General features: G+C 67.1%; 57 protein-coding genes, 1 tRNA gene and 1 pseudogene. 32 read left to right on the plus strand and 27 right to left on the minus strand.

Translation table 11 applies throughout. The annotated features are described in order from the left end of the window. The 5 genes from DI624_RS09955 to DI624_RS09975 all read left to right on the plus strand — a co-directional run. On the plus strand, positions 1–1,391 hold a 1,391-nt coding region (locus DI624_RS09955; protein ID WP_291537833.1), incomplete at its 5' end, for a hypothetical protein. Positions 1,392–1,409: 18 nt separating this feature from the next. Next, on the plus strand, positions 1,410–1,853 hold the full coding sequence (locus tag DI624_RS09960; RefSeq protein ID WP_291537834.1) for a hypothetical protein: 444 nt from the start codon (positions 1,410–1,412) through the stop codon (positions 1,851–1,853). Between the two features lie 2 nt (positions 1,854–1,855). Then, entirely contained in the window at positions 1,856–2,176 is a 321-nt protein-coding gene (locus tag DI624_RS09965; protein WP_291537835.1) for a hypothetical protein, read from the plus strand. A 67-nt stretch (positions 2,177–2,243) separates the two neighbouring features. Then, positions 2,244–2,732: a hypothetical protein gene (locus DI624_RS09970; RefSeq protein WP_291537837.1), complete on the plus strand. Its 489-nt coding sequence runs from the start codon at positions 2,244–2,246 to the stop codon at positions 2,730–2,732. Continuing rightward, a complete protein-coding gene (locus DI624_RS09975) occupies positions 2,729–3,178 on the plus strand; it encodes a hypothetical protein (protein WP_291537840.1) in 450 nt (149 codons plus the stop codon). Before DI624_RS09970 ends, DI624_RS09975 begins: the two co-directional genes overlap by 4 nt. A 128-nt stretch (positions 3,179–3,306) precedes the next feature. Here DI624_RS09975 and DI624_RS09980 read toward each other — a convergent pair whose 3' ends face one another. Next, entirely contained in the window at positions 3,307–3,831 is a 525-nt protein-coding gene (locus DI624_RS09980) for an ATP-dependent Clp protease proteolytic subunit (protein ID WP_291537843.1), read from the minus strand. Between the two features lie 55 nt (positions 3,832–3,886). Then, a complete protein-coding gene (locus tag DI624_RS09985; RefSeq protein ID WP_291537844.1) occupies positions 3,887–4,045 on the minus strand; it encodes a hypothetical protein in 159 nt (52 codons plus the stop codon). Between the two features lie 81 nt (positions 4,046–4,126). Here DI624_RS09985 and DI624_RS09990 point away from each other — a divergent pair, with 81 nt between their 5' ends. Continuing rightward, positions 4,127–4,711: a glycoside hydrolase family 19 protein gene (locus tag DI624_RS09990; protein WP_291537846.1), complete on the plus strand. Its 585-nt coding sequence runs from the start codon at positions 4,127–4,129 to the stop codon at positions 4,709–4,711. A 237-nt stretch (positions 4,712–4,948) separates the two neighbouring features. Then, entirely contained in the window at positions 4,949–5,251 is a 303-nt protein-coding gene (locus tag DI624_RS09995; protein ID WP_291537849.1) for a hypothetical protein, read from the plus strand. A gap of 508 nt (positions 5,252–5,759) precedes the next feature. Here DI624_RS09995 and DI624_RS10000 read toward each other — a convergent pair. Next, positions 5,760–5,978 carry a hypothetical protein gene (locus DI624_RS10000; protein ID WP_291537851.1) on the minus strand — a complete coding sequence of 73 codons (219 nt, stop codon included), beginning with the start codon at positions 5,976–5,978 and terminating at the stop codon, positions 5,760–5,762. Positions 5,979–6,225: 247 nt separating this feature from the next. Continuing rightward, entirely contained in the window at positions 6,226–7,038 is an 813-nt protein-coding gene (locus DI624_RS10005; protein ID WP_291537998.1) for an RNA methyltransferase, read from the minus strand. Positions 7,039–7,102: 64 nt separating this feature from the next. On the opposite strand from DI624_RS10005, the gene DI624_RS10010 reads away from it, so the two are divergent. Beyond that, positions 7,103–7,177, plus strand: a tRNA-Asn gene (locus tag DI624_RS10010). 317 nt (positions 7,178–7,494) lie between these two features. On the opposite strand, the gene dksA is transcribed toward DI624_RS10010, so the two are convergent. After that, the gene (dksA, locus tag DI624_RS10015; protein ID WP_291537854.1) at positions 7,495–7,929 is read right to left on the minus strand and encodes an RNA polymerase-binding protein DksA; all 435 of its coding nucleotides are present in this window, start codon (positions 7,927–7,929) and stop codon (positions 7,495–7,497) included. A 172-nt stretch (positions 7,930–8,101) separates the two neighbouring features. After that, a complete protein-coding gene (locus tag DI624_RS10020; protein ID WP_291537857.1) occupies positions 8,102–8,533 on the minus strand; it encodes a flagellar assembly protein FliX in 432 nt (143 codons plus the stop codon). A 181-nt stretch (positions 8,534–8,714) separates the two neighbouring features. Here DI624_RS10020 and DI624_RS10025 point away from each other — a divergent pair, with 181 nt between their 5' ends. Genes DI624_RS10025 through DI624_RS10040 form a run of 4 tightly spaced genes read left to right on the plus strand, consistent with a single transcriptional unit; the run spans position 8,715 to position 12,209 of the window. Continuing rightward, positions 8,715–9,836: a flagellar basal body P-ring protein FlgI gene (locus tag DI624_RS10025; RefSeq protein ID WP_291537859.1), complete on the plus strand. Its 1,122-nt coding sequence runs from the start codon at positions 8,715–8,717 to the stop codon at positions 9,834–9,836. A gap of 2 nt (positions 9,837–9,838) precedes the next feature. Then, complete coding sequence (locus DI624_RS10030; RefSeq protein ID WP_291537861.1) at positions 9,839–10,141, plus strand: rod-binding protein; 303 nt, start codon at positions 9,839–9,841, stop codon at positions 10,139–10,141. Next, positions 10,138–10,575: a flagellar basal-body protein FlbY gene (locus DI624_RS10035; RefSeq protein WP_291537862.1), complete on the plus strand. Its 438-nt coding sequence runs from the start codon at positions 10,138–10,140 to the stop codon at positions 10,573–10,575. Before DI624_RS10030 ends, DI624_RS10035 begins: the two co-directional genes overlap by 4 nt. A 56-nt stretch (positions 10,576–10,631) precedes the next feature. Then, the gene (locus DI624_RS10040; protein ID WP_291537864.1) at positions 10,632–12,209 is read left to right on the plus strand and encodes an EAL domain-containing protein; all 1,578 of its coding nucleotides are present in this window, start codon (positions 10,632–10,634) and stop codon (positions 12,207–12,209) included. A gap of 9 nt (positions 12,210–12,218) precedes the next feature. Here DI624_RS10040 and DI624_RS10045 read toward each other — a convergent pair whose 3' ends face one another. After that, on the minus strand, positions 12,219–13,829 hold the full coding sequence (locus tag DI624_RS10045; RefSeq protein ID WP_291537865.1) for an ABC-F family ATP-binding cassette domain-containing protein: 1,611 nt from the start codon (positions 13,827–13,829) through the stop codon (positions 12,219–12,221). A gap of 169 nt (positions 13,830–13,998) precedes the next feature. On the opposite strand from DI624_RS10045, the gene DI624_RS10050 reads away from it, so the two are divergent. Next, the gene (locus tag DI624_RS10050; protein ID WP_291537867.1) at positions 13,999–14,529 is read left to right on the plus strand and encodes a group III truncated hemoglobin; all 531 of its coding nucleotides are present in this window, start codon (positions 13,999–14,001) and stop codon (positions 14,527–14,529) included. Positions 14,530–14,813: 284 nt separating this feature from the next. On the opposite strand, the gene DI624_RS10055 is transcribed toward DI624_RS10050, so the two are convergent. Continuing rightward, the gene (locus DI624_RS10055) at positions 14,814–15,098 is read right to left on the minus strand and encodes a hypothetical protein (protein ID WP_291537870.1); all 285 of its coding nucleotides are present in this window, start codon (positions 15,096–15,098) and stop codon (positions 14,814–14,816) included. Between the two features lie 129 nt (positions 15,099–15,227). Here DI624_RS10055 and uvrA point away from each other — a divergent pair. Beyond that, a pseudogene (gene uvrA, locus DI624_RS10060) lies at positions 15,228–18,141 on the plus strand (excinuclease ABC subunit UvrA). Between the two features lie 15 nt (positions 18,142–18,156). On the opposite strand, the gene DI624_RS10065 reads toward uvrA, so the two are convergent. From DI624_RS10065 to flgK, 9 genes are all read right to left on the minus strand, one after another. Beyond that, a complete protein-coding gene (locus tag DI624_RS10065) occupies positions 18,157–19,047 on the minus strand; it encodes a hypothetical protein (protein WP_291537873.1) in 891 nt (296 codons plus the stop codon). Between the two features lie 59 nt (positions 19,048–19,106). Then, positions 19,107–19,769, minus strand: a complete 663-nt coding sequence (locus DI624_RS10070; RefSeq protein WP_291537876.1) for an ABC-type transport auxiliary lipoprotein family protein — start codon at positions 19,767–19,769, stop codon at positions 19,107–19,109. Then, on the minus strand, positions 19,766–20,704 hold the full coding sequence (locus tag DI624_RS10075) for an MlaD family protein (protein ID WP_291537878.1): 939 nt from the start codon (positions 20,702–20,704) through the stop codon (positions 19,766–19,768). The genes DI624_RS10070 and DI624_RS10075 overlap by 4 nt, the downstream gene beginning before the upstream one ends. 12 nt (positions 20,705–20,716) lie before the next feature. Further along, the gene (locus DI624_RS10080; protein WP_291537880.1) at positions 20,717–21,532 is read right to left on the minus strand and encodes an ABC transporter ATP-binding protein; all 816 of its coding nucleotides are present in this window, start codon (positions 21,530–21,532) and stop codon (positions 20,717–20,719) included. Next, positions 21,529–22,644: an ABC transporter permease gene (locus DI624_RS10085; protein ID WP_291537884.1), complete on the minus strand. Its 1,116-nt coding sequence runs from the start codon at positions 22,642–22,644 to the stop codon at positions 21,529–21,531. Before DI624_RS10085 ends, DI624_RS10080 begins: the two co-directional genes overlap by 4 nt. Before the next feature lie 245 nt (positions 22,645–22,889). Beyond that, positions 22,890–24,356, minus strand: coding sequence for a UdgX family uracil-DNA binding protein (locus DI624_RS10090; RefSeq protein ID WP_291537886.1), 1,467 nt, complete (start codon positions 24,354–24,356; stop codon positions 22,890–22,892). Beyond that, a complete protein-coding gene (locus tag DI624_RS10095; RefSeq protein WP_291537888.1) occupies positions 24,356–25,594 on the minus strand; it encodes a putative DNA modification/repair radical SAM protein in 1,239 nt (412 codons plus the stop codon). The genes DI624_RS10090 and DI624_RS10095 overlap by 1 nt, the downstream gene beginning before the upstream one ends. Before the next feature lie 66 nt (positions 25,595–25,660). After that, positions 25,661–26,626: a flagellin gene (locus DI624_RS10100; RefSeq protein ID WP_291537890.1), complete on the minus strand. Its 966-nt coding sequence runs from the start codon at positions 26,624–26,626 to the stop codon at positions 25,661–25,663. Further along, positions 26,623–28,740, minus strand: coding sequence for a flagellar hook-associated protein FlgK (flgK, locus tag DI624_RS10105; RefSeq protein WP_291537892.1), 2,118 nt, complete (start codon positions 28,738–28,740; stop codon positions 26,623–26,625). Before flgK ends, DI624_RS10100 begins: the two co-directional genes overlap by 4 nt. Positions 28,741–29,134: 394 nt before the next feature. Between flgK and DI624_RS10110 the strand changes: the two genes are divergently transcribed. From DI624_RS10110 to DI624_RS10140, 7 genes are all read left to right on the plus strand, one after another. Beyond that, a complete protein-coding gene (locus DI624_RS10110; protein ID WP_291537895.1) occupies positions 29,135–30,979 on the plus strand; it encodes a flagellar hook-length control protein FliK in 1,845 nt (614 codons plus the stop codon). Positions 30,980–30,982: 3 nt separating this feature from the next. Continuing rightward, complete coding sequence (locus DI624_RS10115; RefSeq protein WP_291537897.1) at positions 30,983–31,705, plus strand: flagellar hook capping FlgD N-terminal domain-containing protein; 723 nt, start codon at positions 30,983–30,985, stop codon at positions 31,703–31,705. A 48-nt stretch (positions 31,706–31,753) separates the two neighbouring features. Next, the gene (gene flgE, locus DI624_RS10120; protein ID WP_291537899.1) at positions 31,754–33,535 is read left to right on the plus strand and encodes a flagellar hook protein FlgE; all 1,782 of its coding nucleotides are present in this window, start codon (positions 31,754–31,756) and stop codon (positions 33,533–33,535) included. A 172-nt stretch (positions 33,536–33,707) separates the two neighbouring features. After that, the gene (locus tag DI624_RS10125) at positions 33,708–33,992 is read left to right on the plus strand and encodes a DUF1153 domain-containing protein (RefSeq protein ID WP_026108337.1); all 285 of its coding nucleotides are present in this window, start codon (positions 33,708–33,710) and stop codon (positions 33,990–33,992) included. Positions 33,993–34,084: 92 nt separating this feature from the next. After that, a complete protein-coding gene (gene mnmA, locus DI624_RS10130) occupies positions 34,085–35,293 on the plus strand; it encodes a tRNA 2-thiouridine(34) synthase MnmA (RefSeq protein WP_291537911.1) in 1,209 nt (402 codons plus the stop codon). A 197-nt stretch (positions 35,294–35,490) separates the two neighbouring features. Further along, complete coding sequence (locus tag DI624_RS10135; protein WP_291537913.1) at positions 35,491–37,851, plus strand: TonB-dependent receptor; 2,361 nt, start codon at positions 35,491–35,493, stop codon at positions 37,849–37,851. Positions 37,852–38,011: 160 nt separating this feature from the next. Continuing rightward, complete coding sequence (locus DI624_RS10140; RefSeq protein WP_291537915.1) at positions 38,012–38,701, plus strand: response regulator; 690 nt, start codon at positions 38,012–38,014, stop codon at positions 38,699–38,701. 4 nt (positions 38,702–38,705) lie between these two features. Here the strand turns inward: DI624_RS10140 and DI624_RS10145 are convergent, their stop codons facing one another. Beyond that, complete coding sequence (locus DI624_RS10145; protein WP_291537917.1) at positions 38,706–39,194, minus strand: helix-turn-helix domain-containing protein; 489 nt, start codon at positions 39,192–39,194, stop codon at positions 38,706–38,708. A 207-nt stretch (positions 39,195–39,401) separates the two neighbouring features. On the opposite strand from DI624_RS10145, the gene DI624_RS10150 reads away from it, so the two are divergent. Genes DI624_RS10150 through DI624_RS10160 form a run of 3 tightly spaced genes read left to right on the plus strand, consistent with a single transcriptional unit; the run spans position 39,402 to position 41,295 of the window. Then, positions 39,402–40,262, plus strand: a complete 861-nt coding sequence (locus DI624_RS10150) for a thioesterase family protein (RefSeq protein WP_291537919.1) — start codon at positions 39,402–39,404, stop codon at positions 40,260–40,262. Between the two features lie 57 nt (positions 40,263–40,319). Then, positions 40,320–40,598, plus strand: coding sequence for a hypothetical protein (locus tag DI624_RS10155; protein WP_291537944.1), 279 nt, complete (start codon positions 40,320–40,322; stop codon positions 40,596–40,598). Positions 40,599–40,602: 4 nt separating this feature from the next. After that, positions 40,603–41,295 carry an alpha/beta fold hydrolase gene (locus DI624_RS10160; RefSeq protein ID WP_291537946.1) on the plus strand — a complete coding sequence of 231 codons (693 nt, stop codon included), beginning with the start codon at positions 40,603–40,605 and terminating at the stop codon, positions 41,293–41,295. Here the strand turns inward: DI624_RS10160 and DI624_RS10165 are convergent. Genes DI624_RS10165 through queC form a run of 3 tightly spaced genes read right to left on the minus strand, consistent with a single transcriptional unit; the run spans position 41,292 to position 43,035 of the window. Continuing rightward, positions 41,292–41,660, minus strand: a complete 369-nt coding sequence (locus tag DI624_RS10165; protein WP_291537948.1) for a 6-carboxytetrahydropterin synthase — start codon at positions 41,658–41,660, stop codon at positions 41,292–41,294. The genes DI624_RS10160 and DI624_RS10165 overlap by 4 nt on opposite strands. After that, the gene (queE, locus tag DI624_RS10170; RefSeq protein WP_291538002.1) at positions 41,660–42,295 is read right to left on the minus strand and encodes a 7-carboxy-7-deazaguanine synthase; all 636 of its coding nucleotides are present in this window, start codon (positions 42,293–42,295) and stop codon (positions 41,660–41,662) included. The genes DI624_RS10165 and queE overlap by 1 nt, the downstream gene beginning before the upstream one ends. Continuing rightward, positions 42,292–43,035 (minus strand): 7-cyano-7-deazaguanine synthase QueC, encoded by a 744-nt coding sequence (gene queC, locus DI624_RS10175; protein ID WP_291537949.1) that lies wholly within the window; start codon positions 43,033–43,035, stop codon positions 42,292–42,294. The genes queE and queC overlap by 4 nt, the downstream gene beginning before the upstream one ends. Positions 43,036–43,228: 193 nt before the next feature. Here queC and DI624_RS10180 point away from each other — a divergent pair, with 193 nt between their 5' ends. Beyond that, on the plus strand, positions 43,229–44,848 hold the full coding sequence (locus DI624_RS10180) for a response regulator (RefSeq protein WP_291537951.1): 1,620 nt from the start codon (positions 43,229–43,231) through the stop codon (positions 44,846–44,848). 14 nt (positions 44,849–44,862) lie between these two features. Here DI624_RS10180 and DI624_RS10185 read toward each other — a convergent pair whose 3' ends face one another. After that, a complete protein-coding gene (locus tag DI624_RS10185; RefSeq protein ID WP_291537953.1) occupies positions 44,863–45,894 on the minus strand; it encodes a ligase-associated DNA damage response exonuclease in 1,032 nt (343 codons plus the stop codon). Positions 45,895–45,975: 81 nt separating this feature from the next. Here DI624_RS10185 and DI624_RS10190 point away from each other — a divergent pair, with 81 nt between their 5' ends. The 5 genes from DI624_RS10190 to DI624_RS10210 all read left to right on the plus strand — a co-directional run bounded on the left by DI624_RS10190 (position 45,976) and on the right by DI624_RS10210 (position 48,554). Further along, complete coding sequence (locus DI624_RS10190) at positions 45,976–46,428, plus strand: PaaI family thioesterase (protein ID WP_291537955.1); 453 nt, start codon at positions 45,976–45,978, stop codon at positions 46,426–46,428. Beyond that, complete coding sequence (locus tag DI624_RS10195) at positions 46,425–46,820, plus strand: PaaI family thioesterase (RefSeq protein ID WP_291537957.1); 396 nt, start codon at positions 46,425–46,427, stop codon at positions 46,818–46,820. Before DI624_RS10190 ends, DI624_RS10195 begins: the two co-directional genes overlap by 4 nt. 173 nt (positions 46,821–46,993) lie before the next feature. Then, entirely contained in the window at positions 46,994–47,344 is a 351-nt protein-coding gene (locus tag DI624_RS10200) for a hypothetical protein (protein ID WP_291537959.1), read from the plus strand. Between the two features lie 91 nt (positions 47,345–47,435). After that, positions 47,436–47,867: a hypothetical protein gene (locus DI624_RS10205; RefSeq protein WP_291537961.1), complete on the plus strand. Its 432-nt coding sequence runs from the start codon at positions 47,436–47,438 to the stop codon at positions 47,865–47,867. Positions 47,868–47,918: 51 nt separating this feature from the next. Next, positions 47,919–48,554, plus strand: a complete 636-nt coding sequence (locus DI624_RS10210; protein WP_291537964.1) for a helix-turn-helix transcriptional regulator — start codon at positions 47,919–47,921, stop codon at positions 48,552–48,554. 55 nt (positions 48,555–48,609) lie between these two features. Here DI624_RS10210 and DI624_RS10215 read toward each other — a convergent pair whose 3' ends face one another. From DI624_RS10215 to DI624_RS10235, 5 genes are all read right to left on the minus strand, one after another. Further along, complete coding sequence (locus DI624_RS10215; protein ID WP_291537966.1) at positions 48,610–49,083, minus strand: SH3 domain-containing protein; 474 nt, start codon at positions 49,081–49,083, stop codon at positions 48,610–48,612. A gap of 123 nt (positions 49,084–49,206) precedes the next feature. Further along, positions 49,207–50,886 carry a lysine--tRNA ligase gene (locus tag DI624_RS10220; protein ID WP_291537968.1) on the minus strand — a complete coding sequence of 560 codons (1,680 nt, stop codon included), beginning with the start codon at positions 50,884–50,886 and terminating at the stop codon, positions 49,207–49,209. A gap of 39 nt (positions 50,887–50,925) precedes the next feature. Beyond that, the gene (locus DI624_RS10225; protein WP_291537970.1) at positions 50,926–51,282 is read right to left on the minus strand and encodes a RidA family protein; all 357 of its coding nucleotides are present in this window, start codon (positions 51,280–51,282) and stop codon (positions 50,926–50,928) included. Between the two features lie 58 nt (positions 51,283–51,340). Next, positions 51,341–51,817, minus strand: a complete 477-nt coding sequence (locus tag DI624_RS10230; protein ID WP_291537972.1) for a hypothetical protein — start codon at positions 51,815–51,817, stop codon at positions 51,341–51,343. 30 nt (positions 51,818–51,847) lie between these two features. After that, entirely contained in the window at positions 51,848–52,297 is a 450-nt protein-coding gene (locus DI624_RS10235) for an Lrp/AsnC family transcriptional regulator (RefSeq protein WP_291537974.1), read from the minus strand. A gap of 132 nt (positions 52,298–52,429) precedes the next feature. On the opposite strand from DI624_RS10235, the gene DI624_RS10240 reads away from it, so the two are divergent. Further along, positions 52,430–53,716: a D-amino acid dehydrogenase gene (locus tag DI624_RS10240; RefSeq protein WP_291537976.1), complete on the plus strand. Its 1,287-nt coding sequence runs from the start codon at positions 52,430–52,432 to the stop codon at positions 53,714–53,716. A 360-nt stretch (positions 53,717–54,076) separates the two neighbouring features. Further along, positions 54,077–55,162: a tRNA preQ1(34) S-adenosylmethionine ribosyltransferase-isomerase QueA gene (gene queA / locus DI624_RS10245; RefSeq protein WP_291537978.1), complete on the plus strand. Its 1,086-nt coding sequence runs from the start codon at positions 54,077–54,079 to the stop codon at positions 55,160–55,162. Positions 55,163–55,189: the final 27 nt, after the last annotated feature.

The raw sequence follows: 55,189 nt of genomic DNA on the forward strand, positions 1-55,189 counted from the left end.
CCAATCTGGCGGCGTCGGTCAGCGCGTCCCGTAACCAGCTTCTCTACAACTCGACCGGCGCTCGCGGCATGGATGGATGGGTGGGCGGCCCCAACTGGTCTACGCAAGACTTCGGCTATGGGTTCGGGCGGGGTTTCAGTTGCGCGGTTTCAGGGTCGTATCTCTATAACGACAACGCTCACTTCGCAGAGATCGCCCCTGAGTCTTGGGTCACTTGGTCCGCTGATCCGAAGATCTTCGGCGGGACGTGCGATATCTGGCTTGAATTCTATGACAGCAGCTTCAATCGGGTCGGTGGAAACTATGCCGGTCGCCAGGTCGCCAATCGGGATTTTGGCGATACTGTTTCCGGCGAGGCGCTTGCCCCGGCCAATGCTTTCAATGCGCGTCTAGTCACATGGCCTAACTTCTCGGCCGGCGGCTCGGCCGGGGTTCGCCGGATGAAGGTCGAGCGCGGTCGTCTTCCTGCGACGGCTTGGTCTGACGAGGGGACGACAGAGGCCCTGGCGGCTTCGCTTTCAGTCACCGCCGCTGTCGCGGCCGATGCACAGACCCGCCTCGCCAACGTCATCTTCGAGGTCATCGGCGCGTCGGGCGGCGACCCGTTCCAACTGCTGTTCAGAACCCAGGGCACCAACTCCTATGGCCGTCTGGTCGCCTCGGCGCTGGAGTTTTGCAGCGTTATCGGCGGCGAAGTCATCACGGCGATGAAGCTGATCGGCGGCGATGTTTTCATTACCGGCAAGCTATTCATGGGGCTGGCTAAACAGATCACGCTGGACCCGACCATTCCGGCGCTGATCTTCACGCCCACGTCCGGCACGGCGAAGATGATCTACGGCGCCGGGTTCGGGGCCGGGTCCGACTGCATCATGTGGCTGGGGCCGAAGGCGACGGCGGTCGCCGACATCACGCGCACCAATGGTTCGTGGGCGTTCGGTACCGACAGCAAGGTCTATTACGGCACGGCTGAACTGGGCTCCGGTGGCGGCACCGCCGGGGCCGGGCAGAACCGGATCGCCGTGGTCGGCAGCTTGTCATCGAGCACCTTCTCGACCCTGGGCTCCATGACGCTGAACAACCGCCCCGGATCGGGTTTGTGGGGTCTGACGTCCGTTTCCCTGGGCGGTCAATCGACCGGCACGGGGGCGACGGTCGAACTGCAGCTGATCGAGGCCGGCGCTTCGACACCTTTGGCGACTGCGACCGTCTTCGTGCCTGCCGGCGACGCAGCCTCGGCGCTGGACTTCAGCTTCAGCCCGACCGGGCCGTGGGCGCAGACGCGGCCTGCCGGAAACCTGACCCTCAATGTGCGCGGTCGCCGGTCGGCCGGCAGTGGCACGGCCTCGATCTCCGGCGACATCGTCGCGACCTACAACCCTTCTGTTTAACCCATCCAAGGACATCCCATGCCCAACGCCATTCTGACCAAACATGACGGCACGATCACCAGCATCCCGGCCGACAGCGTCGTCGCCATCCTGTCGACCTCCCTGGACGCGCTGGACGAGAACCGTCCTCAGTTGAGGTCCATCGTGATCTCGACCTTCCGAGGCCAGGCGTCCGACTATCTCGCCCACACCGCCGTCGACGCGGCCGGCGAGATCGAGAAGGCCCGTTCGACCAAGCGCGGCGCCCTGCTGCGCTCGGCCAAGCCCCGCGCCTGGCTGGAACTGGCCGTGGGCGAGGACGTGACCCGCCTGCTGCCGGGTTCGGTCCCCGGATACGAGACCCTGAACGACGAACGCCTGCGCCTGTATTGGCAGCCGCCCAAGGGCGATCCGATCCCGCTAGACGTCAACAACACCCCCGAAAACCAAGCGCGTCTCGACGCCGATATCGAAGGAGCCTGACCATGACCAAGACCTACACCGCTGAAGAGATCGAGCAGCAGCGCGCCAATGTCGCCGCCGCCGACGCCGCAGCAGCCGCAGAACGAAAGGCGGCCGCCATGGCGGTCCTTCAGCCATTCCTCGAAGCCGGCTGGGGTTCGTCGTCCGACACTTCTCCGATCAAAACCGCGATCAAGGTCATGCAGGACGCGGCGCACACCCTGCAGGCCATAGACCCGACCGCGGCCAATCTGATGTTTTCAATGGCGATGCCGATGGCGACGGCCGACGATAAAATCCGCACCCTCGCGGCGATGAACGCCCCGGCGCCCGCCGAAACCTGACCTCGACCCAAGCCGCCCGCACGGCGGTTTGTCTACCTGCCGAAGCCCCCCCGGCGAGGAGTCCGCCATGCACCGCCCTTCCCCGGCCCGCGCGTTGCGCTGGGTCGAACCCTTGACCGCGCTCGGCGTCGGCTTCCTGCTGAACCTGACGGTCAGCATGGCGGCCTATGCCGGCGTGATCAGCGCGAACCCGCTCGACCCCGAATGGGTGGCGGTCGCGGGCGCGGCTGGCGGGCTGGTGTCCGCCCTGGTCCATATCGGCGTCGTGTCGCTGGGCCCCGAGCCGGCGTCCCCGCGTGAAATCCTGCGCGCCACGGTCGAGGGCGGGTTCGCGATCCTCGTCGGGGCCTTGGTCGCAGGCTATGTCGCGCCGCAGTCGGAACGGTTCTGGCCCGGCATGACCCCCGCCGATCTCCGCGCCATCGGCTTCGGCATCGGCATGGGGGCCTGGCGCTTCGCCCCCGGCGTGTTCGGCGCCGTCAAGATGCTCTCCAACCCCGCCACGCTGCGCGACCTGGCGCTGCGCTGGCTGACCAGCATGAAGCCAACGCCATGACCCCGATCCAGATGATCGTCATCGCGGCGGCCGGGATCACCGGCCTGACCGTCTTCGCCCGCGCCGAGTTGCTGAGGCCCCGTGTCCGCAGCGCCTATCTGACCAATGCGGCGGTGCGCCTGTTGATGGACGCCACGGCTCTGGCCTGCGTGTTCGTCATCGCCGAGGTGCTGGGCGGCGCGACCCTGGACGCCGGGTTCATCGGCTTCATCGTCCTGTGCGCCGTCACCTCCTCGGCGGTGCTGATCAGCATGTGGGTCCACAACACCCGAGCGACCGTGGATCGCCGGGCAGAAGAGGCGACCTTGGAGACGCGACGGGCCGATGTCTCGGACGTGCGGACGGTTCTGGTCGAAGACCTGCCGCCCGCGCTGGAGGCGGCCATGCCCAAGGTGATCAAGGATTTGGCGGCGCAGCCCGACCCCTATCAGCCGAAGACGGACTGACGAACCGGGTTCGCGAACGGCGTTCGCATCAGGCTTTAAAGGAAAGATGTGTATGAGCTACGTCGCGCAAACGGCCTCTGCCTGCGGCTGCGTCTCCGAGGATTGCCGGGTCAACGGCTGCGCCTCTCTCAGGCGGGCATCGCAACATGGACAATCGCATTGGCATCCATGGGCAGCGCAAACTGCTGCACAGACGTCACAATACCAAGCGTCAGGGCCTCCCTCGGAAGAAGCCGCCGATCTTCCGTTCCGAAATAGTGATCAATCTGCGGATCGCTCCACCCGAGAATTTCCCTGAATGGCGCTCCGATGAGGTCCGTATTAGGCGCGCGCTGCCCAACTTTGGGGCCGTCCGAGTAGGTGGCTCCATGCAGCACAAAGGCGCTGATCGGCAGGCAGGTGCGTGCGGCGCCAGCCATAAACACCGTGGCTGCTATTGAATCGCACGGCCCGAAAGCGTGCGTATCGACACGCCAAGGCAGGCTGCGAATGAAGTTATAAAGGCCGACGCCGGCGACGACATCACCGCCTCCGCTGCAAATATGGAGCACAACGCGGGTCGCCCCCTCACGAAAGGCTCCCACCATCAAGATTTGCGTGTTCCGGGCGGCGATGGGCGTCAACGCTCCGTGGAAAATCAGGTGGCGATCCATTTCAGCAATCCATCTTTAACATCGTCGCTTGGCGCGCCTGGCGCTCCGCCCGCTGTTAGCCCGCCAGCAGCCGCGTCAGCAGATAGACCCCGCCCGCGATGGCGGCCCATAGGGCGAGGCTGACCGCGACCAGAACGACGATCCGCACCTTGCGCGGCCATTTCGGCTCGGGCGCGCCCCATAGCGGGCTTCCGTTGTCGTGCTGCATCGGCATGGCGACGACCTAAGCACAAGCGAACGCCGTTCGCATCCCCTTCGACAATCTGGAGACCGACCAATGCTCGACGCACGTCGAATGCAACAGCGCCTCGGCGTGTCCGTTGACGGCGTGATCGGCGCCGGAACGTTGACGGCCCTGTTCGCCAGGATGGGCGCGGCGCCCGACATCGCCGCCGAACTCGGCCTAGCCGCCAATGTCCATTTCCGAACCTACGCCATCCTCGAAACCGGACTGCGCCTAGCCCACTTCATGGGGCAGTGCGCCCACGAGAGTCTAGGCTTCAAGGCGATGGAGGAGATCGCCAGCGGCGCGGACTATGAGGGCCGGGCCGATCTCGGCAACACCCAGCCCGGAGACGGCAAACGCTACAAGGGTCGGGGGCCGATCCAGACCACGGGGCGGGCCAACTACAGGCGCGACGGCCGCGCGCTCGGGATCGACCTCGAGCGCCATCCGCAACTGCTGTCGACGCCATCGCTCGGGCTGCTGGCCAGCACCCTGTTCTGGTCCCGCATGGGACTGAACGCGTGGGCCGATCAGGACAACGGGGCGGCCTGCTCGCGCGGCGTGAACCGGGGCAATCCGCGATCCGACAAACCGGCGAACCACGAGGCCGAGCGCGCCGCGTTGACGGCCAAGGCCAAGGGGCTGATCCTGTGATCGCCCTCCGCTTCCTCCGCGCCCTCACCCCGACCGCCTGGATCACCATCGGCGTCCTGGCCGCCTTCCTGCTGTTCGGCGGCTATTGCGCTCACAGGGCCGCACAGGGCGAACGCGACCGCAAGGCGGCCCAAGCCCACAAGATCGAAGCGAAGGCCTCCAGCGCTCGGGAAACGGCCGCTGGCGAGCGCCAGACCGAGACTTCCACCATCCGCAACCGGCAAGAGGAGAGAGACCATGCCGCTGAAGCGATTCCTGACAGCCTCCCTGATGATCGCGAGCTTAGGCGCCGCTGTCGCCAGTTGCGGGACGCCGGGCGCAGCCTTCCCGCCTGCGACGGACTTGCGGGTCCAGCCCAAGCCGGTCCCGCCTGACGAGGTGCTGACCAGCCGGATCGCGGGCGAGCGCTACGACAACGCCGTAGAGGCCTGGGGCGAGGAAGGCTGGGCCACGGTCGGGCGGCTGTGCCGGTTCTTCGACGCCATGGGGATGAAGGGCCTCAGTTGTCCGCCGCCGGAAATCCGACCTCGGCCGGGCTAGGCAGAAATAAGGGGTCGCTCACACCGACCCCCTCTGGCCCTGTTGAATCCCCGTGCAGCGTCGAGCCCAGGCTCCGCTATCGAGGCCGCTCCGGTTTGTGCCGGGCGGCCTTTCTGCTATCATGCACTTGCGGCTCCCGCTGGTTGGTTCCTTCAGCAGGTGGATTGGGCATCCGCCCGGCGTATGTTCCGGCCGGCCGCGACGTAGCTTACCGCGCCGCTATCGAGGCCGCTCCGGGAGACCGGGGCGGCCTTTCGCTATTTGGGCCAGCGCCAGAACTCATAGAGCGCCGAACCTGTGCCCTGGAATCCGTGGATCAACAGCGTTGGAGACCGGGCGCCGCATTTCCGGCAGATCATCTTCCGCCTGAGATCGCGCAGCGGCGTGAACTGTTGCGATTTGGGCAGCGTCCGCCAAGCCGGGATGGTCGTGTGTCCGCACCGACAGACGCACGACAGCTGATTCCCGGAGGACACGTCGTCTATCGTCGTGTCGTCGGCGTAGTAGGTCATAGGGGCCGAAAGCGCCCCAGCCCGAGCGCCAAGGCCTGCTGGACCAGGCGGGCGTTCTCCTCTGGCGACGGGTAGGCGACGTTCGATCCGGGCGCCAGGACCTCGGGCAGGCTTGGATGGGGTCTGGGGTGAGGTTTGCCGGGCAGCGGCGCGGTGCGCGCGGCCCACTCGGCGTCCAGGCGCATCAGTTCTTCAGTCGATAGGGGTTCCGGCATTCTATCCTCCGTCGCGCCACCGACTGGATGGGCGACATAGCCGAACGTGAACAGAATGGGAACATTTGGTTTGCAGATGAGGCTGTGATCCAGTCGCCGCGTGGGGATAACTTTAGACGGTTTGCGGACCGGCTTTTGAAAAACCTCGCCATATCGGGGACTGCAAATCCTTGCACCCGGGTTCGATTCCCGGTCAGGCCTCCATCGCGACGACGACGACGGCCGCCTCTCGGGGCGGCCTTCGCGTTCACGGGCCCCGCCACGCCGTGGTCGTCAGGTGATGCAGGGCCGCCGCGCTGGTGGCGGCGACATTCAGCGAATCGAAGCCCCCGGCCATCTCTATGCCGATCGGCCGGCAGCGAGCGATCGTTTCCGCCGGCAGGCCCGGCCCCTCCGACCCCAGCATGATCGCGACCGGACCCTCGCGGCGATAGTCCGCCAGCCTTGCATCCGCCGAGGGGGTCAGCGCCAGCACCTCGACCCCCGCCCCGGCCAGAGCATCCAGAAGGGCGGACGACCCGGCGACCGCGAACGGCGTGCGCAGCACCGCCCCGACCGAGACGCGGATGGCCTTGCGATAAAAGGGATCGCAGCAGGTCGAATCCAGCAGCACCGCCCTGGCCCCGAACGCGGCGGCGTTGCGGAACAGGCCGCCCATGTTGTCGTGATTGCCGATGCCGATGGCGACGACGAACACATCGTCCGGCGAGACCTGCGCCAACAGGCTTTCCAACGGCGGCGGCGCGGGCTTTTCGCCCAGGGCCAGCACGCCCCGATGCAGTTCGAACCCGGCGATCCGATCCAGAACCGCCTGGCCCGCGGCATAGACGGGCGTGCCCGCCGGCAAGCGCTCGATCACGTCGCCCAGCGCCGCCACACGCTTGTCCGCCAGCAGCAGCGACAGGGGCCGCGCCCGCGCGGCGTCGGAGGCGAGCACCCGCACCACCACCTCCCCTTCGGCGATGAACAGGCCCTGACGCCCCGTCAGATCGCGCTCGCGAATGTCGCGATAGGCGGCGACGCGCGGGTCCTCGGGATCCTGGATAATTATCGGCAAGATGACTTTATTTCCCATTGCAAGATCGGAACCCCCGCTGCTATAGGCCCGCCTCCCGAGCAGATGTTCCGCAGTAGCTCAGTGGTAGAGCAGCCGACTGTTAATCGGCTGGTCGTAGGTTCGAATCCTACCTGCGGAGCCATCTCGGTCTTGTCGTCGGTGGCTATCAGCAGGCGCACGCGGGCTGCACGGCTTGAGCGGAGATCGAGGCGACGCGGTGTCGCTGATCTGGATGCCCTGATCGCAAATTTCGACAAGCAAATCGCGGCTGCGCCTGGCAAGGCATCCAAGCGGCTGCACAGGTTCAGATGAATTTCGACAATCGCGCGCCGGCCAGGCTCAATCTCGGCGTTGTTCGCCTACGTCATAGCCAAGCGAAACGACGCGCCCCCTATGTTCAAGGGCGACGACTTCAGCCGCACCGATCTCGCGACCGTCTCGCCTGTCTGACTGGGCCGATCAGTCGTCGCGGTGAACACGCTCGCGGCGCTCGTGGCGCTCCTGGGCTTCGACCGACAGGGTGGCGGTCGGACGGGCTTCCAGGCGTCCCAGGCCGATGGGTTCGCCCGTATCCTCGCAATAGCCGTAGGTGCCGTCCTCGATCCGACGCAAGGCGTCGTCGATCTTGGAGATCAGCTTGCGCTGGCGATCGCGCGTGCGCAGTTCCAGCGCGCGGTCGGATTCGGACGAGGCCCGGTCCACCAGATCGGGGTGGTTCTCGGTCTCGGCCTTCAGATTGACCACCGTGCCCTTGGACTCGCGGAGGATGTCCTCTTTCCAGTCCAGCAGCTTCTTCTTGAAATAGGCCTGCTGCCGTTCGTTCATGAACGGCTCGTCGTCGGACGGGCGATATGGGCCTGATTCGTCGGTCACAACGGACGCCAAAGCGTTCATCGATCTCACGCTCTCTAACACGCCCCCCTGTGGCGCAGAAGGCCGTATAGTCAGCCTGACGAGTCGCGGCAACGCGGTTCTCGATTCCGTGATGCAAATGGGGCCGGCAGACGGACAAAGTGACATTTGTCACTCACCTCACAAGCTTAGCCGCTTGACATCCGTGGGTTTTTCAGCCTCGGCCGGCGGGGCGGCGCATTTCCGCCTTGGCCAGTTCGACCGAGGCGCGCAGGTCGATCTGGTCCAGCACGGCGTTCAGCCCCGTATCGCCGTCGTCCGCCCGCTCCTCGCGAAGACTGCGCGCCAGTCGGTCCAGCAAGGCCTCATCCGCCTCGCCGCCCAGCAGCGCCAGTTTCAGTTCGTCCAATCGATCCAGCAGCCCGCCGCCCCTGCGGATGGCGCGCCGGCGCCGCTCCAGCGGCCCTTCCACGCCCTGCAGCGCCATAAGGGCCGATACATCCGACACGCCGCCCGTCGCGGCGCTGGCGGTCGCGGCGGCGGGCGCGGCGGCGGCGGGGGCCTGGCCCAGCGAAAAGCCGCTGGCGGATCGCGCCGTGCGCGTGCTGGTCGGCGTGCTGACGCCGTTTGGCCCGACAACCTTCATGCCCAGGTGCTCCGCATCATGGGCCATGGATGACGGGCGGCGATGACTGTTTGGTTAACGCCCCGGCAAATCCTGCCGCATCCGCCCCACGTGAGAGCCGATTGGCGTTGAATTTTCTTGGTTAATCGTGCGGCATGATCCTGGCATGGCGTTGACGTAAAGCTGCGTGGACGTTCGACCGATGCAAAATCTGCTTGCCCGCCTTGCCGCCTGCGCCGTCGCCGCCCTGACGGCCTCGGCCGGCCCGACGCTGGCCCAGGCCCAGATGCAGTCGCGCATCAAGGACATCGCGGCCGTCGAGGGCGTGCGCGGCAACCAGCTGGTCGGCTACGGCATGGTCATGGGGCTGAACGGCACGGGCGACTCCTTGCGCAACTGCCCTTTCACCCGCCAGTCGCTGGAAGGCATGACCGAGCGGCTGGGCGTCAATATCCGCGGCTCCAACGCCAACACCAAGAACATGGCCGCCGTCATGGTGACGGCCGATCTGCCCGCCTTCGCCACGCCGGGTTCGCGCATCGACGTCTCCGTCGCCTCAATGTGCGACGCCAAGAGCCTGTTGGGCGGATCGCTGGTCGTGACCAGCCTGCAAGGGGCCGACGGCCAGGTCTATGCGGTGGCGCAAGGGTCGGTGCAGACCGGCGCGGTGTCGGCGTCCGGCGGATCGGGCTCTTCGGTGACGCGCGGCGTTCCGACCGCCGGCCGCATCGCCTCGGGCGCCCTGGTCGAGCGCGAGACCGGTTTCCAGATGGCGAACATGAACGAGGTTCGCCTGAACCTGCGCAACCCGGACTTCACCACCGCCCAGCGCGTCGCGGCCGTGGTCAACGCCGCCTATCCGGGTGCGGCCCTGGCCGAGAACGGCACGGTGGTCGCCCTGCGCGCCCCAGCCCAGCTGGGCATGGCGGGCTTCATCAGCCGGATCGAAAACCTGCCGGTCAGCGTGGATACGCCGGCCAAGGTCATCATCGACGAGGTGAACGGCGTCATCGTCATGGGCGATGCGGTGCGCATCTCGCGCGTCGCCATCGCCCAGGGCAATCTGACCATATCGGTGGACGAGCAGCCCATCGTCAGCCAGCCCGCGCCCTTCAGCCAGGGCCAGACCGCCATCGTCCCCTCCAGCCAGGTCAATGTCGAAGAGGACCTGGGCACCCAGATGCGCCTGGTCGGCGGCGGCGCCAATCTGTCGACCCTGGTCAACGGCCTGAACGCCCTGGGGGTCAGCCCGCGCGACATGATCAGCATCCTGCAGGCCATCAAGGCCGCCGGCGCCCTTCAGGCCGACATCGAGGTGATGTGAGCATGAGCGACTTGACCGTCTCCGCCGACCTGCTGCGCCCCGCCGCCGCCGCGCCCACGCCCGCCAATCGCGACAAGATCAGGGAAACCGCCCAGGCCTTCGAGGCCACCTTCATCTCCCAGATGCTGAAGCCCATGTTCGACGGCCTGTCGACCGACGGCCTGTTCGGCGGCGGTCAGGCCGAAGCGACCTGGCGCAGCTTCATGCTGGACGAGATGGCCAAGACCACGGTGAAAGCCGGCGGCATCGGCCTGAGCGGCCCGGTCATGTCGGAAATGCTGAAGATGCAGGAAGGACGCCCATGACCGACCATGAGCTGTCGCAGGCGCGTGTGCGCCAGTTGATCGTCCTGACCCGCCGCCTGACCGAGCGCCTGTCCGCCGAGACCCAGGCCTTCGCCGACCGCCGCCCCCAGGATGTCGCCGCTGGCCTGGCCGAAACGCAGGAGATGGCCAACCTCTATCGGCGCGACACCGCCCATGTGAAGGCCAACCCCGCCCTGCTGCGCGGCGCACCGCCGGAGGACAGGAAGGCGCTGACCGAGGCCACACGCGCCTTCGACGCGGTGCTGAGCGCCCACGCCCGCGCCGTCGACGCGGCCCGCCAGATCTCCGAAGGCCTTGTGCGCGCCATCGCCGCAGAGGTCACGGCCGCCCGCACTCCGGCCAGCGCCTACGCCGCCGACGGACGCGCGGCCCAGGGCGACGGTCGGGCCGTGGCCTTCAATCGGACCGCCTGACGGCCGACTGTCCGCCATTGCCGATTTTTTAAGCGCGGCCGTGCCAGGGTGGCGCCATGACGCTGACCACTCGTCTTCTTGGCCTGGCCTTCGCATCCGCCGACACCCTGGTCGAGGTGGATCCCGGAGGCACGGTGTCCTTCGCCATCGGCGCGGGCGCCGTGGCGGGCGAAGATGCGGGCGCGACCTGGACGGGCCGGTCCCTGGCCGACCTGCTCCACGACGGATCGGCCACCCTGGCGGCCCTGAAGGCCGTGAAGCCGGGCGTTCGCATCCCGGCCGCATCCATCCTGGTGAAGGTCGGGCCGGACCGCGTGCGGCGCGCGGCCTTTCGCGCCTTCGTCCTGCCGCAGATGGCCCCGGCCGTGTCCTGCGCCATATCCTACGAAGGTCCGGCCTTCGCCCTGGCCGATCTTGAAACCCGTCCCCTGGTGCAGGCGGACGCCTTCCTGGCCGATGCGGGCCGCGTCCTGGACGCCAACGCCGACCTGGCCCTGTCCTTCCTGGACATCAAGGGGCTGGACGACGTCGGCGGCAACGTCGCGGACCGCCTGAACCGCCGTATCGAGGCCACCCTGCAATCGGCGGCGGTCCCCGGATCGAGCGCCGCCCAGTTGACCGGCGACCGCTTCGCCCTGCTCCGTCCCGCCAACGACCGCCGCGACATCGCCGCGGAAATCATGGAGGCCGGCCGCGCCGAGGGCCTGTCCTTGGGCGCCGAGGCGTTCAGCTCGCCCGTACCGCCCGGCTCGGATTCGCTGTGCGTGCTGCGCGCCATGCGGTTCGCCATCGAGGGCTGTCTGAAAGGCGACGGCTTGGCCAACCCCCAGATCGCGTTTGCGGATTCCCTGAAACGCACCTTCCGCGACGCCGAGACCTTCCGCAGCGTGGTCAAGTCGCGCGAGTTCCAGGTCCATTACCAGCCCATCGTCCATCTCGGGTCCCGCGCCGTCCATCATTTCGAGGCCCTGGCCCGGTTCAACCCCAACACCGGCCCCGCCGACGCCATCCGTATGGCCGAAGAGTTGGAGCTGATCGAATCCTTCGACCTGGCCGTGGCGGAGAAGGTGCTGAAACGAATGCGCCAGCCTGGCGCCGGCCTGCTGAAGATGGCGATCAACGTCTCGGGCGCCTCGCTGGGCGACGACGCCTATGTCGAACAGTTGCTTCGCATGACGGCCGGGGCGCCGGAGGAACGCCGCCGCCTGATCGTCGAAGTCACCGAGACCTCGGCCGTCGCGGACATCGAGGCGGCCAATCGCCGGCTTTCGGCCCTGCGCGAGGCGGGCATCAAGGTCTGCATCGACGATTTCGGCGCCGGGGCCGCCGCCTTCGACTATCTGCGGAAGCTGGCCGTGGACGCGGTCAAGGTCGACGGCGCCATCGTGCGCGACATCCTGACCGAGGAGCGGTCGAAGACCCTGTTGCACAGCATCGTGGAGATGTGCCGCTCGATGAAGCTCGAAACCATCGGCGAGATGATCGAGACCGAGGCGGTCGCCGCCGAACTGAAGTCGGCCGGCGTCGATTACGGCCAAGGCTGGCTGTTCGGTCGCGCCGAGGCCGAGCCGCGCGTCCAACTGTCCGCCCCGCCCGCCGCCCGCCGCCGCGGCACGGTCGAAGCCTGGGGCTGAGGCGCAGATTTAGAGTCCGACCGTCCGGTCGATGTTAAGCGCCGCCAGAAAATCGGCGTCGTGGCTGACCACCAGCATCGCCCCGTCATAGGCGTTGAGCGCGTCCTCGACGGCTGCGACGGCGTCCAGGTCCAGATGATTGGTCGGCTCGTCCAGCACCAGAAGCTGCGGCGGCGTATCGCCCGTCAGAACGCAGGCCAGCGCCGCTCTCAACCGCTCTCCGCCCGACAGGTCGCCCACGCGGCGATGCGCGGCCGTGTTGCGGAACAGAAAGCGCGCCAGGGCGGCATGGGCGTCATTGTCCGACCCGCCGGGGTTCAGCCGCCGCCAGGCCGCGATCAGCGTTTCGTCCGGTTTCAACAGCGCCGCTTCCTGGTCCAGCAGGGCCGCGCGCACCGGACGATCCACCCGCCCCTCGCCGGGCGGCAGGGCGCCGACCGCCAATCGCAGCAGGGTCGTCTTGCCCGCCCCGTTGGCGCCGGTCACGGCCACCCGTTCCGGCCCGACCATCTTCAGGTCTATCGGCCCGACCACGCACCGCCCGTCCGGCGCGCGCCAGCTCGCGCCCTCCAGCGCCAGCACCGTACGCCCTTCCGCTAGGCCGGTCGGTGGCATGGGAATGGACAGGGCGCGGGTGCGCTCCACCCGCGACTGCGCCTCGGCCAGGGCGGATTGCGCCTGTTCCGTTTGCCGCTGGGCCAACAGGCGGTCGCGACCGCCGCTGTTCTCGGCCCGTTCGGCCCGACGTCCCAGCAGAATCTTGGGTTGATCGTTCCGGGCCGCCTGGCGACGGCCGGCCGCGTCGCGTCGGGCCTTCGCCTCCGTTCGCCGTTGGGCTTCGGCGCCCACGCGGGCCAGGCCGCGTTCGGCCTCCGACAGGTCGCGCGCCGCCGCCGCACGCTCGGCCGCCTTGTACGCAACATAGGAATCATAGCCGCCGCCGTGGACCGTGACGCCCAGGCTCGACACATCCAGGATGCGGTTCATACGGCGCAGCAGGCTCCGGTCATGGCTGACGACCGCCACACCGCCAGGCCAGCGCCCGACCACCTCGGCCACCAGCGCCCTGGCTTGCGCATCCAGATGATTGGTCGGTTCGTCCAGCAACAGCAGGTCGGGTTGGGCCAACATCAGCGCCGCCAGTCGCAGCCGCGTCTGTTCTCCGCCGCTCAGCCCGCCGGTCGGACGATCCAGAGCGATCCCGTCCAGGCCGACATCGGCCAAAGCCTGCGCCAGCCGCGCCTCAAGGGTCCAGTCCGCCTCGGCCAGGTCTTCCTCGCTCCCTGCTCCGGCCAGCACGCGCACGATCATCGCCAGCGGGCCGCCGACGCCCAGGGTCTGGGCCACGGTCTCGCCGGGCACTGGATCATATCGCTGGCGCAACAGGCCGACCGCGCCGGATCGCGTCGCGACGCCTTCGGCCGGCAAGGCCTCGCCCGCGATCAGGCGCAGCAGGGTGCTCTTGCCCGCGCCATTGCGGCCGACGACGCCGGTGCGCTCAGCCCCGAACGTCAGGTTCAGATTGTCGAAAAGGGTCGCGCCCTCAGACGTCCGTGCGGCGACCTTGTCGAGGGTCGCGAATACGGACGGGGACGCGCTTGGGCTGGGGCGCACGGGCATGAACGATCACGAGCAGCATGGCGGACAGGGCGGAACCGGTTGCCAGTGCGATGATCATGGTCTTCAGGCCTTCTGCAAAAACGCTTCAGAACACGGAGGATGGGTCCAGATCGGACGATGCGCAAGTCCGACGACGAACACGGCCGTGTGAGAGAGGGCGGAACGTCCAGTGGCGCGGCCCCGCGCGTCCCTCTATCTGACGGCCATGTCCAGCCCCTTCCGCATCGACGATTCGGCCGAAGCCGACGCGCGCCGCGCGGCCGCCGTCCAGCGCCTGCGCGACGAAACCGGCATAGACGAGCCGATGATCGACGCCCTTGTGGAGGCCTTCTACGCGCGTGTCCGCGACGACCGGCTGATCGGCCCGATCTTCGCCGCCCGCATCGACGACTGGGGCCCGCATCTGGCGCAGATGAAGCTGTTCTGGTCGTCCGTCGCCCTGTCCACCGGCGTCTATCAGGGCCGGCCGATGCCCAAGCACCTGCCCCTGCCCATCGACGCCCGCCACTTCGACCGTTGGCTGGAAATCTTCGTCGCGACCGCCAACGACCTCTGTCCGCCGGTTGCCTCCGCGCACTTCATCGAACGCGCCCGTCGTATCGCCGAAAGCCTGGAACTCGGCGTCGCCAACGCCAACAACGTCCTGCTGGCCAAGGGCGAACGCTACACCCGCCCCTTCGAAGGCTGGACGCCGGAATAGATCAGGCAGAACGATCTTCCAAAGTGTGGAAGATGCGAGTGACGACGACGTTAGCGCCCTCCACACGATAGCGAATGACATAGCCGGCCTGCCCAATCGGACGATCATGTCGCGACCGCCGATCCGGTTCTTGGGCGCACGCTCTGGAAACGTCCCCAGAGTTCTCAACGCCCCGTCCAGCACATCCGCAGCGCGCAAGGCGGCTCCTGGCGACACATCGGCCAGAAAGTTCGAGACGCGAATCAGATCGCTACGCGCCGGCGGCAGCAGCCGAACCCGATAGTTCACGTCTTCTCCGCCAGTCTCCGCTCCAAATTGGCGTGAAAGTCACGAAGCGCGTCTTCCAATGGAATGGTCGCGCCCGTGCGCTCATACTCCGCCCAGCGTTCCTCATCTTCTGCGACCCAGGCCGCAGAATACTCGCTTACGCCCGCGATGTCGGTGTCGCCGATCACGTTTTCCAGCGCCCGTAGCGCATAGGGCGTCGGCTCCACGCCCGCAGCCTCGGCCGCTGCCTTCAGACGCCGCGCCTGATCCTCGTTCAGGTGAATGTCGAACCCATCAGCCATTCGGGACGATAACCCAACCGGCTGAACGTCGCAATGTTCTCACATTGTTCTTGCTGAAACGCGCGAATTGATCCCCATATAGCGTCGTCGCGCCGGAGCCGTCCGGCCCTCTCCGCGTTCCCGGATTCAATGACCGAAAAGCACAACTTCATCCGCGTTCGCGGCGCCCGCGAGCATAATCTCAAGGGCGTGGACCTGGATATTCCGCGCGAACAGCTGGTGGTGATGACCGGCCTTTCGGGCTCGGGCAAGTCGTCCCTGGCGTTCGACACCATCTACGCCGAAGGGCAGCGCCGCTATGTCGAGAGCCTGTCGGCCTATGCGCGCCAGTTCCTGGAGCTGATGGGCAAGCCGGACGTGGACCTGATCGAGGGCCTGTCGCCGGCCATCTCCATCGAGCAGAAGACGACCTCCAAGAACCCGCGGTCGACGGTCGGCACGGTGACGGAGATTCACGACTATATGCGTCTGCTGTGGGCGCGGGTCGGCGTACCCTATTCGCCCGCCACCGGCCTGCCGATCGAGAGCCAGACCATCAGCCAGATGGTCGACAAGCTGACCGCCCTGCCCGACGGCGAGCGCATCCTGCTGCTGGCGCCCGTCGTTCGCGGCAGGAAGGGCGAGTACAAGAAGGAAATCGCCGAGTGGCAGCGCCAGGGTTTCCAGCGCCTGAAGATCGACGGCCAGTTCTACCCGATCGACGAGGCGCCGACGCTGGACAAGAAGTTCAAGCACGACATCGACATCGTCGTGGACCGGATCGTCACCAAGCCGGATCAGGAAAGCCGCTACGCCGACAGCCTTCAGACGGCCCTGGGTCTGGCCGACGGGCTGGCGACCGCGGAATGGGCGTCGACGCCCGAGGGCGAGACTGCGCCGCGCACCCTGGTCTTTTCGGAGCGGTTCGCCTGTCCGGTGTCCGGTTTCACGATCAGCGAGATCGAGCCGCGCCTGTTCTCGTTCAACAATCCGTTCGGCGCCTGTCCCGTCTGCGACGGCCTGGGGGTCAAGCTGGCCTTCGACGCCGACCTGGTCATCCCCGACCGCGACAAGACCCTGCACAAGGGCGCCGTCGCGCCCTGGGCGCGCGGCCCGTCGCCCCTCTACACCCAGACGCTGCAATCGCTGAGCCGCCACTACGGCTTCTCGATGGACAAGCCGTGGCGGGATCTGCCGGCCCAGGCGCACAAGGCCATCCTGCACGGCACGGGCGCGGAGAAGATCAAGTTCACCTACGACGACAACGCCCGCAAGTACGAGGTCTCAAAGCCGTTCGAAGGCGTGCTGCCCAACCTGGAGCGCCGCTGGCGCGAGACCGACAGCGCCTGGGTGCGCGAGGAACTGGCCCGCTATCAGTCCGAAACGCCGTGCGACGCCTGCCACGGCAAGCGGCTGAAGCCCGAGGCCCTTGCGGTCAAGGTCGGGGGCGAGGACATCGCCGACATCTCCACCCTGTCGATCTCCAAGGCCTATCTGTGGTTCTCGACCCTGGAGGAGAGCCTGAGCGAAAAGCAGATGGAGATCGCCCGGCGCATTTTGAAGGAGATCTGCGACCGGCTGCGGTTCCTGAACAATGTCGGCCTGGACTATCTGAACCTGTCGCGGTCGTCCGGCACCCTGTCGGGCGGCGAGAGCCAGCGCATCCGTCTGGCGTCGCAGATCGGCTCGGGCCTGACCGGCGTCCCGTCTGCTGGAAAGCCTGAAGGGGCTGCGCGACCTGGGCAATTCGGTCCTGGTCGTCGAGCATGACGAGGAAGCGATCCTGACCGCCGACTATGTCATCGACATGGGGCCGGCCGCCGGCGTGCACGGCGGCACGGTCTGCGCCGAGGGCACCCCCGAACAGGTCATGGCCAATCCGAACAGCCTGACCGGCAAGTATCTGACCGGCGCGCGCGAGATCGAAATCCCGGCCGAGGGTCGCCGACCGATCGACCGCAAGCGGATGCTGAAGATCAGCGGGGCCAGCGGCAACAATCTGAAGAGCGTGACAGGCGAAATCCCGGTCGGGGTCTTCACCTGCATCACCGGCGTCTCCGGGGGGGGCAAATCGACCTTCACCATCGAGACCTTGTACAAGGCCGCCGCCCGTCGCCTGAACAATGCGTCCGAAGCCCCCGCCCCCTTCGACCGGATCGAGGGGCTGGAGCATTTCGACAAGGTCATCGACATCGACCAGTCGCCCATCGGCCGCACCCCGCGCTCGAACCCGGCGACCTACACCGGCGCCTTCGGGCCCATCCGCGACTGGTATGCGGGTCTGCCGGAATCCAAGGCGCGCGGCTATGGCCCCGGCCGGTTCAGCTTCAACGTCAAGGGCGGCCGCTGCGAGGCCTGCCAGGGCGACGGCGTGATCAAGATCGAAATGCACTTCCTGCCCGACGTCTATGTCACCTGCGACGTCTGCAAGGGCAAACGCTATAACCGCGAGACGTTGGAGATCGCGTTCAAGGGCAAGTCCATAAGCGACGTGCTGGACATGACGGTGGAGGAGGCCGCCAGCTTCTTCAAGGCGGTTCCGCCGATCCGCGACAAGATGCTGACGCTGGAGCGGGTGGGCCTGGGCTATGTCAAGGTGGGCCAGCCGGCGACGACCCTGTCGGGCGGCGAGGCCCAGCGGGTCAAACTGTCCAAAGAGCTGTCGAAACGCGCGACCGGCCGCACCCTGTATATCCTCGACGAGCCGACCACCGGGCTTCACTTCGAGGATACGCGCAAGCTGCTGGAGGTGCTCCAGGAACTGGTCGAGGCCGGCAACACCATCGTCGTGATCGAGCACAATCTCGATGTCATCAAGGTCGCCGACTATCTGCTCGACTTCGGTCCCGAAGGCGGCGACGGCGGCGGCGAGATCGTCGCGGTCGGCACGCCCGAACAGGTGGCGGACAACACCGCCAGCTGGACCGGCAAATACCTCAAGGAGGTGCTGGACCGGCACGAAGCGCGCCGCAAGGCCCGGGTCGCGGCCCTGGGCGCCCCCGCCGCGCCGGGCCGCGCGGCTCCGGCCACGCCCGTGCGGAAGAAGGCGAAGGCCTCCGCCTGATCCGAACGACCGCCGTCAGCGCCCCCTGGACGTGCGGATGGCCTGCCACGCCGCCGAGAAGGGGGCGTACAGCACGGCTAGTTGCAGCGCAGACAGGAAGGCGTTGACAATCGAGGACACCAGCAGGGCCGGCCAGGCGCGGGCCAGAATCTGGCCTAGGCCCAGGTCGGCGTAGCGCGACAGGCTCTGGACGCCGCCGGTCGCCAGATCGGTCGCGGCGCCGATGATCATGCCCAGGATGCTGACGATAAGGGACATGACCACGGCGATGACCGCCATGCCGAGCAGGGCCCAGAAATGGCCCTTCGTGGCGGAAAAGGACTCCAGGATCACGATCTTGCGGCGATCCACCGTCATCGGCACGGCCAGGCTGAACTTGACCGCCAGCCAGACCACCAGGGCGAAGGCGGCGAAGATCAGCAAGACGCCGAGCAGGATCAGCAGCGGCTGGCCCGAGGCGGCGCCGAAGCCGATGGCGGCGCCCACCACCGTCATGGCCACGCCGGACGACAGGCCGACGATCACGGCGACGGCCAGGGTCACGACCAGAACGCGCACCTCGTCCATGCCCAGCCGCAGATAGCCCCAGCGCGTCTCTTCCGGCCGCAGCACTGCGCGGGCCACCGCCGCGCTCAGCACCGCGCCGATCACCAGGCCCGCAGGCGCGGCCAGGGCGAAGGCGCTGGCGTAGACGGGACCGAGGGCCTGAAAGTCGGCCATCGAAGGGTTGGCCGACTGTTCCAGGGCCTCGCCGGCCGCCATCAACGCCGCCCACTTGTCCGCACCCAGGCCGAACATGACCAGATACAGCAGCAGATAGGTCAGACCCCAGGCCAGGGCGACCACCGGACGACGGCGAACGACGCGGAACCCTTCGAAGGCCGCGTCGGTGGCGGAAAAACTCATGACAACTCCGGGTGCAGATTCGTCTCCACCCTAGCGCATCCGCGCCTCGGCGTCCTGCGTCAGGCCGCCGACTGAATTGTCCAGTCGGCGATCTGGGTATTGATGTCGCGCGTGGCGGCGTCGAAGGCGGCGACGATAGCCGACACCCGGTTCTCGCCGGCGGGCTGGATCACGGTGAAGACGCGCTCGACCGAACGCCCTTCCTCGGGGCGGATGGCCGCGCCGTCGGTCCGACGCTCGGGCGTCGAGCGCAGTTGGGCCCGTGCGGTGACGACCACGTCAGGCGCGGCCCCCGGCGCGGCGTAGCGGGCCTCGAACGTCGTCACCGTCACCTGCAACACCAGGGGCGGCGTGCCCGGCTCGCGGCGGCCCAGGACGCGAATTCGATCCGCCCGATTGGCGAAGGCGGCCTTCAGGCTGTCGTCGAACAGGGTGGACGCGGGCGAAACCCAGCGCGCCCCGCCGATATAGGCGGTCTCGAGCCCCGTCACGCCCAGGATGCGGTCGTCGCCGGCCGCCTCCGGGAATTCGATGCGGCGGATGGAGACCGTCAGGGGCGCAGGCGACGCCCCCACGGCGGAGGGCGCCGCCAGCGGCAGGCCGAAGCGATAATTCTGCACCGGGTCCGGCGTCGACAGCAGCGAACAGCCGCCAAGAGCCGCCACAGCGGCGAGACCCGCCGCCAGACGAAGGCCGGAACGAACGACGGAACGAGGGATCACGGCTGAACCTCCAGCTCTTTGGATTGGGGACGACCGATGAAGTCGCGGGGGCTGGCGCGCACCTGGTCGATCAGGGCCTGAAGAGAGCGGGTGGCGTCCTGCAGTTCCTCGATCGTGCCGGTCAGCTGCGGCAGGCTGGACGTCGCAAAGTCGCCGAGCGGCCGCTCCAGCCCCGTGATCGATCGGTTGGCCGAGGCGATGGCCGTGCGGGCCTCCGCCGTCGCCTGGTTGATGTTGGCGATGGCCTGACGGCCGTCGGTGTTGACGATCTGGCGCGTGTCGACGGCCAGGGCCTGATATTCCTTCACAGCCGCATTGGCGCTGGTGACGGCTTCCTCCAGTTGCTGGAAGATGGCCTTGCGGGCCTCAAGCTCGGTGGTCAGGGCCTCGACATTCTTCACGCTGGTCGAGAAGCTGCGGATGTTGTCGTCCGACATGACGCGGTTGATGCGGTTCAGGGCGTCCACCGTCTGGGCCAGCACGGTGCCCGAACCGCTGAGCAGTTCGGCGATGGGCGACGGCTGGCTTTGCAGCACCGGCACGACATTGTCAGGATACTGGTCCTTCAGCAGGGCGCTGTCAGGCGAGCCGGCGGTGATCTGAATGTAGTTCACGCCAGTGATGCCTTGCGGTTCCAGTTGAGCGCGCGAGGTGACGCGCACCGGCGTCGAGCCGTCCACGCGCACGCGGGCGATGACCTGGTCGCCGCGCTTGGTGTCGATGTGCACATCGGTGACTTCGCCGACCCGGATGCCGTTGAAATGCACTTCCCCCCCCTCCGACAGCCCGTTCACCGGGCCGTAGAAGACGATTTCGTACAGGTCGTAGTCGCTGTTGAACTGCAACCGGGCCAGCCAGATGGTGAACACCGCCAGCGCCGCCAGCAGAGCGACGGTGGCGATGCCGACCGCGGCGTAATGTGCGTCTCTTTCCATGCTCGGCTCTCCTCAGGCCGCACTTCTGGCGACGGCGCGGCCGCGCGGCCCCAAAAAGTATTCCTTGATCCACGGATGATCGGAGCGTTCCAGCTCCTGCACCGTGGCCTTCTCGACCACCCGCTTGTCCGCCAGGACCGCCACCTTGTCGCAGATGGCGTAGAGGGTATCGAGATCATGGGTGATCATGAAGACCGACAGGCCCAGATCGTCCGCCAGCTGACGGATCAGATCGTCGAAGGCGGCGGCCCCGATCGGGTCCAGCCCCGCCGTCGGTTCGTCCAGGAAGACCAGCTCCGGGTCCAGCGCCAGGGCGCGGGCCAGGCCGGCGCGCTTCTTCATTCCGCCCGACAGTTCGGCCGGCTTCAGATAATGGTGCTCGGGCTTCAGACCGACCATGGCGATCTTCATCTCGGCCAGTTCGTAGATCACCGACTTCGGCAATTTGGTATGCTCGATCAACGGCGAAGCGACGTTCTCGAGCACCGACAGGGCCGAGAACAGCGCGCCCTGCTGGAACAGGATGCCGGTGCGACGCTCGATATCGGCAGCTTGATCGTCGGTCAGGGTGGCGCGGTCGTAGCCCAGCACCTTCACCGAGCCGCCCTCCGGCTCCTTCAGGCCGATGATGGTGTTCAACAGGACCGTCTTGCCCGCGCCCGATCCGCCTACGACGCCCATGACCTCGCCGCGCTGCAGGTCGATGTCCAGGTTTTGGTGGATGACGCGGTCGCCGAACTGGCTCAAGAGGCCGCGCACCTCGATCAGATTTTCCGTCCCCGGCGCGTCGGCGGCACGGACGGCGGTCTCTGGCTTCGCGCCGCTCATATGTTCAGCTCCAGGAAGATCAGGGCGAACACCGCGTCCAGCAGGATGATGGCGAAGATGGCTTGGACCACGGCCGCCGTCACGCGCCGCCCCAGGCTTTCGACGTCGCCGGCGACCGACATGCCCTGGCGGCAGCCGATGGCGGCGATGACGAGGGCGAAGGCCGGCGCCTTCACCAAGCCGACCATCATGTGCTGAGGCATGCCGCCGACTTCCACCAGGCGCTGGAAGAAGAAGGACGGGCCGAGATTCAGCGAACTCCAGCAGACGACGAGGCCGCCCAGCAGACCGCCGATCATTCCCATGAAGGTGAGCAGCGGCAGCATCAGCACCAGGGCGGCCACGCGCGGCACCACCAGGGCCTGAAACGGATTGACGCCCATGACCTGCATGGCGTCGACCTCCTGGTTCATCCGCATCGAGCCGATCTCGGCGGCGAAGGCGGACGAAGACCGGCCGGCCAAGAGGACCGAGGCGATCACCACCGCGAACTCGCGGAACATGGCCACGCCGATCAACTGCACCGCAAAGACCTGAGCGCCGAAGTCGGCCAGCAGGTCCACGCCGATGAAGGCCACCACGGCGCCGATGAAGAAGTTTGTGATCACGACGATGGGAATGGCGTCCAAACCGGAGCGTTCGGCCTGGCTGACCCAGGCGGGCCAGCGGATGCCGCCCGGATGGCGCAACGCCTCGGCCACGGCGGCCATCAGACGGCCCAGGAAGGCCAGGGACAGCATCGCCTCGCCGGCGAAGTCATAAACGCCGCGGCCGATCTTGGCGAAGGTGCGCACAAAGGCGCTGGCGGGTTTGGGAGCCGGGGCGCTCTTGCGCTCCAGCAGTTCGATCATGTGATAGATGCGGCCCGCCTCGGGGCGCGCCGTCCACTGGCTCTTGGGCAGTCGCCCGCTGGACGCCTTCACCAGGGCCAGGGCGCCGGCGGTGTCGAAACGCCCCAGGTCCGAGGTGTCTATGCTGGCGATCTCGCGGCCTTCCAGGTCGCGGCTAAGCTCGGCGGGAAGACGGCCGAGCGCCGTCGTCGTCCAGTCGCCGGTCAGCCGCAGCCGCGCCGCGCCGTCCGCCTCCACGATCTCGTATTGCGCCTGGCTCATCGGGCCTCGAACGTCAGGTCGGACATCGCGATCATCCCTTAGCCGATGCTTTGGGACCGCCAGGCCGCGCAGCCGGAATCCTTACGGCGCTAATGGTCAAGGCCGCCTCCGATGTCAACGGCGATGACATTTACGCGGATGAATGTCGCTGAACCGTGTCGCGGCCGCCTCCCCCTGATGGTTGCGCCAAACCGTGACGCTGGCGTGGATGGCAAACGCGGTCGAACGGGATTCGTTCTCTCGTCTCAGCCCATCAGGGCCCGGACAGTGGCCAGATCGTCGATGAACAGCCGCCGCGCCTGCGCTTTCGCGGCGGGGTCGGGCAGGCGAAGCAGATAAGACGGGTGAACGGTCAGCATGGCCGTCCCGCCATCCGTCAGGGCCAGCGGCGCGCCGCGTTCGCGCATCACCGCCGGCTTGCGCCCCAGCACCGCCAGCCCGGCCGTGGCACCCAGGGCCAGAACCACCTTCGGCTTCAGCAGCCGGCGCTCGGCGTCCAGCCACCAGCGGCAGGCCTGGACCTCGCCGGCGTCGGGCGTCTTGTGCAGCCGTCGCTTGCCGCGCGGCTCATGCTTGAAATGTTTGACGGCGTTGGTGACATAGACATCGGCGCGGTCGATCCCCGCCTCTTCAAGCGCGACGTCCAACACCGCGCCCGCCGGGCCGACGAAGGGACGCCCGGCAAGATCTTCCTGATCGCCCGGCTGTTCGCCCACGATCATCAACCGCGCCTGTTTCGGCCCTTCGCCGCACACGCCCTGGGTCGCATCGCGATATAACGGGCAGCGGCGACAGGCCTTCACCCCTTCGGCCACTTCGGCCAGACTTTCGGGAACGGCCTGCGCATCCGGGCGCGCGGCGTGCAGGTCGGGCGCCACGGCGCGGGCGAAACGGGCGTTGGGCGAAGGCGCGGGCGTGGCGACCATGGCTTCCGTTCGAACCGACGAAGCGGCCACCAGTTCCGGGATCAGGGCGGCCTCAGGCAGATTCTTCCAATAGGTCTTGGCCATCTCGCCCTGCATGGTCTTCACCTTCAGCCGGGCCGGATTGAAGGTCGAGGCGTAGTAGGTCTTCCAGAACGCTTCGATCTCGTCCTCGGCCGGCGCCATGTCGCGCGTCGCCGGCGGACCGAACCGCATGTTTTCGCCATCCCAGAAGGCCGAGCCGTCCGGCGTCAGGATCGACCAGCGCATGGTGGTGAAGCGACGCTGGAAAAACGGCGCGGTCTTTTCCAGCACGCGGTGCGGCGGCTCGAACCAGGCGACCCAGGCTTCGCCCCGGTCGTCGTGCGCCTGACGAAAGCGGACGAAGGCCTTCATCTTGTGCGAGGCGCGACTGACGGTCTTGGCCCGTTCCATCGCATCGGCCACATCGCGGTCGGAGACCACCCGGATCAGATCGGGTTCGTCCCTGAGTCGCCACAACAGCCGATACATCAGGTCGAACCGATCCTCGGCGCGGTGCAGGATCACCTCGCGGGCCAGGTCCACGAAAGATGCAGGAACGGCGAACGTGTTTTCGATCCGCTCATCTCCGCTTTCGCGGGGGCGATCGGAGCCGGGCAGGTCGAACAATCCGCCTTGAACGCCGGACGCCCCGCCCGCCACCACGAACTGCGCGTCCGCCGGCCCCACGCCGGCCAGCCGGAACGCCCGCGCCGCCTTGCGCCAGCCGTCAAAGTCGGTCTCGCCGCCCAGCGTCGCCGTCGCCATCAGAACAGACTCAACTGTTCCGGGGCCCGGCCGCCCACCTGCGTCTTCAGATCGGCGGCGTCGGTCAGGGCGCCCGGCGTCCAGTCCAGGGCGGTGATGAAGGGGCGGACCTTGGCGACCGAGCAGGTCAGCCGTCCGATGTCCTCCAGCCGCAGGGTACGATAGCGACGGACGGACACGATCCGGTCCACCGCCTTCACCCCCAATCCCGGCACCCGCAGCAGCATTTCGCGCGGCGCGCGGTTCACGTCGACGGGAAACTGCTCGCGCTTGTTCAACGCCCAGGCCAGCTTGGGATCGACGGCCAGGTCCAGCATTCCGCTAGGGGCCCCCTCTGCGATCTCGGGCGCGGAAAACCCGTAGAACCGCATCAGCCAGTCCGCCTGATACAATCGATGCTCGCGCATCAACGGCGGCTTGGACAAGGGCAGGACGGCGCTGGCGTCGGGGATGGGGCTGAAGGCCGAATAATAAACCCGCCGCAGGCCGTAACCGCCGTACAGCGAGGCGCTGCGATCCAGGATTTCGGTGTCCGGCGCCCCGTCCGCCCCGACGATCAACTGGGTGCTCTGCCCCCCAGGCGCGAACCTGGGCGGCTTTGTCTTGTCGCGCCGGGAAGGTCTGGCCGCCTCGACGCCTAGCCTCACCTGTCCCATCGCCTTCTTGATGACGCCGACATCCTTCTGTGGCGCCAGCCGGGCCAGCGCCTCGTCGCGCGGCAGCTCGATATTGGCCGACAAACGGTCTGCGTAGAGGCCCGCCATCTCGACCAGACGCGGATCGGCCTCGGGAATCAGTTTCAGATGGATATAGCCACGAAAGTCGTGAACCTCGCGCAGCGTCTTGGCCACCAGGACCAGCTGCTCCATCGTATAGTCGCTGTTGCGGATGACGCCCGACGACAGGAACAGGCCCTCGATATAGTTGCGCCTGTAGAAGTTCAGCGTCAGGTCGACCACCTCGTTCACATCGAACCGCGCCCGCTCCACGTTCGACGACGCGCGATTGATGCAATAGGCGCAGTCGTAGATGCAGAAGTTGGTCAGCAGTATCTTCAGCAGACTGATGCAGCGCCCGTCGGGCGTATAGGCGTGGCAGATGCCCATCCCCTCGGTCGAACCGATCCCCTTGCCGCCGACCGAGTTCCGCTTCGCCGTGCCCGACGACGAGCAGGAGGCGTCATATTTCGCCGCATCGGCCAGAACCGAGAGTTTTCGACGGAGATCGAGACGCGCCATGGTTCATGATATGTTCTCGTCCGAGATCAAGTCTAGCTTCACCGTTCTGCTTTATTTTCAGGGGCTTCAGCGCAGCAGGTTGAGCAGCGAAGTATTCTTCAGCGAATTGATGATCTGCGCCGAGGCTTCGATCGCCACCTGCGCCTGCTGAAGGTCGGTGATGGCCTGGGCGGGGTCGTAGCCGGTCTTGTCCTGCATCATCTTTTGCAGGGCGGTCTTCTGGCCCTGCTGGGCGTCCAGGGCGGCTTCGACATGGTTCTGCATAAGGCCGTTCCTGGCGGTCTGGTCGGTCAGGCCGGCGTTCGCCTTGTCCAGTTCGGCCAGTTGCGCCTTCAGGAAGGCGGTCACATCCGCATCGGGTTGGCCCGTCAGCGTCCCGGCGCCGGCCGGCGTGTAGGTCACGCCGTTCACCGTGACCGGCGCGCCGTTCTGGAAAGCCTGGATGTTGCGAAACACCTCGGTCAGCGGCCCGCCGACCTCGCTGGCCAGAAAGCCGGTCTCCAGCGTCGTCTTCTCGTCGATGCGCGACTTGTGCTTCAGGGTGTCGTTGGCGAAGGTCGAAGCGGTCGACGGCGCGGTCGCCAGATCGGCCAGGGTCGCCGCCTTCGCCGGCGCCACGTCCCCCTGCCCCCCGGCGAACAGATAGGCGCCCTGGTGCTCGGCGTTCAGCCCGCCCTGTACGGTCTGATAGTGCAGGCCCAGTTCGGTCATCAGATTGGTGATGTTTCCCGCGCCTAGGCCGTTGGCGATGGCGTCGCGGGCGCCTGCGCCGCCCTCGTAGATGCGGGTCAGGGCCAGGTCCTGGGCGCTGAGGCGCGCGGCGACCGTTTCTCCAGTCGAGATGAAGCCGTCAAGCCGCGCCTGGGTCGAGGTCAGGCTGGTCAGCTGTTCTGCGCCGCGACCATAGCCGGCCATGTTGGTGGCGATCTTTTCGCTGTCGATCCGCTCCTGCGCCTGCTGGGCGCGGCTCTGGGCGGTCATCAGGCTGAGCAGGGCCGACTGGAAGTTTCCGTTCGTGGCGACGCGCGTCATTGCAGGATTCCGATCAGAACGTCGTACATGTCCTTGCTCGCCTGGATCAGGCGGGCGGAGGCGTTATAGGCCTGTTGGAAGGTGGTCATATTGACCAGTTCCTCATCCATATTGACCCCCTGGGCCGAGGTGCGACGGCTTTCCGCCTCGGTCGAAAGGGCGGCGGCGGTCTCGCTGCGCGTCTTGGCGGCCGAGGCCTTGCCGCCGATGTCGCCGGCGAAGTCCGCCGCATAGGCCGAAAGGGTCTTCGTCCCCCCCGCATTGCCGCCGGCCGAGGCGAAGGCGACGTTGCGCTTGCCCACGTCGCCAAGGGCCAGGCCGCCGCGTCCGTCGCTCTTGCTCAGCGCCGGCGTTCCCGCCGCCGCCGCCAGGTTCAGTTGCGCCAGGGCCAGTTTGCCGGGGTCCTGTTGAATGTCGCTGCGAACGCTGTAGGCGCCGGCCCGCGTCGCGCCTGCAGCGCCCAGGCCGAACAGTTCGGACATGGACAGGCCGGACGGCGTCTGAGTCGTCGCATCCTTGACGATGCTCATCGTCGTGGCGGCCGGATCATAGGCCTTGAAAGCCAGCCTGCCGGCGGCGTCCAGGCTGAAGGCGCCGTAGCGGCCCACCCCGGTGATCGGATCGTTCAACGCCCCCAGCAGTTCGCCCATCGTGCCTGTCCCGGCGGGGACGGACACGGTGATGTCCCGCTGTCGTGCGCCGGATTCCCCGGCGAAGCGGAACGTCAGGCTCTCGCCCGCATCGAAACCATGCTGCGAAGTCAGCGTCAGCCCGGTCTCGTAGAAGGTCGGCGTGGTCATCGTGACCAAGTCGTTCAGCCCGAACCAATGGGAAAAGCCGCGGCCGCCCTTGCTGCCAGGCGTCGTCGCATCGTCGGCGATGGCCACGCCGTTCCCGCCCGCGCCGTCAAGTTGCAGCCGCCCGTCGGCGAAGCTGGCCGTGACGGCCCCGCCCATCTGGGCGTTCAGCACCCCGAGGAAGGTCGATGGATCGGCCGCGACGCCGTTGATCGTCATCGTCGCGCCGGAAAAGACGATCTGGGCCGAGGCCTGAACGACGCCGGCGGCGTCGACGGCGGTGATGGTGGTCGCCCCCGAAAAGCCGTTGAGCGCGTTTTCCAGGGATTGGCCGGTGTTGCGGCCCGCCAGGGTCGTCGGGGCCGGCACGCTGCTGTTGGCGTTGTGGGCGCGGTTCAACTCGTCCGCCATCTTGGCCGTCAGTTCGCCCAGGCGCGCCGCCGCCGCCGGCGCATCCACGTCGCGCATCTCGACCAGGCCGCGAATCTGGCCCGACGATACGCCGTCCAGCAGCGGCCAGCGCGTGCCGCTGGGCTCGGTGATCATGATGTCCGAAAAGGCGGTGGTCGCATCGACCGTTCCGGCCGATTGGTAGGAGATCGTCGCATGGCCTTCGCCCACCAGGGTCGTGCCCGCATTGGTGCGCAGGGTGACGCCGCCGTTCGCGCGGGGCTCGACCTTCACGTCCATATATTTGGAGAGTTCGTTGATCAGGCCCAGCTGGGCGTTCTGGGCGCCGGTAACGTCCTGATTGACCACCGAGCCCGAGGCGATGGTCTTGTTCAGCTTGTCGATCTGTTCCAGCAGCGGGTTGATCGTCTCGACCGCGCTTTGCAGCCGCCCGTCGGCCTCCTGGCGCGCGGACTGGATCTGGGCGGCGATGCCGGCCGCCTGGTTGAACATCGACTGGGTCTTGTAGATCGTGTCCTGGCGCGCGGCGGACGAGGTCGGGCTTTCGGCCAACGTCGCATAGCTGGCGAAAAGCTTGTCGACCTGGGCGAAGAAGTTGGCGTCGCTGCTGGGGTCGCCGAACTGGCTCTGAATCTGGTCGTAGAGTTCGGATCGCACGCCCTGACGCGCCGCATCCGATCCCGCGCTCAGCGCCGCCGCCTGAAGGAAGCGGTCCGTCGCCAGCCGAACGCGCGTGACATCCACGCCCGCGCCGTATCCGTTGGTGACGGCGGCGGACTGGTCGGCGACCTTGCGGACATAGCCGGGGGTGTCGACGTTGGCGATATTGTCGGCGGTGACGCGCAATTGCGACTGGGCGGTCTGCATGCCCGAGGTCGCGATATTCATGATCGAGTTCAGCGACATGGACGCATCTCCCCCGCCCTACCCGGCAAGCCCTGCACTGCCGCGCGCAGTTCTTGCCCAGCCACGCCCCGACGCCGCTCGGACAGAGCGTTGTTTTTCAATGGGATCGTGGATCGGACATCCGTCATGACCGATGAGGCGCGCAAGCGCCGGGCCAGTTGGGGTTGACCCCAAGCCAGGCGTTCAAGCGGCGCGACCGTGACCCGTCAAGCCGGGCAAAAAGCGGCGATAGCGCGGCAATAATCGACCGTCATGCGTCGCAGCCGGTAAGGAAATGTCGGATTCGCCGTTGTTTATATTGATCTATTTTTTTGGCCCGCCCCTTGCGTCGGCCGTGCCGAACCTTGGCGCAGCAGGCGCCGTCCTCTTCGCCTTGGAAAGCCCCCGCCCGATCATGTCGATCGCATCCGCTCTGTTCGCGCCCGCCGCGCCGGTTTCGACCGGAACGTCCACGGCTGCGTCGGGCGCCGGAGCCGCCGATGCGGGCCTGTTCTCCACGAAGATGGCCGCCGCTGCGGAACAGGCGGACGACAAGGGCGCCGCGCAGGCCCGGCCCGGCGTCGTGCATACGACGAGCATGCGTCTTGTCGCGAACGCAGAAACCGACATTGCGACTGACGATCCCGCCCTGATCGAAACGCCAGGCAAGCCCGTCGGCACAGACCGCCTGACGCCTCCGCCCCCTGAGACGGCGGACGTCCCGAAAGAAGAGGCGAAAGCGGCGCCGGAGCCGAATCCTCAGGCCAGGGAAACGGTTGAAGCCGTTGCGCCCTCCCCCTCCCCTCAGGTTTTCGGGCAGACCACGCCCGTCTCACCCGCATCGACCCAGACGCCGGAGGCTGCGCCCGCAGTCGAAGGGGCCGCCGACACCGATCAACCTAGACAACCGACCACGAGCGTCGTTCCGCCTCCGCCGTCGGCTTCGACAGGCGCGGCCGCGATGTCGGACACGGCCGAAGCGGCGTCGCCGGTCGCGCTGAAAAGGGCTTCTGCGGAGCTGGGCGCGGACGCCGTCGAACATCCGCTGCAGTCGCCCCCGTCTGTCGAGACGGCCAAGGCCGTCTCAGCTGTTGAAGCGGAGGCGAAGACGAATCTCGCCAAGCCGACACCGGAGATTCCCGACGCCATGGCCGCGTCCAGGGGCTCTCAAACCGCGTTGGAACCCCATGAGACGGCCAAGCCGACCGTCGCGAGGCTTGCGGCCGAAGCGCCCACCGCTCCCCCCGCCCCCGCCTCATCCGTCGTCGCGCCTGCGGCGGCTCGGCAGAGCCCGGTCGCCTCCCATGCGGCGGCGCAAGCGGCCCTCGCCCGGCTGGCGGCCGACGCCCAGGTCCCTTCGGCACAGGTTCAGACGATTGTCGCCGTCGCGGCGCCGAAGCCGCTCGCCCCGACGACCGGTCCGGCCGCCGCCGCATCGATACTGACGCTGGCGGAGCCGGACGGCCAGGCCGAGCCTGCCAATCAGTCGCCCGGCAGGCCGACGCCAGAGGCGCCCGCCCCGTTGCGCCCCAGTCGTCGCGACCTGCTTCAAGGCGCCGAAGCGGTCTTGAAGGCCGACGCCCCCGCGTCAACCGCCGCGCCCGCCGAGGGCAAGACGCCTGCCGAGCCCGCCACGACCGCCGCGCCTTCAAACCCAGCGTTCGGCGCCAAGCCTGCATCGCCGGAGGTCGCATCGGCGGAGGCGCCGGCGCCTGTCGACCTAGGCGCCGACGCTCAGCCCGCCTCCGCCACGACCGGCGACGCCGCCCGTGCGCAATCGACCGCCGCCGATCATGGCCTGGGCCTGTCCACCCTGTCGCGCGTCACGGTGGAGACGACCGCGCATCTCGCCGCCCAGATCGCGCGCAGGCTGGAGGGCCGCTCGACCCGCTTCGACATGGTCCTGACGCCCGAGGATCTGGGCCGCGTCGACGTCAGCCTGGAAATCGACAAGGACGGTCAGCTTTCCGCACGCCTGGCCTTCGACAATCCCGCCGCCGCCGCCGATCTGCGCGGACGGGCGGACGAACTGCGTCGCCAGCTTCAGGACGCCGGCTTCCAAGTGGCGGGCGATGCGCTGGACTTCTCGCAGCGCGACCCTTCGGCCGGCGGCGGCGCCTTCGAACGCCAGCAGCAACGCAACGCCCTGTTCGCCGGCGGCGGCCGCCTGGCGGCCCAGGCCGACGCCCCCGTCCTTCCGGCGCCCGGCGCCTGGACCAACCATTCCCTGACGCCCGAGCGCGTCGATCTGAAGGTCTGACCCATGGTCGACGCCGTCTCCACCTCAACCGCGACCAGCCGCATCGGCAGCGGAACGACCGCCCTGGCCTCGAACTTCGAGACCTTCCTCACCCTGCTGACCACGCAGATGAAGAACCAGGACCCGCTGTCGCCGCTCGACTCCAACGAGTTCACGGCCCAGCTGACGCAGATGGCGGGCGTCGAGCAGCAACTGCTGACCAACGACCTTTTGACCAGCCTTCTGGCCGCGCAATCGGCGGGCGGGCTGGACAACGCCTCCAACTACATCGGCAAACAGGTCACGGCCGCCTGGACGGCGACCGAATACAGCGACGGCAAGGCGACTTGGGCCTATGAACTGGGCAAGGACGCCGACAAGGCCACGCTGCAAGTCGTCGACAGCAAGGGCGCCGTGGTCTGGGAAGGCGCCGCGCCCGACAAATCCTCCGGCCTGCACACCTTCACCTGGGACGGTCAGATGAAGGATGGCGGCGCGGCCGAGGACGGCGGCGTCTATACGCTGAAGATCGCCGCCACCGACGCCACGGGCGCCAAGGTCGACAGCCAGGCCCTGATCCAGGGCCGCGTCACCGGCGTCGAAATGTACGACGGCGCGCCGTATCTGGTGATCGGCGATTCCATCCTGCCCCTTTCGACCGTGATTTCGCTGAACGAAATCAAGGCCCAAACCACCACCGACGATACGGAGAATCCGAACGTCCCCACCGGGGAGGCGGCCGCATGATGCGCTCCGCCGCCTTTTCGATGATCTCTTTGTAAGGAGCGTTCTTCCATGAGCCTCAACAGCGCCATGCTGGCCGGCGTGTCCGGTCTCGCCGCCAACTCCGCCGCCCTGGCGGCCATTTCCCAGAACATCGCCAATGTGAACACCGTGGGCTACAAACGCACGGCGGGCGAGTTCCAGACCCTGGTAAACAGCCAGACCAAGTCCGGCGGCGGCTATTCCGCCGGCGGCGTCGCGGCCAACACCCGATCCTTCGTCAGCCAGGAAGGTCAGCTGCAACGCACGACCGAAAGCACCGACCTGGCCGTCAACGGCCAAGGGTTCTTCGTCACCACCACCCAGCCCGAAGGCGTGTCCGCGACGGACACCCGCCTGTTCACCCGCGCCGGCGCCTTCCGCGTCGACAAGCTGGGCTATCTGAAGAACAGCGCCGGTCTTTACCTTCAAGGCTGGCCGGTGGACTCCAACGGCGACATCTCGACCGACCCCTCGGACCTGTCGCGCCTGCGCTCGATCAACATCGGCTCGGTCGGCGGCACGGCCGAACCCACGACGCGGGTCCAGATCAACGCCAACCTGCGCTCCACCCAGGCCGTGTCCAGCGCGGCGGCGGCCCAGTCGTACAAGGGCGTGGAGGACACCACCGCCCCCACCCCCGCCAAGCACGACGTATCGGTCGCCTATTCGCGCATCGACGCCAACCGTTATGCGGTCACGATCAAGACGGGGATCACCAAGATCACCGGCGTGGCGACCTACGACGCCGCCGGCGCCCTGACGGGCTTCGCGCCCGACAATGCGGCCAGCACCAACGGCACGGCGACCAGCACCGCCACCCAGATGACCATCACCCCCACCAGCGCAGGCGTGCCCGGCGCGCCCTATACGCTGAACCTTGCGGATGTGGGCTTGACCACCAACGGCATCGCCAAGACCAAATACGATCCGACCGTCAACTCGATGGCGATGTACGACGCCGACGACGACAATCCGTCGGGGGTGAAGCCGGACTTCAAGATGAACATCCCGGTTTCGGACTCCAAGGGCGGTCAGCGCAACCTGGAAATCCGCTTCCTGAAGAGCGACCAGCCGAACCAGTGGTACGCCGAAATCGTCGCCGTGCCGGCCGAGGACGTCGTCACCGGCGCGCCCTACGCCAACGGCCAGATCAAGACCGGCCTGATCGCCTTCACCCCGGCCGGTCGCCTGGACATGGACACGATGAAGTCCTGGCCGGCGGGCACGGGCCTGTTCGACGATCCCGAGAACGCCACCTTGTCCTTCCTGAAGTCGGATCCCAACAACACCATCGACCCCAACGATCCGACCGACAACGGCAAGATCAAATGGGCCGACGGCCTGGGCATCGCCGACCAGACCGTCACCCTGGACCTGAACACCTCGGCGGGCGGCCTCAGCCAGCTGAACACCGCCTCGGTGGTGCAGTCGACCGTCACCAACGGCACCGCCTTCGGCAATCTGAGCGAGATCACCATCGACGAGAGCGGCTTCGTCACCGCCATCTTCGACAACGGCGTCATGCGCCGCATCGCCCAGGTCGCCATCGCCACCTTCCCCAGCCCCGACAGCCTGAAGGAGGTGTCCGGCAACGCCTACGCCGTAAGCCTTCAATCCGGCACCTTTAACCTTAAGGCGGCGGGCACCGGCGGCGCGGGCGCCATCGCCGCCCAGCAACTGGAATCCTCGACCGTCGATCTGTCGGCCGAATTCACAGGCCTGATCACCACCCAGCGGGCCTATTCCGCCTCGTCCAAGATCATCACCACGGCCGATGAAATGCTGGCCGAGCTGATCAACATCAAACGCTGATCGGCGAGTAAGTAAGCGTTAGTCTCGATGAATCGTCGCGAAAGCAAGGTTTACGGAGTCGCTCGCGGAGGGACGGATTTTATCCGTTCCTTCACCACGACGCTTAAACGGACCTTAGTCGGGGCCGCCTACCTTCATGACACTTCGGTGTTGGTGAAAGAGGCATAAGCCCATGTTGCAAGAGCGACGCCTTAATAGCAAAGGCGAACAATACGTGGTCGGACCGACTGGCACGCCCCTGACCCTGAACGACCTGCCGCCGTCCAACACGGATCGGTGGGTGATCCGGCGCAAGGCCGAGGTCGTCGCCGCCGTCCGCGGCGGCCTGCTCAGCCTCGACGACGCCCTGGCGAAATATCGCCTGACGGCGGAAGAGTTCCTGGCCTGGCAAAAGGCGATCGACAAATGGGGCATGCAGGGCCTGCGCACGACGCGCATTCAGAGCTACCGCTCCTAAACGACTTGTCCGAAAGACGACGAGGGCCGCGTCCGGCGACGGAGGCGGCCTTTTCGCGTCAGGGCCTCGAAATCGCGCGGGTTCGATCCTAAATGGCCGCGATGACCCTGGTCGAAGACATCTGTCCCGTTCCGAACGTCGTCCGCACCGACATGGATGCGGCGGTGGAAAGCGCGCGGGCGGCGGTCGGCCTGCCGGTCGGGGCGCGCGTCGTCGCGGCCATGTCGGGCGGCGTGGATTCCACCGTCGTCGCGGCCCTGCTGCACAAGGCGGGCTACGACGTCGTCGGCGTGACCCTGCAGCTCTACGACCACGGCGCGGCGCTGAAGAAGAAGGGCGCCTGCTGCGCGGGCCAGGACATCCACGACGCCCGTCTGGCCGCCGACATGATCGGCATCCCCCATTACGTTCTGGACTACGAGAGCCGGTTCAAGGACGCGGTGATCGACCAGTTCGCCGACAGCTATCTGAAGGGACAGACCCCGGTCCCCTGCATCCGCTGCAATCAAACCGTGAAGTTCCGCGACCTGCTGGACGTCGCCCGCGACCTGGGCGCGGAGGCGATGGCCACGGGCCACTACGTCCATCGCGCCGCCGTCGGCAACCGCTCGCAGATGAGGAAGGCGGTCGATCATTCCCGCGACCAGTCCTATTTCCTGTTCGCCACCACCCAGGACCAGCTCGACTACCTCCGCTTTCCGCTGGCCGATCTGGAAAAGCCCCAGGTGCGCGGCGTCGCCGCTGAACTGGGGCTGAAGATCGCCGCCAAGCCGGACAGCCAGGACATCTGCTTCGTCCCCTCGGGCGACTATCGCACCCTGATCGACCGGCTGCGCCCGCAGGGCCGCGAGGCCGGCGAGATCGTCCACATGGACGGCCGGGTGCTGGGCCGCCACGCCGGCATCACCGACTACACCATCGGCCAACGCCGGGGCCTGAACGTCGCCGTGGGCGAGCCCCTGTTCGTCACCAGGCTGGATCCCGAGGGCCGCCGGGTCATCGTCGGCCCGCGCGAGGCCCTGCTGACCGCGGCTCTGACGCTGGAGGAGACCAACTGGCTGGGCGACGAGGCCACCATCGTCGAGGCCGCTGAGGCCGGCGTTCCAGTCCTGGCCCGTGTCCGCTCCACCCGCCAGCCGTCCCCCGCCCGTCTGACCTTGGTCGACGGCGCGATTTCGGTCGTGTTCGACCAGGGCGAGGAAGGCGTCGCCCCCGGCCAGGCCTGCGCCCTCTACGATCCCGCCGATCCCGACCGCGTCCTGGGCGGCGGCTTCATCGGCGACACCCGGGCGGCGGCGTAACCTTGCTCTAGTCTCCGAAAACTGGGCCGGCCGACATCGACCAACTCAAGTGTGGAGGCCGCGTGGAGATTTGCTGGATTTTTGCGCTATGTTGATCGTCACATCAGACATCAAACTTGCATCTGAGTGTCGCGTGGCTGTGAACTGCCTATTGCAATGACGGCGTAATCCCCGGCTCGACTAAGCAGGGGATAAAAATGCATCGTCAAACCAAACTGCGCCTCCAGCTGATGCTGGGGACCGCGCTTCTCTCCACGCCTGTTTCCGCCCTCGCCCAAACCGCTCCGAGCCAACCCGCTCAAACCCAGCCTGCCCCGGCGGCCGCCGCCAATGCGCCCGTCGGCCTGGACGACATCGTCGTGACCGCCACCAAGCGGGAAACCAATCTGCAGGACACGCCGATCTCGATCTCGGTGCTTGGCTCGGAAGCCCTGGCGAACCGCCACGTCCAGAGCCTGATGGACCTGGCCGACGGCGCCGTGCCGTCCCTGCGCGTCGCCACCTTCGAGGCCCGCCAGTCCGCCCTGACCATCGGCATCCGCGGCATCGTCCCCAACGACGCCAACCAGCCCGCCCGCGAACAGGGCGTCGGCGTCTATGTCGACGGCGTCTATCTGGCCCGCCAGCACGGCCTGGCCTCCGCCTTGCTCGACATCGAGCGCGTCGAGGTCCTGAAGGGTCCGCAAGGCACGCTGTTCGGCCGCAACACCGAAGGCGGCGCCCTGTCGCTGGTCACGAAGAAGCCCACGGGCGTCTTCGGCATGCGCGCCGTCGCCGGCGTGGGCAATCTGGACTCCTACAACTCCGAACTGCACGTCGACTTCCCGGCCCTGGGCGACTTCGCCTTCAAGGTCGACGGCGTGATCCAGGTTCAAGGCCCCGTCACCAAGAATATCCTTCCGGGCGAGGAAGGCTTTGGCCAGTACGACCGTCGCGGCCTGCGCTTCCAGACCCGCTGGACCCCGAGCGACGACTTCACCGCCACCCTGGCCGCCGACATCGGCAAGGACAAGAACACCCCGTTCTACAGCCAACTGCTGAACTTCAACCCGAACGGCCTGCCGGTCGTGCCGTGGACTTCGACCACCGTTCCCTCGGGCAGCATCCGCGACCTGGCGCCGATCGTTCAGGTCGAAGGCTCCGAGCGCATGACGCAGGCCGACATCGGCGTGCCTCAGCAATGGAGCGTCGACGACACGCGCGGCGTCGATCTGCACCTGTCGTATCGCCCGAACGACTCTCTGGAAATCCGCTCGATCACCGCCTATCGCGACCTGGACGTCGAGCAGTACGACAACATCGCCGGCGCGCACCGTCCGCCGGTCGTGGGTCCGAACGGCAACTTCAGCCGCTACTCGCTGGCCGGCTTCTGGCAGCATCAGTTCAGCCAGGAACTGCAGGCCGTCGGTTCGCTGGGCGACAGCATCGACTACGTCGGCGGCGTCTTCTACTTCAAGGAGACGGTGTCCGACGACGCCTCGACGCCGTCGACCAACCGCTGGAACGCCGACGGCACGGGCTACACCATCCTCGATCCGACCCCGACCATCCGGGGCTTCCGCTCTCTGGACCGCAAGTCGACGGCCCACTCGGAGTCGAAGGCCGTCTATGGTCAGGCGACCTGGACCCCGGCGCAGATGCAGGCTCTGCACCTGACGGTCGGCGGCCGCTACACCTGGGACGACAAAGACGGCACGCTGGAGCTGATCAACAACAAGCTGCCGGTCTACGCCGGCGTGACGGGCGAGCTTCACTTCGCCACCTCGGTCGACCGCTTCGATCCGCTGGTCACTCTGGCCTATGATCTGAGCGACAACGTCAACGTCTACGGCAAATATTCGACCGGCTATCGCGCCGGCGGCGCGTCCTCGCGTTCGCTCAGCTACCGCTCGTTCGATCCCGAGGAGGTCAAGGCCTACGAACTGGGCCTGAAGAGCGACCTGTTCGATCGCCGCGTCCGTCTGAACGCCGCCATCTACCAGATGGACCGCACCGACAGCCAGATCGACTTCAGCTATGTGGAAGACGGCGGTCGCAACACGCTGGACACGATGAACGCCGAAGGCACGACCAAGATTCGCGGCGTGGAGCTGGAAGGTCAGTTCCGAGCGACCGAGAACCTGACCCTGTCGGCCGGTTATGCCTTCACCGACATTTCGATCCCGGATGCGGTGAACCCCAGAACGGGCACGAGCCAGCCGGTTTTCATCATCTACACGCCGGAAAACGCGGCCAACGTCGCCGCCGATTGGTCTTCGCCCTTCATGGGCGGCACGCTGAAGGCGCACATCGACGCCAACTACGCCGATGCGACCCACAGCTTCGAGCAATACGCCGTCAAGAACGACTCCTCGTTCATCGTGAACGCCCGGGTCGCGGTCGCCGACATCCAGACCGGCGCCGGCGGTCCCCTGCTGGAAGTGGCCCTCTGGTCGCGCAACCTTCTGGACGAGACCTATGTCTACCGTCGGGATCCGGCCAACCGGAACACCCTGGGCGACTACGGCAACTTCAACAATCCGCGCACCTTCGGCATCGAACTGCGCGCCTCTTACTGATCCTCCCCGAGGCTCGAAACTGGCCCCTCTCGCTCGTCGAGAGGGGCTTTTTCGCATGGTTCGTGAAGCCTTTGCGACGCGCCGATGAAACTTGTCCGAAGGCGTACGGTTTTTCTGGATTTTGCGGCGGACGCCGGTCATGGCGGCGAACGGAGGCGCCATGAGCAGCTTGATCCTGATCGCCGATGAAGACCGCGAAGGCGCCGATGCGCTGGATGTCGTCCTGCGCCGCGAGGGCCTGCGCACCGTCGTCGTCGAGGACGGCCAGCAGGCCATCGACATCCACGCCGCCCTGAAGCCGGACCTGGTGCTGCTGGGCGTCGCCCTGCCCGTGCGCGACGGCTGGGACGTGCTGGGCGAACTGCGGCGGCTCGGCGAGACGCCGGTCGTCATGATCGGCGCCGACGGCCAGCCCCGCCAACGGCTTCATGCGCTGCGGATCGGGGCCGACGACCACCTGGCCCGGCCGGTCGATCCCATCGAGGTCGCGGCCCGCGTTCAATCGCTCCTGCGTCGTTCTGGCGGCGGCCGCGCCGCCAAGGTGCTGCGCGTCGGGCCGCTGGAGGTCCAGCTGGAGAACTATATGGCGGCGGTGCTCACCGCCGAAGGGCGCCGACGGCTGGACCTGACGCTGACCGAATTCCGCATCCTGGCCCATATGGCGCGAACGCCGCTGCGCGTCTTCAGCCGTGCGGAAATCATGCAGGCCTGTTTCGCCAATCAGACGGTTCTGGAGCGCACCATCGACAGCCACGTCAGCCACCTGCGCCGCAAGCTGGAGGGCGCCGATGCCGCCGGCCTGCTGACCAATGTGCGCGGCGTCGGCTATCGCCTGGAGGCGGAGGCCTGAACGCCTAGGCGGCTTCCGTGGGCATCACGTCGCCGACCGTGGGCCGGTTTTCGGCGCGGGTCAGCTTGATGTCGCGCGGCTTGACGATCTCGTTGCAGCAACCGCAGGCGATACGGGGCGTCAGAGTGTGGCCGCAGGTCTGGTGAACCATGTCGATGCCGCTGTCGGCGTCGCCATAGACGTGTTTGGCGCCCCAGCCGTGCAGCGTCACCAGAACGCCGTACAGGTCCTTGCCCTTGGAAGTCAGCACATATTCATTGCGCGGCGGGCGCTCGGAATAGAGGCGCGGTTCCAGCACCCCGTGCTGGACCAGGCTTTTCAGGCGGGCGGCCAGGACGTTGCGCGCCACGCCCAGGTTCTCCTGCCACTGTTCGAAACGGCTGACGCCGTTGAAGGCGTCACGGATGACCAGCAGGGTCCACGGATCGCCGATCACCTCCAGCGTGGCGGCGATGGAGCAGCTCTGGCGGCTATAGTCGGCGGTGCGTCCCATGGACGAGAAAGTGACCCCGCGTCAGCCGTTTGGCAAGGGTTGCGAATCCGAACGCATAGAGTAAGTCTTGTTTGGCAACGGACGTGCAGGCCTGATGGTTCGTCGGCCTTGTTCCTTGACTGGCGGAGGCTCAGGTCAGACTCCCAAATGCCGTGATCGAACGATCGGGGGCTTCCGCCGACTTTCCACCTGCCGCAGGATCGCGCCATGACCGACGCTGTTCAATCGCCCGTCTCGCTCGACGCCGCCCTGAGGTTCAAGACGTTGGACGACGGCGGCCTGTCGGCGCCGGTCCCGGGCCATTTCTCGAACGGCCCCGCCGCGCTGCCGCCGGAAAAAGGGTTTCCGTTCGGCGGCCTGCTGGCGGCGCTGTGCGCCCGATCCATGCGTCAGGGGCTGTCTGTGGCCGCGCCGCTTCGGTCGCTGTCGGTCCAGTATCTGTCGGCGGCGGCCTTCGACGAACAGATCGCCTTCCACCCGCGCCTGCTGCGCGGCGGACGCAACGTCGTCTATGCGGCGGTCGAGGCCGAGCAGGCCGGTCGCCTGACCCATCACGCCACCGGAACCTACGGGCTGGACGCCCAGACGCCCGCTGTCTCGCCGCTGCACGCCCCGCCGCCGGCTCTGGGCGGGCTGGACCCCAGGGCCACGATCCATGGCCCGATGGCCCCGCGTTTTTCTCGGCACGTCGAATATCGGTTCGACGGGGGCCCCAACATCCTGGGCGGCAACGCCGGCAGGGCGGCGGTGGAGCGGACCTGGATGCGGATGGCGGATCGGCGTCCGCTGGACGAGGTCGGACTGTGCTATCTGCTGGACGCCCTCTATCCCCCGGCATGGACCCTGTCGAAGACGCCGGCGGCCATGACGACGGTGGACCTGCGCATCGACATCCTGACCGATCCGACGCCGGAGAACGCCCCGGACGGCTGGGCCTTCTTCGAGTTTCGGATGCTGGACCTCGGCCTGGGCTGGACGGTGGACGAGGCGGCGGCCTGGGGGGCGGACGGGACGCCGCTGGCCCTGTCGCGACAGCGGCGAAAACTGCTGCCGCAAAGAAAGGCCTGAAGTCGGCCTCCATTCATGCTTATCAGCGACTATTCAAAGTCTCTGGAGTCCCGCTGCATGAGTCGTCGAAATCCCCTTCTCGACCTGGGTCGGATCGCCGTCGCCGCGATGGGCTGCCTGATGCTTCAGGGCTGCCTGGTCGGGGCCGTCGCCGGGGGGACCGCCGCCGTCGTGGGCGGCACGGCCAAGGCCACGGGGGCGGTCGTCGGCGCCGGTTTCGACGCCGTCACCACCTCCGACGAGGAAACCCGGCTGAAACGCGAACGCGAGCAACGCGACTATGAGCGTGAACAGCGCCGCTGCGAACAGCGGCGGCGCCAGGGACGGCCCTGTTGACGCCATGACCCCGATCCTCTTGATACCCGGCCTGATCTGCACGGCCGAGCTGTTCGTCCCCCAGTTGCCGGCCCTGTGGACGCACGGTCCCGTCACCGTCGCCTCGACGCTGGAGGGCGAGACGATGGCGCATATGGCCGCCGCCGTCCTGCGCGACGCCCCGCCCCGCTTCGCCCTGGGCGGGCTGTCCATGGGCGGCTATGTGGCGCTGGAGATTCTGCGCCAGGCGCCGGACCGCGTGGTCAGGCTGGCGCTCATGGACACCACCGCGCGACCGGATGCTCCCGAACAGAGCCGTCTGCGCCGCGCCATGATCGAGAAGGCGGTCAGTGGCGGCTATGACGACGTCCTGGCCCAGACAATTCCAAACCTCGTTCACCCCAGCCGCCGCGACGACGCCGAATTGATCGGGACGCAGACGCGGATGGGCCGGTCGGTGGGGGTCGAGGGCTTCGTGCGCCAGCAGACGGCCATCATGAACCGGATCGACAGCCGCCCCTTCCTGTCCGCCATCGCGGCGCCGACCCTGGCGCTTGTCGGAGACAAGGACGCCTTGACCCCGCCCGACCGCGCGCAGGAAATGGCCGACGCCATTCCCGACGCCCGTCTGGTCGTCGTGCCGGAGTGCGGCCACATCTCCACTCTGGAACGGCCCGAGGCGGTCAACGCCGCCCTGGTCCAATGGCTGTCGGCCTAAAGGCTCAGGACACACCGCTCGTTTATCGTCGGGCGCGCCACCTGCACCCGGCACAGGCCCGGCCAGGCGGGCTTCAGCGTCTTGGCGAACCACAGGCACAGATTTTCCAGGCTGGGCAGCTCCAGCCCCTCGTGCTCGTTGAGCATGCCGTGGTCCAGCTGCTGCGCCGCCGCCCTCAGCGCTCGGTCCAGCGCGCCCAGGTCCGCGACCCAGTTGTGCTCGGCGTCCAGGGTCTCGGACCGGATCGTCGCCTCGACCGTGAAGGAATGGCCGTGAACGCGGCGATAGATGCTGCCTTCGGGCTCGTTGGGGAAATGGTGAGCGGCGTCGAACGTCGCCTGTTTGGTGATCTCGAAGACGGGCATTAGCGGACGCCGATATATTTGTGGGTCTGGACGCTGAGGCGCCACTGGGGATGGGTCAGGCAGTATTCGATGGCGGCGGCGGTGTTCTCCGCCTGGTCGGGACCATCCAGGGGCTGCAGCCAGAATCGCTCGAAATCGAGGTGTTCGAACCGCTCCGGCATGGCCTTGGCCTGCGGATAGACCAGCTTCAGTTCCTGGCCCTTGATCTGGATCACCTCTGCGTCCGCCTTGGGACTGACGCAGACCCAGTCGATCCCATCAGGCGCCTCAAGCGTGCCGTTGCTTTCGATGGCGATCTCGAATCCGCGCGTCTTCAAGGCCGCGATCAGCGCCGCGTCCAGTTGCAGCAGGGGTTCGCCCCCGGTGCAGACCACCAGTTTCGGATCGCCCTGGCGCCCTCGCCACATCGCCGCGACGTGGTCGGCCAACAGGTCCGGCGTCTTGAACTTGCCGCCCCCGCCGCCGTCGACGCCGACGAAATCCGTATCGCAGAAGGTGCAGACGGCCGTCTCCCGGTCCTGCTCGCGCCCGCTCCACAGATTGCAGCCGGAAAAGCGCAGGAAGACCGCAGGCCGCCCCGCCTGCCCTCCCTCGCCCTGGACCGTCAGGAAGACTTCCTTCGCCGAATAGGTCACTTGGCGGCGGCCCATTCCTGGTATCCGGCCTCACGCAGTTCGCACGCCGGACATTCGCCGCAGCCATAACCCCAGACGTGCCGATGGGCCCGGTCGCCCCGATAGCAGGTGTGGCTGTCCTCGACGATCAACCGCACCAGAGGCTCGCCCCCGATCCGATCCGCCAGTTCCCACGTCTGGGCCTTGGTCAGCCACATCAGCGGCGTGTCGATGATCACCGGCTTGTCCAGCCCCAGCGACAGGGCCCGCGCCATGGCCTCCATCGTTTCGTGGCGGCAATCGGGATAGCCGGAAAAGTCGGTCTCGCACATGCCGCCGACCAGAACCTCCAGCCCGCGCCGGTCCGCCAGGGCCGCCGCCGCGACCAGGAAGATCAGATTTCGGCCGGGCACGAAGGTCGTCGGCAGGCCGCGCGCGTCCATCTCGATCTTGCGGTCGGCGGTCAGGGCGCTGTCGGCGATCCGCCCATAGCCGGTCAGGTCCACCACATGATCCTCGCCCAGACGGCTGGCGTATTGCGGCAGGGCCTTGGTCATGCCGGCGCGCACGGCTTGGCGAGCCTGCATCTCCACGACATGGCGCTGGCCATAGTCGAAACCGACCGTCTCGACCCGGTCGAACCGTTCCAGCGCCCAGGCCAGGCAGGTGGCGCTGTCCTGCCCGCCCGAAAACAGGACGAGCGCCGTCTTCTGCGCGATCTGTTCGGCGGTTGGAACGGTCTTTTCCAGGATAGCGCTCATGGTGAATCTGCGGTCGGCCGGTCGGCCGCGCGCATGCGTGAAAGAGATGAAGACCCCAGGGTCGGGCGCGCCTCATACACCAGATGCGCCGCAGGGGCAAAAAAGGCGGATTCGCGTCGCCCCTGTCGCAGCTTAACCAATCCGCAAGCGATTTCTGGCCTAAGTCCCCGGAGAGTATGGAGTTCCGGGCAGTATGCCGACCATCGAGACCCTTTCCGAGCGTCCAAAGCCGGTGGCGCCGACGACGCTCGGGTGCGAGGTGCTGGCGCGTTTCGAACGCGAGCCGGACACGCTGGTCATACCCGTCGTCGATGGCGACCGGCCCATCGGCCTGGTCGAGCGCACCGCCTTCCTGCAAAAGATCGCCGCCAGGTTCGGCCACGCCCTTTATGATCTGCGCCCCATAACCTTCGCCATGGATCCCGAACCGGCGGTGGTGGAGGCCGGCGTCCGCATCGACGCCTTTTGCGACATCATGGTGAAGGGCGGTCCTGCGGCCTTGCTGCGGGGCTTCATCGTCACCCACAATGGGGCCTATCTCGGCGTCGGCACGGCCGCCACCTTGCTGCAGGCGGTCAATACGCGCCAGCGCGAACAGAACGCGCAGTTGGCCGAACAGGCGGCCCTCCTCAGCGACACCCGCACCCAGGCCCTCGCCGCCGCGCGCGCCAAGAGCCAGTTCCTGGCCATCATGAGCCATGAGTTGCGCACACCGATGAACGGCGTCCTGGCCGTCGCCGAACTTCTGCGTCGTCAGCCGCTGACGTCGGCGGCCCAGGCCCATGTGCAGACCATTGTGGATTCCTCCGAAACCCTCCTGCGCATCCTTCAGGACGCGGTGGATCTGTCCAAGGCCGAGGCGGGCGAGTTGGAACTGTCCAGCAAGCCCACGCCTCTGCGCGCCGTCATGGACGACATCCAGTCGATGTGGGAGCCGCGAGCGTCTCAGGACGGAGTCACCCTGCTGGTCGGCTACGAAGGCGATACGGAACTGGCGGCCGTGATCGACGGCGTGCGCCTGAAACAGGTATTCAACAATCTGATCGGCAACGCCTTGAAGTTCGCCCGAAACGGCGTGGTCGAGGCCGGACTGAAGGCCTGGGCAGAGGGCGACCGCATCCATATGGAGGCGCGCGTCCGCGACGACGGCCCGGGCGTCGATGTCGATCGAGTCGATTCCATCTTCGAGCCCTTCGTCCACGGTTCCGGCCCGGACGGCGCCGGCCTTGGCCTGTCGATCTGCCGGCAGGTCATCGACCGTATGGCCGGCCGGATTTGGGCCGAGAACAACAAGGGACGCGGCGCGACCTTCGCCTTCGACCTGACCGCCCCTCGCGCCGTGGCGGAGGCCGAGGTCCAGTCGAATGTCTCGGACCTGTCCAGCTTCGATCTGAAGGCGGCGCCGCATGTATTGATCGTCGACGACAACGCCACCAACCGCGTGGTGGCCCAGGCGCTATGCGAAATGTTCGGCTGCAGTTCGGAACTGGCCGAGGACGGGCTGGAAGCGCTGCAGGCGGTGCAGGAAAGCCGGTACGATCTGGTCCTGATGGACATCAAGATGCCGCGCATGGACGGCGTTCAGGCCACCCAGGCCATCCGCGCCCTGCCCGGCGCAATGGGTCGGGTGCCGATCGTCGCCCTGACGGCCAACGCCGACCCGGAAGACGCCAAACACTATCTGTCCATCGGCATGGCGGCCGTCGTTGAAAAGCCGATCAAGCCCGAACGGCTGCGCATGGCGATGAACGCCGCCCTGGCGGTTGCGCAAGACGCCGGGGACCAAGACGCATCGGGCCGTTCCGCCGCCTGATCCAGAGCGCGTCCTCAGTCGGGCCTGACATCCACCGCCTCCTCGTCTTCCTCGTCATAACCGACCAGGCGCAGGGCCCTGGCCTTCTGGCCGTTGATCTCGGCCCAGCGCAGCAGCCCCTCCTCCCGCCCGTGGGTGATCCAGACCTCCTCGGGCCGCAGTTCTATGAAGGTCGACGTCAGTTCGTTCCAGTCCGCGTGGTCCGAGACGATCAGCGGCAGTTCCACGCCGCGCTGGCGCGCCCGCGCCTTGACGCCCATCCATCCCGATGCGAAGGCCGTGACCGGATCGGAGAACCGCCGCGCCCAGCGGTCCTGAATCGCGGAAGGCGGAGCAATGGCGACCTCTCCGCCCAGGGCGTTTCTGGGCAGGTCGCGGGTCGGAAGCAAGGATCCCAGATCGACGCCTTCGCGTTCGTAGAGGGCGTTCAGCCGCTCCATCGCGCCGTGATAATAGATGGGCCGGTCCCATCCTGCCTCGCGCAATAGCCGTATGATGCGTTGCGCCTTTCCCAGCGCATAGGCCCCGACCAGATGCGCCCGGTCGGGAAACTGGCCCAGCGAGCGCACCAGACGCCTCACCTCCTCCTCGGCAGGCGGATGATTGAACACCGGCAGGCCGAAGGTGGCCTCGGAAATGAAGACGTTGCACGGAACCGGCTCGAACGGCGCGCAGGTCGGGTCGCGACGGCGCTTGTAGTCGCCGGACACCACCATGGTCAGGCCCTTCCATCGGACCTCGACCTGGGCGGAACCCAGCACGTGTCCGGCCGGCGTCAGCCTGAGATCGACGCCGTCGATCGCCGTCGCCTGGCCGTATTCCACCGGCTGCGCCCGGCCGGTGAAGTCGGCGCCATAGCGTTCGGCCATGATCGCCAGCGTCTGGCGCGTCGCCAGCACCGCGCCATGGCCTGCGCGCGCGTGGTCGGAATGGCCGTGGGTGATCACCGCCCGGTCCACCGGCCGCACCGGATCGACATAGAAGTCGCCGGGCGGACAATACAGGCCCGCGGGCGTCGGATGCAGCAGGTCTTCGGCTCGGATCATGGCTCCCTAACGCACTCGACGCCGTCCGGTCGCCGATCCATACAGGACGATCCGAGAACCCGTGAAAGGCCGCCCCGCCCGATGTCCGAGAGTTTCCTGACCTCCATCCTGCCCCAGCTGGCGGCGGGAGCGGCCCATACGGGGGCCTTGGGCTTCGCCTTCGACGGCCTGCATGACGGGGAGCCGCGCATTCGTGTGCCGTGGCGAGAGGATCTGGTCGGCGATCCCGCCAGCGGGGTGTTCGCCGGCGGGCTGGTGACGACCCTGCTGGATCATATCGGCGGCCTGGCGGTCTGGACGGCCCTGGACACGTTTCAACCCATCGCGACGGTGGACCTGCGCGTCGACTACATGCGCGCGGCCCGGCCGCGACAGGACCTGCTGGCCCAGGGGGTCTGCTACCGGATGACCCACACCATCGCCTTCGTTCGCGCCTGGGCGTTCGAGGAGGATCCTTCCGATCCGGTGGCGGCGGCGCAGTCGGCCTATATCTTCAACCCGTCGCGCGAACGGGCGGCCGGAGCGGCGGCATGACCGATCTTCTCGCCACCCTGCCCTATGCCCGGTTCCTGGGCCTGAAGACTCTGGTCAACGGGGATGAAGTCACCGTCGTCATGCCGTTCGCCGACAGGCTGATCGGCAATCCGATGCTGCCGGCCCTGCATGGCGGATCGACCGCCGCCCTTCTCGAGATGACGGCCATGGCGCAGTTGGCGCTGGTGTTTCCCAGCGCACGCTTGCCGCGCCCCATCAACGTCACTGTCGCCTATCTGCGCACGGGCCGCCCCGTCGACGTCTTCGCCCGCGCCAAGATCAGCCGAGCCGGACGTCGTCTCGCCCATGTCCAGGCCGAGGCTTGGCAGGAAGAACGCGCCCAGCCCATCGCCAGCCTGACGGCGCATTTTCTGCTGGACAACCAGGACTGATCCTTGGGTCGCAGCCGCCCGATCGGCGCCGAAGCCCAACAGCGCCTCACACCCCGCGCTTCACGGCCGGCGTTTCAACGCGCGATTGCTGGAAAGATGAAAATAGCACTACCAAACAAGGTTAAGACGTGATAACCATAAGCCTGTCGTAAACCATACTTTGAGGGGCTTTCATGGACCGGACTGAAGTCGTCACCAGCGTTGCTGGCGATCTGCATGCTACCGAACTCGCGATCGACGCCGCGATCACGCGCGCGACGACCCTCGTGCAATCCTTCATCGGCGCCCGCGCCGCCCTCTCCCTCTCGCCGGTCAGCGGCACGGGTTCTCAGGCGAAGGCCATGGAAGCCATCGCCGCCCTGTCGGCTGCGCGCGAATCCATCGTCGCCTGCCACGCCGAACTGCAAAAGGACCACCGTCGCCTCGGCTACGGCACCTATGCCGCCGGTCCGATCGCCAAACCCGACGATTGGCTGGACCCGAAGTCCGCCCTGACGCCTACGCACCTGCACCGCGTCGCGTGAATTCTTGGTAAGCTTGGCTTACCAAGGCTTCCCTTTGCAGTGAGTTCGGTCATTATCGCCCCCGCGCATTTCTGCACGGGGGCGATTTGCCATGCTCAACATCGCCTACGCGGTTGTCGGCGCCGTCTTCATGGTCGGCATGGCGCTGTTCGCCTTTTTGAAGGGGGGCCGGGCAGAACGATTTGGCGCAGGCGCTTACCTTTCCGCTTGGTTCGCCTCGATCGTACTGCAAGAGAACAGCGGATTTCGGGGAATGCCCGCCGGACTCTTTTTAATAGATCTGGCAGCCTTGATCGTGTTCATCGCCATCGCTTGGCGTTATCGACAGTCGTGGCCTGTATGGGTGAGCGGAGTCCAGTTGATCACCGTGATGTGTCACGTGATGATCCTGACCAAACAACCCGTGCTGTTGGGGTCGTTGATCACCGTAATGAACTTGAACAGCTATCTTATAATCGGCTTCATCATTTTTGGCACACTCGTCTCTTGGCAAGAACGTCATGCAGAAGAGATGGCTAGGTAGAAATTCCTATCGACAGGCGGTAATCTGGGGCGAATCAGTCGCTGAGACGCCATGCCTCTGTCGCACGCCAAATTGTGGAAAGCCGTCGACGGTCTGGCGCGGCGCGAGGGGCTGACGCCGTCCGGCCTTGCGCGTCGTGCGGGGCTGGACGCCACCAGTTTCAATCCGTCCAAACGCTTCGGGACCGGCGATCCGCCGCGTCCACGCTGGCCTTCGACCGAGAGCGTCACCCTGATTCTTCAAGCGACGGGGGTCTCGCTGGCCGATTTCGCCGCCCTGGCCGAGGATGCGCCGGACAAGCCCGCAACGGTGCCCTTGCTGGGTTTGGCCAAGGCGGGCGACGACGGTTTCTTCGACGACGCGGGACTGCCGATGGGCGACGGCTGGGACCAGACCGAACTGCCCCAGGCCAAGGACACCTTGTTCAGCCTGACGATCAGCGGGGATTCCATGTCGCCGCTCTATCGCGAGGGCGACCGGGTCATTGTCGATCAGGAAGCGACCCGCCCGCGTCGTGGAGACCGTGTGGTCGTGCGGCTTTTGTCTGGCGAGACCATCGCCAAGGAAGTGACCAGCCTGACCAGTCGCGCCGTCACCCTGTCGTCCATCAACCCCGACTACCCGCCCCGGATCGTGCCCCGCCGGGAAATCGAATGGATGGCGCGCATTCTGTGGGTCAGCCAGTGACGCATACGAAAGCCCCGCCCGGCGAACCGGGCGGGGCTTTGCATCTATCTTAAGCTCAGTAGGCGGTGACGTAGTGGGCGTTCACCCAGCCGCCGCCGGCGATCTGCACCCATTCGCCCTGCGAACCGATGGCGGTGAAGGGCTGGCCCGCCGACAGACTGCCCGCCTGACGATAGTTGGCGCCGGGGCCGCTGCGGATGCGCAGGTTGGACGAGGCGCGATACTGCGTGCCGTTCGAGACCGAGGCCGCGCGAGCCCTTTGCTGGTTGCAGCCGATGTAGGACCCCGCTGCGGCCCCCGCCCCCGCGCCGACGATGGTGCCGGCCGTGCGCTCGTTACGGGCCAGGTTCGATCCCACCACGCCGCCGACGACGGCGCCGATCAGGGCGCCCGCGCGCTGACGGCCGCCCGGCGCGTCGCAGTTGGTCACGCCGTTGGCCTGAGCCTGGGCGGCCATGGGCGCGGCGGTCACAAGGGCGGCCAGCGCCGCAGCCGTGGCCAGACCGGTTTTGAAAATCCTGTTCGACATAACTCTTCTCCTGTCATGGCGTTTGCCGATGGGGCGTCTGCCGATGGGTGGAGAATGCGCGGACGAAGCTGAAGGCTCCCGGAGCTTCGCCGTTATTTTCGGTTCATCTTCAAAGCGACGCCGTCAGGCCGCCAGTTCGCCCTCGGCGCCCTGTTCGATCAACCGGATGGTCTGAGGCAGGCCGTAGATGGCCGCGAAGGATCCGAAGCGCGGCCCCTGGCTCGCGCCCAGCAGCACTTCGTACAAGGCGGCGAACCAGGCCCTCAGCGGCTCGAAGGCGTGCGCCTTGCCGACCGCATAGACTTCGTTCTGGATCAGTTCGCCATCGGTCGTATCGGCCGGCAGGGCCTTCAGCCGCGCCGCCAAATCGAGCAGGGCCGCCTTCTCCTTGTCGTCCGGCAGGCGGTACGACTTGGAGGGCTTCACGAAGTCCTCGTAGTAGTTCAGCGCATGATCCATCAGCCGGTCCAGCAGCGGCTCGGTCGCGGGCGTCGCCTCCGGCAGATATCTGGCGAAATAGGCCCACAGCTGGTCCTTGGTCGAGGCGTTGGCCACGCCCACCAGGTTCAACAACAGGGCGAACGACACCGGCGAGGTGTGGGTCGGCGGATCGCCCGCGTGGATCGACCAGACGGCGTTGTCGATCCGCTTGGCGGCCTCTTGCGTCTTATAGGCCTCGATGAAGGCCAGATAGTCGTCGATGGCGCGCGGAATGACGTTGAAGTGCAGGCTCTTGGCCGATTTCGGCGACTGGAACATGTACCAGGACAGGCTTTCGGGCGTGCCGTAACGCAGCCACTCGTCCATCGTCAGGCCGTTGCCCTTGGACTTGGAGATCTTCTTGCCCTCGATGTCGAGGAAGAGCTCGTAGTTGAAGCCTTCCGGCGGCACGCCGCCCAAGGCGCGACAGACCTTGGAGCTTTCGCGCACGCTTTCGATCAGGTCCTTGCCCGACATCTCGTAGTCGACGTCCAGGGCGGTCCAGCGCATGGCCCAGTCGGGCTTCCATTGCAGCTTCACATGACCGCCGGTGACGGGGACCTCGGTGCGGTTTCCCCGTTCGCCCGCCGGGTCCTCGAAGGTGATCGTGCCCTTTTCGACGTCGCGCGCCAGGGTCGGAACCTGCAACACATGGCCGGTGATCGGGCTGATCGGCAGGAAGGGCGAATAGGTGGCGCGTCGTTCCTCGCCCAGGGTCGGCAGCATGATGGCCATGACCGCGTCGAACCGCTCCAGCAGGGTCAGCAGGGTCGCGTCGAACCGGCCCGACTTATAAGTCTCGGTCGAGGACATGAACTCGTAATCGAAGCCGAACCCGTCGAGGAAGGCCCGCAGGCGGGCGTTGTTGTGCGCGCCGAAACTGTCATGGGTTCCGAACGGATCGCGCACCTGGGTCAGGGGCTTGTGCAGGTCTTCGATCAGCATTTCCCGGTTGGGCACGCCCTCGGGAACCTTGCGCAGGCCGTCCATGTCGTCCGAGAAGGCGATCAGACGCGTGGGCCAGTGGTCGCCGGTCAGGGCGCGGAAGGCGTTGCGCACCATGGTCGTGCGCGCCACCTCGCCGAAGGTGCCCATGTGCGGCAGGCCCGACGGGCCATAGCCCGTCTCCAGGATCACCGGCCGTTGCAGCGCGGGAAAGGTCGCCAGCGCCTCGTCGGCCTTGCCCGCGTCGATCAGCAGCTTGGCGGCGTCGCGCTCGGCGTCGCCGAGGCGCTTCTTCAGAACGTGGTTCAGAAGATTGCGGGCCTGTTCAAACGGCCAGGACTTGGCCTCGCGGGCGAGGGTTTCGAGGTTCTGCAGCATGGCGGGGGTTTGCAGTCTGCATACCGCCCGGTCAACCGCCTAGCGGCCGGATCGGCCCTTGGCCGCGATGACGATGACCTCGACCCGATAGTCCGGCGAGGCCAGCTTGCTTTCGCCGGTGGCGCGGGCGGGCGGATTGGCGGTGTCGACCCAGGCGTCCCAGACGGTGTTCATCGCCTCGAAGTCGGCCATGTCGGCCAGCCAGATCTGCGCCATCAGTATCCTGGACTTGTCGCTGCCGGCCTGGGCCAGCAGGGCTTCGACCTCGGCCAGGGCGGTCTTGGTCTGGGCGATCACGTCGTCGCCGGGCTCTCCGACCTGGCCGGCCAGATAGATGGTGTCGCCGTGAACGACGGCCTCGCTCATGCGGGCGCCGGGCTGGATTCGGGTGATCATGGCCAAGTCCTCTCGTGCGCCCGCACCTATCGCCGCAGCCGACCTGCTGTCGAGGTCTTTATCGGCGGCTCAGACGGGCGACGGTCAACCCGACGACCAGGGCGCCCGCGCCGACGACGAGGGCGTCCTCGATCAGCCCGCTGCGGGTCTGGCCGATCCGGGCCATGGCCTTCTTGCGGCCGGCCAGGGTCAGATAGGCCAAAGGAACGGCCGTGCCGACGGCCAGACCTGCGCCCAGCTTCTCCTTACCGCGCGGCGCCAGGGCCGAGCCGGCGATGCCCGCGCTCATCACTCGCGCCAGAAGGCCCAGGAAGACCGTGCGGTCCGGGGCCGACTTCATCTTGTCGCCGAACAGCTCGCCCACGCCCATCAACAGGGCGCCGAACTTGAACAGGGGCTGGTTCAGCAGGAACACCCGTCCCGGCGTCGGCTTGTGCGCCAATTCGGCGACGGCGATCGCCGCCATCGGAGTCATGGAACGGGCGCTGGCGACGGCGCCGATGAGGGCGGAAGGCAAAAGCGCGGTGATCTTCATGCCTGCTGAACACCGAAACCCGGCGACGGTTCACCCTCGGGCGGCCAGGACGTTGCGGATCGCCAGGCTGGAATGGATGCGCGAAACGCCGGGCAGGCGCGACAGCACATCCTTGTGGATCACCTCATAGGCGGCGATGTCGGGCGCCACGGCACGCACGATATAGTCCGCCGCCCCCGCCATCAGATAGCAGTCGCGGATTTCCGGGTGGTTGCGCACCGCCGCCTCGAACCGGCGCATATGATCGTCGGTCTGCTTCTCCAGGGTGATCTCGACATAGGCCACCACCCCGTCGTCGGCGTCATTGGCCAGAACGGCGGCGTAGCCCCGAATGACGCCCCGTTCCTCCAGCCGCCGCACCCGTCGCAGGCAGGCCGAAGGCGACAGACCGACGGCGGCCGCCAGGTCCGCATTGCTGATTCGCCCGTCGGCCCGCAGGCGTCGAAGCAGGCGGTGATCCATGGGGTCGAGCAGGGTCACAAGATTCCACCATAACGGCGCACAGGATTGCCTGCATCGCATATCAGCCGCAGGAAGTTGCGCAAACAGGCAGGATCGTCGGACGACCCAAGGCTAAGTTTCGGTCTTTCAGGATTCGAGCAGGATTGTCTCATGCGCGTTCTGGTGCTGGGTTCGGGCGTGATCGGCGTGACCACGGCCTGGTATCTGAACCAGGCGGGCCACGAGGTCGTCGTGGTGGATCGCCAGGCCGGTCCCGCCCTGGAAACCAGCTTCGCCAACGCCGGCCAGGTTTCGCCCGGCTATTCGGCGCCCTGGGCCGCGCCGTCCATTCCGGTCAAGGCGATGAAATGGCTGCTGATGCGCCACGCCCCCCTGATCCTGCGCCCCCGGCTGGACATGGCGATGATCCGCTGGACCATCGCCATGCTGCGCAACTGCACCCACGATCGCTATGCGCTGAACAAGAGCCGGATGGTGCGCCTGGCGGAATACAGCCGCGACCAGCTGGACCAGCTGCGCCGGGAAACAGGCGTCGCCTATGACGGCCGCCAGCAGGGCACGCTGCAGCTGTTCCGCACCGAGAAACAGCTGGCCGACATGCACAAGGACGTGGATGTGCTGAAGGCCCAGGGGGTGCCGTGCGCGGTGCTGGACCGGGCGGGCTGCATCGCGGCCGAGCCGGGGCTGGCGGCGTCCGACGTCGGCTTCGTCGGGGGCCTGCGCCTGCCGCACGACGAAACGGGCGACTGCTTCCTGTTCACCAACGCCCTGGCGCGTATGGCGGCCGAGCGCGGCGTGACCTTCCACCAGGGCGTCGATATCCTGGGGCTGGAAACCGTCGACGGCCGGGTCGTCGGGGCCCGCACCAGCCGGGGCCCGATGACGGGGGACGCCGTGGTGGTGGCCCTGGGGTCGCATTCGCCGCAGATGGCGGCGTCGGTCGGGCTGAAGCTGCCGGTCTATCCGGTGAAGGGCTATTCGATCACGGCGCAGATCGTGGATGCGGACCGCGCGCCCGTCTCGACCGTGATGGACGAGAGCTACAAGGTCGCGATCACCCGCCTGGGGGACCGCATCCGGGTCGGCGGCATGGCCGAATTGTCAGGTTATAACAACACCCTGCCCGCCCTGCGCCGCGAAACCCTGGAGCATTCGGTCGGCAGCCTGTTTCCGGGCGGCGGCGATCTGAAGGGCGCCAGCTACTGGTCCGGCCTGCGGCCCATGACGCCGGACGGCACGCCGGTCATCGGCGCGACCAAGGTTCCGGGCCTGTATCTGAACACCGGCCACGGCACCCTGGGCTGGACCATGGCCTGCGGTTCGGCCCGCGTCCTGGCCGACACGATCGACGGGCGCTCGCCCGAGATCGACGCGCACGACCTGTCGCTGAACCGCTACGGCGCCTGGGCCGGGGCGTTCGCGCCGGGGTTTGGCTGACATCGGACGCCGGCGGCAATTTCACCGTCTGAATAGTGTGAATCGTCTGAAATCGCCCTTTCAAAGATCGACGCGAACGACCCGTGGCCGAACCGCTACGGCGCCTGGGCCGGGGCGTTCGCGCCCGGGGTGGACGGCGTCGGACGCCAGCGGCAATTTTCACCGTCTGAATAGTGTGAATCGTCTGAAAATCGCCCTTTCAAAGATCGGCGACCATCCTACCACCGCGCCAAGGACCGATAGGTCGAAAGTCGTTCGGCCGGAAATTCCCGATAGGATTCAGAAGGCGGGGATGGGCGAAAGCGCGTGTCGGCGGGCGCGACGTGGCGCAGGGCGTCGGACGCCCCTATAGAGCGCCCGATGAAGACCGCCGATTTCGATTTCGACCTGCCTGAAGACCGGATCGCCCTGCGACCGGCCGATCCGCGCGATTCCGCCCGACTGCTGGTCGTCAGGAACGGCGCGCTGGAGGATCGGGTCGTCGGCGACCTGCCGGACTTCCTGCGCCCCGGCGACGCCCTGGTGTTCAACGACACGCGCGTCATCCCCGCCCGCCTGTCGGGCGTGCGTCAGCGTATCGGCGCGGATGACGAAATCCTGACGGTCGAGATCGAGGCCACCCTGCACCACCGCGACGCGCCCGACGTCTGGTCCGCCTTCATGAAGCCGGGCAAACGCATCAAGCCGGGCGACCGGATAAGGTTCGGGCATGAAACCGACGCCGCCTGCGACCTGGGCCGGCTGGATGCGACGGCGACGGCCAAGGGCGACGACGGCCTGATCACCCTGAGGTTCGATCTGTCCGGCCCGGCGCTGGACGACGCGATCCGCGAGGTCGGGGTGATGCCCCTGCCCCCCTATATTGCGGCCAAGCGGCCCGAGGACGACCGCGACCGCTCCGACTATCAGACCGTCTTCGCCGAGCACGACGGGTCGGTCGCCGCGCCGACGGCGGGCCTGCACTTCACGCCGGCCCTGCTGGAGGCCATCCGCTCCAGGGGGGTCACGACCCATGCGGTGACGCTGCATGTCGGGGCCGGCACCTTCCTGCCCGTCAAGGCCGACGACCTGGCCGACCACAGGATGCACAGCGAATGGGGCGAGGTGTCGCCCGACACCGCCGCCGCCCTGAACGCCGTGCACGCGAACGGCGGCCGCATCGTCTGCGTCGGCACCACCTCCTTGCGCCTGCTGGAAAGCGCCACGGACGAGGACGGGACGATCAGGCCCTTCCACGGCGACACGGCCATCTTCATCACGCCCGGCTATCGGTTCAGGGCGGTCGATGTGCTGATGACCAACTTCCACCTGCCGAAGTCGACCCTGTTCATGCTGGTCAGCGCCTTCGCCGGGACCGACACGATGAAGGCGGCCTACGCCCATGCGGTGGCGGACGGCTATCGCTTCTATTCCTACGGCGACAGCTCGCTGCTGCTGCGGACCTGAAGCCTTTAACGCTTGCGTCGTCGACGG

The sequence above is a fragment of the Brevundimonas sp. genome (assembly GCF_003248455.1).
Taxonomy (GTDB): Bacteria; Pseudomonadota; Alphaproteobacteria; order Caulobacterales; family Caulobacteraceae; genus Brevundimonas.

Bases quoted from the DNA above. Each gene is read 5' to 3' on its own strand.
- DI624_RS09960 (WP_291537834.1), top strand. From the start codon at position 1,410: ATGCCCAACGCCATTCTGACCAAACATGACGGCACGATCACCAGCATC.
- DI624_RS09965 (WP_291537835.1), top strand. From the start codon at position 1,856: ATGACCAAGACCTACACCGCTGAAGAGATCGAGCAGCAGCGCGCCAAT.
- DI624_RS09970 (WP_291537837.1), top strand. From the start codon at position 2,244: ATGCACCGCCCTTCCCCGGCCCGCGCGTTGCGCTGGGTCGAACCCTTG.
- DI624_RS09975 (WP_291537840.1), top strand. From the start codon at position 2,729: ATGACCCCGATCCAGATGATCGTCATCGCGGCGGCCGGGATCACCGGC.
- DI624_RS09980 (WP_291537843.1), bottom strand. From the start codon at position 3,831: ATGGATCGCCACCTGATTTTCCACGGAGCGTTGACGCCCATCGCCGCC.
- DI624_RS09985 (WP_291537844.1), bottom strand. From the start codon at position 4,045: ATGCCGATGCAGCACGACAACGGAAGCCCGCTATGGGGCGCGCCCGAG.
- DI624_RS09990 (WP_291537846.1), top strand. From the start codon at position 4,127: ATGCAACAGCGCCTCGGCGTGTCCGTTGACGGCGTGATCGGCGCCGGA.
- DI624_RS09995 (WP_291537849.1), top strand. From the start codon at position 4,949: ATGCCGCTGAAGCGATTCCTGACAGCCTCCCTGATGATCGCGAGCTTA.
- DI624_RS10000 (WP_291537851.1), bottom strand. From the start codon at position 5,978: ATGCCGGAACCCCTATCGACTGAAGAACTGATGCGCCTGGACGCCGAG.
- dksA (WP_291537854.1), bottom strand. From the start codon at position 7,929: ATGAACGCTTTGGCGTCCGTTGTGACCGACGAATCAGGCCCATATCGC.
- DI624_RS10020 (WP_291537857.1), bottom strand. From the start codon at position 8,533: ATGAAGGTTGTCGGGCCAAACGGCGTCAGCACGCCGACCAGCACGCGC.
- DI624_RS10025 (WP_291537859.1), top strand. From the start codon at position 8,715: ATGCAAAATCTGCTTGCCCGCCTTGCCGCCTGCGCCGTCGCCGCCCTG.
- DI624_RS10030 (WP_291537861.1), top strand. From the start codon at position 9,839: ATGAGCGACTTGACCGTCTCCGCCGACCTGCTGCGCCCCGCCGCCGCC.
- DI624_RS10035 (WP_291537862.1), top strand. From the start codon at position 10,138: ATGACCGACCATGAGCTGTCGCAGGCGCGTGTGCGCCAGTTGATCGTC.
- DI624_RS10040 (WP_291537864.1), top strand. From the start codon at position 10,632: ATGACGCTGACCACTCGTCTTCTTGGCCTGGCCTTCGCATCCGCCGAC.
- DI624_RS10045 (WP_291537865.1), bottom strand. From the start codon at position 13,829: ATGCCCGTGCGCCCCAGCCCAAGCGCGTCCCCGTCCGTATTCGCGACC.
- DI624_RS10055 (WP_291537870.1), bottom strand. From the start codon at position 15,098: ATGGCTGATGGGTTCGACATTCACCTGAACGAGGATCAGGCGCGGCGT.
- DI624_RS10065 (WP_291537873.1), bottom strand. From the start codon at position 19,047: ATGAGTTTTTCCGCCACCGACGCGGCCTTCGAAGGGTTCCGCGTCGTT.
- DI624_RS10075 (WP_291537878.1), bottom strand. From the start codon at position 20,704: ATGGAAAGAGACGCACATTACGCCGCGGTCGGCATCGCCACCGTCGCT.
- DI624_RS10080 (WP_291537880.1), bottom strand. From the start codon at position 21,532: ATGAGCGGCGCGAAGCCAGAGACCGCCGTCCGTGCCGCCGACGCGCCG.
- DI624_RS10085 (WP_291537884.1), bottom strand. From the start codon at position 22,644: ATGAGCCAGGCGCAATACGAGATCGTGGAGGCGGACGGCGCGGCGCGG.
- DI624_RS10090 (WP_291537886.1), bottom strand. From the start codon at position 24,356: ATGGCGACGGCGACGCTGGGCGGCGAGACCGACTTTGACGGCTGGCGC.
- DI624_RS10095 (WP_291537888.1), bottom strand. From the start codon at position 25,594: ATGGCGCGTCTCGATCTCCGTCGAAAACTCTCGGTTCTGGCCGATGCG.
- DI624_RS10100 (WP_291537890.1), bottom strand. From the start codon at position 26,626: ATGACGCGCGTCGCCACGAACGGAAACTTCCAGTCGGCCCTGCTCAGC.
- flgK (WP_291537892.1), bottom strand. From the start codon at position 28,740: ATGTCGCTGAACTCGATCATGAATATCGCGACCTCGGGCATGCAGACC.
- DI624_RS10110 (WP_291537895.1), top strand. From the start codon at position 29,135: ATGTCGATCGCATCCGCTCTGTTCGCGCCCGCCGCGCCGGTTTCGACC.
- DI624_RS10115 (WP_291537897.1), top strand. From the start codon at position 30,983: ATGGTCGACGCCGTCTCCACCTCAACCGCGACCAGCCGCATCGGCAGC.
- flgE (WP_291537899.1), top strand. From the start codon at position 31,754: ATGAGCCTCAACAGCGCCATGCTGGCCGGCGTGTCCGGTCTCGCCGCC.
- DI624_RS10125 (WP_026108337.1), top strand. From the start codon at position 33,708: ATGTTGCAAGAGCGACGCCTTAATAGCAAAGGCGAACAATACGTGGTC.
- mnmA (WP_291537911.1), top strand. From the start codon at position 34,085: ATGGCCGCGATGACCCTGGTCGAAGACATCTGTCCCGTTCCGAACGTC.
- DI624_RS10135 (WP_291537913.1), top strand. From the start codon at position 35,491: ATGCATCGTCAAACCAAACTGCGCCTCCAGCTGATGCTGGGGACCGCG.
- DI624_RS10140 (WP_291537915.1), top strand. From the start codon at position 38,012: ATGAGCAGCTTGATCCTGATCGCCGATGAAGACCGCGAAGGCGCCGAT.
- DI624_RS10145 (WP_291537917.1), bottom strand. From the start codon at position 39,194: ATGGGACGCACCGCCGACTATAGCCGCCAGAGCTGCTCCATCGCCGCC.
- DI624_RS10150 (WP_291537919.1), top strand. From the start codon at position 39,402: ATGACCGACGCTGTTCAATCGCCCGTCTCGCTCGACGCCGCCCTGAGG.
- DI624_RS10155 (WP_291537944.1), top strand. From the start codon at position 40,320: ATGAGTCGTCGAAATCCCCTTCTCGACCTGGGTCGGATCGCCGTCGCC.
- DI624_RS10160 (WP_291537946.1), top strand. From the start codon at position 40,603: ATGACCCCGATCCTCTTGATACCCGGCCTGATCTGCACGGCCGAGCTG.
- DI624_RS10165 (WP_291537948.1), bottom strand. From the start codon at position 41,660: ATGCCCGTCTTCGAGATCACCAAACAGGCGACGTTCGACGCCGCTCAC.
- queC (WP_291537949.1), bottom strand. From the start codon at position 43,035: ATGAGCGCTATCCTGGAAAAGACCGTTCCAACCGCCGAACAGATCGCG.
- DI624_RS10180 (WP_291537951.1), top strand. From the start codon at position 43,229: ATGCCGACCATCGAGACCCTTTCCGAGCGTCCAAAGCCGGTGGCGCCG.
- DI624_RS10185 (WP_291537953.1), bottom strand. From the start codon at position 45,894: ATGATCCGAGCCGAAGACCTGCTGCATCCGACGCCCGCGGGCCTGTAT.
- DI624_RS10190 (WP_291537955.1), top strand. From the start codon at position 45,976: ATGTCCGAGAGTTTCCTGACCTCCATCCTGCCCCAGCTGGCGGCGGGA.
- DI624_RS10195 (WP_291537957.1), top strand. From the start codon at position 46,425: ATGACCGATCTTCTCGCCACCCTGCCCTATGCCCGGTTCCTGGGCCTG.
- DI624_RS10200 (WP_291537959.1), top strand. From the start codon at position 46,994: ATGGACCGGACTGAAGTCGTCACCAGCGTTGCTGGCGATCTGCATGCT.
- DI624_RS10205 (WP_291537961.1), top strand. From the start codon at position 47,436: ATGCTCAACATCGCCTACGCGGTTGTCGGCGCCGTCTTCATGGTCGGC.
- DI624_RS10210 (WP_291537964.1), top strand. From the start codon at position 47,919: ATGCCTCTGTCGCACGCCAAATTGTGGAAAGCCGTCGACGGTCTGGCG.
- DI624_RS10215 (WP_291537966.1), bottom strand. From the start codon at position 49,083: ATGTCGAACAGGATTTTCAAAACCGGTCTGGCCACGGCTGCGGCGCTG.
- DI624_RS10220 (WP_291537968.1), bottom strand. From the start codon at position 50,886: ATGCTGCAGAACCTCGAAACCCTCGCCCGCGAGGCCAAGTCCTGGCCG.
- DI624_RS10225 (WP_291537970.1), bottom strand. From the start codon at position 51,282: ATGATCACCCGAATCCAGCCCGGCGCCCGCATGAGCGAGGCCGTCGTT.
- DI624_RS10230 (WP_291537972.1), bottom strand. From the start codon at position 51,817: ATGAAGATCACCGCGCTTTTGCCTTCCGCCCTCATCGGCGCCGTCGCC.
- DI624_RS10240 (WP_291537976.1), top strand. From the start codon at position 52,430: ATGCGCGTTCTGGTGCTGGGTTCGGGCGTGATCGGCGTGACCACGGCC.
- queA (WP_291537978.1), top strand. From the start codon at position 54,077: ATGAAGACCGCCGATTTCGATTTCGACCTGCCTGAAGACCGGATCGCC.